Origin of the sequence: Variovorax defluvii (assembly GCF_039541515.1) — a bacterium.
Lineage (GTDB): Bacteria > Pseudomonadota > Gammaproteobacteria > Burkholderiales > Burkholderiaceae_C > Variovorax > Variovorax defluvii.
The window spans coordinates 55,706-110,037 of record NZ_BAABGJ010000056.1 but is presented as its reverse complement, the minus strand read 5'-3'; the positions used below and the strand labels follow the sequence as shown (position 1 = coordinate 110,037).

General features: G+C 68.6%; 59 protein-coding genes and 1 pseudogene (2 of these 60 running past the window's edge). 43 read left to right on the top strand and 17 right to left on the bottom strand.

Annotation, left to right across the window (positions count from 1 at the left end):
• The 5 genes from ABEA07_RS17050 to ABEA07_RS17030 all read left to right on the top strand — a co-directional run.
• A protein-coding gene (locus tag ABEA07_RS17050) for a transporter substrate-binding domain-containing protein (protein ID WP_345539318.1) crosses the window boundary here: on the top strand, positions 1 to 339 show its 3' end. 540 nt of this gene lie to the left of the window's left edge; 339 of the gene's 879 nt are visible here — the last part of the coding sequence; its start codon lies beyond the left edge, outside the window; it ends in the stop codon at positions 337 to 339.
• A 131-nt stretch (positions 340 to 470) separates the two neighbouring features.
• A complete protein-coding gene (locus ABEA07_RS17045; protein ID WP_345539317.1) occupies positions 471 to 1,220 on the top strand; it encodes an aspartate/glutamate racemase family protein in 750 nt (249 codons plus the stop codon).
• 76 nt (positions 1,221 to 1,296) lie between these two features.
• A complete protein-coding gene (locus ABEA07_RS17040; RefSeq protein ID WP_345539316.1) occupies positions 1,297 to 2,205 on the top strand; it encodes a dienelactone hydrolase family protein in 909 nt (302 codons plus the stop codon).
• Positions 2,206 to 2,289: 84 nt separating this feature from the next.
• Positions 2,290 to 3,183 (top strand): ZIP family metal transporter, encoded by an 894-nt coding sequence (locus ABEA07_RS17035; RefSeq protein WP_345539315.1) that lies wholly within the window; start codon positions 2,290 to 2,292, stop codon positions 3,181 to 3,183.
• A gap of 310 nt (positions 3,184 to 3,493) precedes the next feature.
• Entirely contained in the window at positions 3,494 to 3,724 is a 231-nt protein-coding gene (locus ABEA07_RS17030; protein WP_345539313.1) for a hypothetical protein, read from the top strand.
• A gap of 39 nt (positions 3,725 to 3,763) precedes the next feature.
• On the opposite strand, the gene ABEA07_RS17025 is transcribed toward ABEA07_RS17030, so the two are convergent.
• The 8 genes from ABEA07_RS17025 to ABEA07_RS16990 all read right to left on the bottom strand — a co-directional run bounded on the left by ABEA07_RS17025 (position 3,764) and on the right by ABEA07_RS16990 (position 10,230).
• Positions 3,764 to 3,973 (bottom strand): dodecin, encoded by a 210-nt coding sequence (locus ABEA07_RS17025; RefSeq protein WP_345539312.1) that lies wholly within the window; start codon positions 3,971 to 3,973, stop codon positions 3,764 to 3,766.
• Positions 3,974 to 4,075: 102 nt separating this feature from the next.
• Entirely contained in the window at positions 4,076 to 4,675 is a 600-nt protein-coding gene (locus ABEA07_RS17020) for a DUF3299 domain-containing protein (protein WP_425584144.1), read from the bottom strand.
• Positions 4,676 to 4,677: 2 nt separating this feature from the next.
• Complete coding sequence (locus ABEA07_RS17015) at positions 4,678 to 5,940, bottom strand: ABC transporter permease (protein WP_345539310.1); 1,263 nt, start codon at positions 5,938 to 5,940, stop codon at positions 4,678 to 4,680.
• A complete protein-coding gene (locus tag ABEA07_RS17010) occupies positions 5,937 to 6,650 on the bottom strand; it encodes an ABC transporter ATP-binding protein (protein ID WP_345539309.1) in 714 nt (237 codons plus the stop codon). The genes ABEA07_RS17015 and ABEA07_RS17010 overlap by 4 nt, the downstream gene beginning before the upstream one ends.
• Before the next feature lie 7 nt (positions 6,651 to 6,657).
• The gene (locus ABEA07_RS17005) at positions 6,658 to 7,206 is read right to left on the bottom strand and encodes a DUF2796 domain-containing protein (protein ID WP_345539308.1); all 549 of its coding nucleotides are present in this window, start codon (positions 7,204 to 7,206) and stop codon (positions 6,658 to 6,660) included.
• A complete protein-coding gene (locus tag ABEA07_RS17000; protein ID WP_345539358.1) occupies positions 7,203 to 8,114 on the bottom strand; it encodes a sulfurtransferase in 912 nt (303 codons plus the stop codon). The genes ABEA07_RS17005 and ABEA07_RS17000 overlap by 4 nt, the downstream gene beginning before the upstream one ends.
• A gap of 27 nt (positions 8,115 to 8,141) precedes the next feature.
• Entirely contained in the window at positions 8,142 to 9,074 is a 933-nt protein-coding gene (locus ABEA07_RS16995; RefSeq protein ID WP_345539307.1) for a DMT family transporter, read from the bottom strand.
• A gap of 22 nt (positions 9,075 to 9,096) precedes the next feature.
• Positions 9,097 to 10,230: an aromatic ring-hydroxylating oxygenase subunit alpha gene (locus ABEA07_RS16990; protein WP_345539306.1), complete on the bottom strand. Its 1,134-nt coding sequence runs from the start codon at positions 10,228 to 10,230 to the stop codon at positions 9,097 to 9,099.
• 255 nt (positions 10,231 to 10,485) lie between these two features.
• Between ABEA07_RS16990 and xseB the strand changes: the two genes are divergently transcribed.
• The 4 genes from xseB (at position 10,486) to ABEA07_RS16970 (ending at position 14,747) form a co-directional block, all read left to right on the top strand.
• Positions 10,486 to 10,749, top strand: coding sequence for an exodeoxyribonuclease VII small subunit (gene xseB, locus ABEA07_RS16985; RefSeq protein WP_345539305.1), 264 nt, complete (start codon positions 10,486 to 10,488; stop codon positions 10,747 to 10,749).
• Complete coding sequence (locus tag ABEA07_RS16980) at positions 10,746 to 11,666, top strand: polyprenyl synthetase family protein (protein WP_345539304.1); 921 nt, start codon at positions 10,746 to 10,748, stop codon at positions 11,664 to 11,666. The genes xseB and ABEA07_RS16980 overlap by 4 nt, the downstream gene beginning before the upstream one ends.
• A 5-nt stretch (positions 11,667 to 11,671) precedes the next feature.
• Positions 11,672 to 13,573, top strand: a complete 1,902-nt coding sequence (gene dxs, locus ABEA07_RS16975; protein WP_345539303.1) for a 1-deoxy-D-xylulose-5-phosphate synthase — start codon at positions 11,672 to 11,674, stop codon at positions 13,571 to 13,573.
• Positions 13,574 to 13,667: 94 nt separating this feature from the next.
• Positions 13,668 to 14,747, top strand: a complete 1,080-nt coding sequence (locus ABEA07_RS16970; protein WP_345539301.1) for a TRAP transporter substrate-binding protein — start codon at positions 13,668 to 13,670, stop codon at positions 14,745 to 14,747.
• A 33-nt stretch (positions 14,748 to 14,780) separates the two neighbouring features.
• On the opposite strand, the gene ABEA07_RS16965 is transcribed toward ABEA07_RS16970, so the two are convergent.
• The 3 genes from ABEA07_RS16965 to ABEA07_RS16955 form a co-directional block, all read right to left on the bottom strand.
• Positions 14,781 to 15,242 carry a hypothetical protein gene (locus tag ABEA07_RS16965; protein ID WP_345539300.1) on the bottom strand — a complete coding sequence of 154 codons (462 nt, stop codon included), beginning with the start codon at positions 15,240 to 15,242 and terminating at the stop codon, positions 14,781 to 14,783.
• On the bottom strand, positions 15,239 to 16,780 hold the full coding sequence (locus ABEA07_RS16960) for a TRAP transporter large permease (RefSeq protein WP_345539299.1): 1,542 nt from the start codon (positions 16,778 to 16,780) through the stop codon (positions 15,239 to 15,241). The genes ABEA07_RS16965 and ABEA07_RS16960 overlap by 4 nt, the downstream gene beginning before the upstream one ends.
• Positions 16,781 to 16,844: 64 nt before the next feature.
• Complete coding sequence (locus tag ABEA07_RS16955) at positions 16,845 to 17,384, bottom strand: TRAP transporter small permease subunit (protein ID WP_345539298.1); 540 nt, start codon at positions 17,382 to 17,384, stop codon at positions 16,845 to 16,847.
• 150 nt (positions 17,385 to 17,534) lie between these two features.
• On the opposite strand from ABEA07_RS16955, the gene ABEA07_RS16950 reads away from it, so the two are divergent.
• Positions 17,535 to 18,830, top strand: a complete 1,296-nt coding sequence (locus ABEA07_RS16950; protein WP_345539297.1) for an SUMF1/EgtB/PvdO family nonheme iron enzyme — start codon at positions 17,535 to 17,537, stop codon at positions 18,828 to 18,830.
• Between the two features lie 268 nt (positions 18,831 to 19,098).
• Positions 19,099 to 19,230, top strand: coding sequence for a hypothetical protein (locus tag ABEA07_RS16945; protein ID WP_345539295.1), 132 nt, complete (start codon positions 19,099 to 19,101; stop codon positions 19,228 to 19,230).
• A 68-nt stretch (positions 19,231 to 19,298) separates the two neighbouring features.
• Here the strand turns inward: ABEA07_RS16945 and ABEA07_RS16940 are convergent, their stop codons facing one another.
• Complete coding sequence (locus ABEA07_RS16940) at positions 19,299 to 19,556, bottom strand: hypothetical protein (RefSeq protein WP_345539293.1); 258 nt, start codon at positions 19,554 to 19,556, stop codon at positions 19,299 to 19,301.
• Between ABEA07_RS16940 and ABEA07_RS16935 the strand changes: the two genes are divergently transcribed.
• The 11 genes from ABEA07_RS16935 to ABEA07_RS16885 all read left to right on the top strand — a co-directional run bounded on the left by ABEA07_RS16935 (position 19,546) and on the right by ABEA07_RS16885 (position 29,172).
• On the top strand, positions 19,546 to 21,231 hold the full coding sequence (locus ABEA07_RS16935) for a type II secretion system F family protein (RefSeq protein ID WP_345539291.1): 1,686 nt from the start codon (positions 19,546 to 19,548) through the stop codon (positions 21,229 to 21,231). The genes ABEA07_RS16940 and ABEA07_RS16935 overlap by 11 nt on opposite strands.
• Positions 21,228 to 22,784: a GspE/PulE family protein gene (locus tag ABEA07_RS16930; RefSeq protein ID WP_345539289.1), complete on the top strand. Its 1,557-nt coding sequence runs from the start codon at positions 21,228 to 21,230 to the stop codon at positions 22,782 to 22,784. The genes ABEA07_RS16935 and ABEA07_RS16930 overlap by 4 nt, the downstream gene beginning before the upstream one ends.
• Before the next feature lie 127 nt (positions 22,785 to 22,911).
• Positions 22,912 to 23,562, top strand: a complete 651-nt coding sequence (locus ABEA07_RS16925) for a hypothetical protein (protein ID WP_345539288.1) — start codon at positions 22,912 to 22,914, stop codon at positions 23,560 to 23,562.
• 23 nt (positions 23,563 to 23,585) lie between these two features.
• Positions 23,586 to 24,107, top strand: coding sequence for a hypothetical protein (locus ABEA07_RS16920; protein ID WP_345539286.1), 522 nt, complete (start codon positions 23,586 to 23,588; stop codon positions 24,105 to 24,107).
• A gap of 38 nt (positions 24,108 to 24,145) precedes the next feature.
• Positions 24,146 to 24,727, top strand: coding sequence for a GspMb/PilO family protein (locus ABEA07_RS16915; protein WP_345539285.1), 582 nt, complete (start codon positions 24,146 to 24,148; stop codon positions 24,725 to 24,727).
• Positions 24,724 to 25,230, top strand: coding sequence for a hypothetical protein (locus tag ABEA07_RS16910; RefSeq protein WP_345539283.1), 507 nt, complete (start codon positions 24,724 to 24,726; stop codon positions 25,228 to 25,230). Before ABEA07_RS16915 ends, ABEA07_RS16910 begins: the two co-directional genes overlap by 4 nt.
• 6 nt (positions 25,231 to 25,236) lie before the next feature.
• Entirely contained in the window at positions 25,237 to 27,069 is a 1,833-nt protein-coding gene (locus tag ABEA07_RS16905; protein ID WP_345539282.1) for a secretin and TonB N-terminal domain-containing protein, read from the top strand.
• Complete coding sequence (locus ABEA07_RS16900; RefSeq protein ID WP_345539280.1) at positions 27,066 to 27,542, top strand: type IV pilin protein; 477 nt, start codon at positions 27,066 to 27,068, stop codon at positions 27,540 to 27,542. The genes ABEA07_RS16905 and ABEA07_RS16900 overlap by 4 nt, the downstream gene beginning before the upstream one ends.
• Before the next feature lie 5 nt (positions 27,543 to 27,547).
• On the top strand, positions 27,548 to 27,925 hold the full coding sequence (locus ABEA07_RS16895; RefSeq protein WP_345539278.1) for a type II secretion system protein: 378 nt from the start codon (positions 27,548 to 27,550) through the stop codon (positions 27,923 to 27,925).
• Positions 27,926 to 27,930: 5 nt separating this feature from the next.
• Positions 27,931 to 28,413, top strand: a complete 483-nt coding sequence (locus ABEA07_RS16890; protein WP_345539276.1) for a type II secretion system protein — start codon at positions 27,931 to 27,933, stop codon at positions 28,411 to 28,413.
• Between the two features lie 99 nt (positions 28,414 to 28,512).
• Positions 28,513 to 29,172 (top strand): TetR/AcrR family transcriptional regulator, encoded by a 660-nt coding sequence (locus ABEA07_RS16885; RefSeq protein WP_345539275.1) that lies wholly within the window; start codon positions 28,513 to 28,515, stop codon positions 29,170 to 29,172.
• 1 nt (position 29,173) lies between these two features.
• Here ABEA07_RS16885 and ABEA07_RS16880 read toward each other — a convergent pair whose 3' ends face one another.
• Positions 29,174 to 29,776 carry a phenylacetic acid degradation protein PaaY gene (locus tag ABEA07_RS16880; protein WP_345539273.1) on the bottom strand — a complete coding sequence of 201 codons (603 nt, stop codon included), beginning with the start codon at positions 29,774 to 29,776 and terminating at the stop codon, positions 29,174 to 29,176.
• A gap of 188 nt (positions 29,777 to 29,964) precedes the next feature.
• Between ABEA07_RS16880 and ABEA07_RS16875 the strand changes: the two genes are divergently transcribed.
• The 15 genes from ABEA07_RS16875 to ABEA07_RS16805 all read left to right on the top strand — a co-directional run bounded on the left by ABEA07_RS16875 (position 29,965) and on the right by ABEA07_RS16805 (position 45,651).
• The gene (locus ABEA07_RS16875) at positions 29,965 to 30,768 is read left to right on the top strand and encodes an enoyl-CoA hydratase-related protein (RefSeq protein ID WP_345539271.1); all 804 of its coding nucleotides are present in this window, start codon (positions 29,965 to 29,967) and stop codon (positions 30,766 to 30,768) included.
• A 16-nt stretch (positions 30,769 to 30,784) separates the two neighbouring features.
• Positions 30,785 to 31,225 carry a hydroxyphenylacetyl-CoA thioesterase PaaI gene (gene paaI, locus ABEA07_RS16870; RefSeq protein ID WP_345539270.1) on the top strand — a complete coding sequence of 147 codons (441 nt, stop codon included), beginning with the start codon at positions 30,785 to 30,787 and terminating at the stop codon, positions 31,223 to 31,225.
• A gap of 34 nt (positions 31,226 to 31,259) precedes the next feature.
• Positions 31,260 to 32,579 (top strand): phenylacetate--CoA ligase PaaK, encoded by a 1,320-nt coding sequence (paaK, locus tag ABEA07_RS16865; protein WP_345539269.1) that lies wholly within the window; start codon positions 31,260 to 31,262, stop codon positions 32,577 to 32,579.
• A gap of 11 nt (positions 32,580 to 32,590) precedes the next feature.
• Positions 32,591 to 33,601 (top strand): 1,2-phenylacetyl-CoA epoxidase subunit PaaA, encoded by a 1,011-nt coding sequence (paaA, locus tag ABEA07_RS16860; protein WP_345539268.1) that lies wholly within the window; start codon positions 32,591 to 32,593, stop codon positions 33,599 to 33,601.
• A 50-nt stretch (positions 33,602 to 33,651) separates the two neighbouring features.
• Entirely contained in the window at positions 33,652 to 33,975 is a 324-nt protein-coding gene (gene paaB, locus ABEA07_RS16855; RefSeq protein ID WP_345539356.1) for a 1,2-phenylacetyl-CoA epoxidase subunit PaaB, read from the top strand.
• A 7-nt stretch (positions 33,976 to 33,982) separates the two neighbouring features.
• The gene (gene paaC / locus ABEA07_RS16850; RefSeq protein WP_345539267.1) at positions 33,983 to 34,756 is read left to right on the top strand and encodes a 1,2-phenylacetyl-CoA epoxidase subunit PaaC; all 774 of its coding nucleotides are present in this window, start codon (positions 33,983 to 33,985) and stop codon (positions 34,754 to 34,756) included.
• Entirely contained in the window at positions 34,756 to 35,289 is a 534-nt protein-coding gene (gene paaD, locus ABEA07_RS16845) for a 1,2-phenylacetyl-CoA epoxidase subunit PaaD (protein ID WP_345539266.1), read from the top strand. The genes paaC and paaD overlap by 1 nt, the downstream gene beginning before the upstream one ends.
• Before the next feature lie 14 nt (positions 35,290 to 35,303).
• Complete coding sequence (paaE, locus tag ABEA07_RS16840) at positions 35,304 to 36,389, top strand: 1,2-phenylacetyl-CoA epoxidase subunit PaaE (protein ID WP_345539265.1); 1,086 nt, start codon at positions 35,304 to 35,306, stop codon at positions 36,387 to 36,389.
• A 45-nt stretch (positions 36,390 to 36,434) separates the two neighbouring features.
• Positions 36,435 to 37,586 carry an ABC transporter substrate-binding protein gene (locus ABEA07_RS16835; protein ID WP_345539263.1) on the top strand — a complete coding sequence of 384 codons (1,152 nt, stop codon included), beginning with the start codon at positions 36,435 to 36,437 and terminating at the stop codon, positions 37,584 to 37,586.
• Between the two features lie 98 nt (positions 37,587 to 37,684).
• The gene (locus ABEA07_RS16830; RefSeq protein WP_345539262.1) at positions 37,685 to 38,713 is read left to right on the top strand and encodes a branched-chain amino acid ABC transporter permease; all 1,029 of its coding nucleotides are present in this window, start codon (positions 37,685 to 37,687) and stop codon (positions 38,711 to 38,713) included.
• A complete protein-coding gene (locus ABEA07_RS16825; protein WP_345539261.1) occupies positions 38,710 to 40,548 on the top strand; it encodes a branched-chain amino acid ABC transporter ATP-binding protein/permease in 1,839 nt (612 codons plus the stop codon). The genes ABEA07_RS16830 and ABEA07_RS16825 overlap by 4 nt, the downstream gene beginning before the upstream one ends.
• Entirely contained in the window at positions 40,545 to 41,294 is a 750-nt protein-coding gene (locus tag ABEA07_RS16820; protein ID WP_345539260.1) for an ABC transporter ATP-binding protein, read from the top strand. The genes ABEA07_RS16825 and ABEA07_RS16820 overlap by 4 nt, the downstream gene beginning before the upstream one ends.
• Before the next feature lie 192 nt (positions 41,295 to 41,486).
• Complete coding sequence (locus ABEA07_RS16815; RefSeq protein ID WP_345539259.1) at positions 41,487 to 44,840, top strand: hypothetical protein; 3,354 nt, start codon at positions 41,487 to 41,489, stop codon at positions 44,838 to 44,840.
• Between the two features lie 134 nt (positions 44,841 to 44,974).
• On the top strand, positions 44,975 to 45,184 hold the full coding sequence (locus ABEA07_RS16810; RefSeq protein ID WP_345539258.1) for a hypothetical protein: 210 nt from the start codon (positions 44,975 to 44,977) through the stop codon (positions 45,182 to 45,184).
• A 5-nt stretch (positions 45,185 to 45,189) separates the two neighbouring features.
• Positions 45,190 to 45,651, top strand: a complete 462-nt coding sequence (locus ABEA07_RS16805; protein WP_345539256.1) for a DUF4259 domain-containing protein — start codon at positions 45,190 to 45,192, stop codon at positions 45,649 to 45,651.
• A gap of 25 nt (positions 45,652 to 45,676) precedes the next feature.
• Here ABEA07_RS16805 and ABEA07_RS16800 read toward each other — a convergent pair whose 3' ends face one another.
• Positions 45,677 to 46,780: a substrate-binding domain-containing protein gene (locus tag ABEA07_RS16800; protein WP_345539255.1), complete on the bottom strand. Its 1,104-nt coding sequence runs from the start codon at positions 46,778 to 46,780 to the stop codon at positions 45,677 to 45,679.
• A gap of 116 nt (positions 46,781 to 46,896) precedes the next feature.
• Between ABEA07_RS16800 and ABEA07_RS16795 the strand changes: the two genes are divergently transcribed.
• The 3 genes from ABEA07_RS16795 to ABEA07_RS16785 all read left to right on the top strand — a co-directional run bounded on the left by ABEA07_RS16795 (position 46,897) and on the right by ABEA07_RS16785 (position 49,351).
• Positions 46,897 to 47,646 carry an ABC transporter permease gene (locus tag ABEA07_RS16795; RefSeq protein ID WP_345539253.1) on the top strand — a complete coding sequence of 250 codons (750 nt, stop codon included), beginning with the start codon at positions 46,897 to 46,899 and terminating at the stop codon, positions 47,644 to 47,646.
• The gene (locus ABEA07_RS16790; protein ID WP_345539252.1) at positions 47,643 to 48,335 is read left to right on the top strand and encodes an ABC transporter ATP-binding protein; all 693 of its coding nucleotides are present in this window, start codon (positions 47,643 to 47,645) and stop codon (positions 48,333 to 48,335) included. The genes ABEA07_RS16795 and ABEA07_RS16790 overlap by 4 nt, the downstream gene beginning before the upstream one ends.
• Positions 48,336 to 48,538: 203 nt before the next feature.
• Positions 48,539 to 49,351, top strand: a complete 813-nt coding sequence (locus ABEA07_RS16785; RefSeq protein WP_345539251.1) for an ABC transporter substrate-binding protein — start codon at positions 48,539 to 48,541, stop codon at positions 49,349 to 49,351.
• 168 nt (positions 49,352 to 49,519) lie between these two features.
• On the opposite strand, the gene ABEA07_RS16780 is transcribed toward ABEA07_RS16785, so the two are convergent.
• Positions 49,520 to 49,987, bottom strand: a complete 468-nt coding sequence (locus tag ABEA07_RS16780; protein WP_345539250.1) for a winged helix-turn-helix transcriptional regulator — start codon at positions 49,985 to 49,987, stop codon at positions 49,520 to 49,522.
• A 131-nt stretch (positions 49,988 to 50,118) separates the two neighbouring features.
• Here ABEA07_RS16780 and ABEA07_RS16775 point away from each other — a divergent pair, with 131 nt between their 5' ends.
• Both ABEA07_RS16775 and ABEA07_RS16770 read left to right on the top strand, forming a co-directional pair.
• Complete coding sequence (locus ABEA07_RS16775; RefSeq protein WP_345539249.1) at positions 50,119 to 51,420, top strand: D-amino acid dehydrogenase; 1,302 nt, start codon at positions 50,119 to 50,121, stop codon at positions 51,418 to 51,420.
• 74 nt (positions 51,421 to 51,494) lie between these two features.
• Positions 51,495 to 52,616: a patatin-like phospholipase family protein gene (locus tag ABEA07_RS16770; protein ID WP_345539248.1), complete on the top strand. Its 1,122-nt coding sequence runs from the start codon at positions 51,495 to 51,497 to the stop codon at positions 52,614 to 52,616.
• A gap of 133 nt (positions 52,617 to 52,749) precedes the next feature.
• Here the strand turns inward: ABEA07_RS16770 and ABEA07_RS16765 are convergent.
• Both ABEA07_RS16765 and ABEA07_RS16760 read right to left on the bottom strand, forming a co-directional pair.
• Positions 52,750 to 52,908 (bottom strand): annotated as a pseudogene (locus ABEA07_RS16765) (LysR family transcriptional regulator); the annotation flags it as partial.
• A gap of 93 nt (positions 52,909 to 53,001) precedes the next feature.
• A complete protein-coding gene (locus tag ABEA07_RS16760) occupies positions 53,002 to 54,000 on the bottom strand; it encodes a LacI family DNA-binding transcriptional regulator (RefSeq protein WP_345539247.1) in 999 nt (332 codons plus the stop codon).
• Between the two features lie 180 nt (positions 54,001 to 54,180).
• Between ABEA07_RS16760 and ABEA07_RS16755 the strand changes: the two genes are divergently transcribed.
• A protein-coding gene (locus tag ABEA07_RS16755; RefSeq protein WP_345539246.1) for a Bug family tripartite tricarboxylate transporter substrate binding protein crosses the window boundary here: on the top strand, positions 54,181 to 54,332 show its start. 808 nt of this gene lie beyond the right edge of the window; the window shows 152 of its 960 coding nt (coding positions 1-152); it begins with the start codon at positions 54,181 to 54,183; its stop codon lies off the right edge, out of view.

Here is a 54,332-nt window from a genome sequence, read left to right as displayed (position 1 = left end):
TTCCTGCTGGTGGAAAGCGGCCGTGCGCTGGCTTTCGCGATGGACGACATCCTGCTGTACGGCTTGAAGGCCAATGCCAAGACGCCTGCCGACTTCGACGTGGTGGGTGAATCGCTGCAGGTCGAGCCCTATGCCTGCATGCTGCCCAAGGACGATGCGGCCTTCAAGAAGCTGGTGGACGACACCTTCATCGGCATGATGAAGAGCGGCGAGTTCGAGAAGCTCTACACCAGGTGGTTCATGCAGCCGATCCCACCGAAGAACGTGCCGCTGAACCTGCCGATGAGCGAGCAACTGCGCGACAACATCAAGGCCCCCAGCGACAAGCCAGCAACCTAAGTTCTCCCCCAGGCTTCGCGCACTTCGTGTCGCTTCGCCAACCCCCTTCCGGGGGCGACACCAGCGGCCCGGCGGAGCCGGTTCCGCGGTGTCTCACGAAGGGGGCATGGGGTGTTCAAGGCTGAATCGTGATGAAGGTCGTGGGGATCTTGGGGGGCATGGGGCCGGCCGCGGGGGCGGACTTCGTGCGCCTCTTCGTCGAGGCTTGCGCGCGGCGCATGCGGGCGCAAGGCGAGCCGGTGCGTGACCAGGGGTTTCCGGAGCACTGGCTGGCGCAGGTGCCGGTGCCGGATCGCAGCGGCGCGATCGGGTCGGCCACGCCGGGCGCCCATCAACCCCTGGAGCCCATGCTGCAGGCCCTGGGCCGGCTGGCCGCCCTCGGCAGCCGTGCCGTGGCGATGGCCTGCAACACGGCGCATGCCTGGCATGGGGCGCTGCAGGAGCGCTTTCCCCAGATCGAGCTCCTGCACGTGGCGCGGGAGGTGTCGGCGCACCTGGCGTCGCAGGACGTGCGCGAGGCGGCGCTGATGGCGACTGACGGGACGTACCGCGCGGGTTTCTACGAACGGGCCATGGCCGAGTCCGGGCTGGCCTGCCACCTTCCTTCGGAAGTCGAGCGCACGCTGCTGATGCGGGGCATCTACGACGGCGTGAAAGCCGGCAATCTGCAGCTGGCGGAAGACTGCTTCAGCCGTGTCGCACTGAGCCTGGCGGAACGCCACGGGGATGTGGCCCTGGTCATGGGATGCACCGAAATCCCGCTGGGCCTGCAGGGCGCGCCGGCCGTGTCCGGCCTGCGGCTGGTCGACCCGGCAAGAGTGCTGGCCGAGGCCCTGGCAAACCGGGCCTACGAGGGGACATCGCGGCAGCGTTCCGCTTGATCGCCTACAGTGCGGCCTGCGCTGTCCCGGCGCATTCCTTCGTTCGTTGTTGTCGATCCAACAGGAGTCCGCCCCCATGTCCTCATTCGAGACCGATGCCGACCTGCAAGCCGATTTCGATTCGCTGCGCCCCGGCGACAGCACGCAGCAAGGCGCCACGCGGCGCACGGCGCTCAAGGCCGCCATCGGCGTCGGCTACGCGGCGGCCACGCTGCCCATTGCCGCACAGACCGCGATCAAGACGCCGGCCGACGGCCTGAAGGCCGGCCCCATCAAGTACAGCGTGAACGGATTCGACGTGCCCGGCTACGCCGCCGCGCCCGCCGGCAAGACCGGCCTGCCGGTGGTGCTGGTCGTGCAGGAGATTTTCGGCGTGCACGAGTACATCGCCGACACCTGCCGCCGCTTGGCCAAGGCCGGCTACTTCGCGATCGCGCCCGAGCTGTATGCCCGCCAGGGCGATCCGCGCAACTACACCGAGATCCCCAAGCTGCAGGCCGAAGTGGTCAGCAAGGTGCCCGACGCGCAGGTGATGGCCGACCTCGACGGCGCGCTGAAGTATGCCGCCGCCAACGGCGGCGACGCGGGCGACGCGGCCATCACCGGCTTCTGCTGGGGCGGGCGCATCGTGTGGCTCTATGCGGCGACCGGCAAGGTGAAGGCCGGCGTGGCGTGGTACGGCCGGCTGGTCGGCCAGGCCAGCGTGCTGACGCCGAAGCATCCCATCGACATCGCGGCCGACCTGAAGGCCCCGGTGCTCGGCCTCTACGGCGGCAAGGACCAGGGCATCCCCCTTGACACCGTTGATAAGATGAAAGCCGCTCTGGCGGCCGGCTCCCCGGCGGCCAAGGCCTCCCAGTTCGTCGTCTACCCTGAAGCGGGCCATGCCTTTCATGCCGACTACCGGCCGAGCTACGTGGCGAGCGCGGCCGACGATGGCTGGAAGCGCACCCTGGCCTGGTTCAAGACACACGGCGTCGACTGAAGCCGAGGCTGCTGCCGCACCGAGCGTGCTTTCCACCGAAAGCCGTCCGTTGGACGGCTTTTGTTTTGTCGTCACGAAGCTGCCATGGACCTGCTTGTCATCATCGCCGCGACCCTTGTCGCCGGCATCGGAAGTGTGTGGATCGCTGCCTTGCTGCTGCGCGTGGGCGTGCGCAGCGGCGGCGGCGTCGATCCGCAGCATCTGCTGAGCCTGGCGGCCGGCGCGCTGCTGGCCACCGCCTTCATGCATCTGCTGCCGGAGGCCTTCGAGAGCCGCAACGAGCCGGGCCTGCTGTTCGGCGTGCTGCTCTTCGGGCTGGTGGTCTTCTTCCTGCTCGACAAGGCCGAGCTGTGGCACCACGGGCACGAGCATCACCACGGCGCGGGCGACGAGGCGCACGATGACCACCATCACGACCATGGGCATGGCGGACAAGGCCATGGTCATGCCCACGCGCACGGCCACGCGCACACCCGCAAGGCCGGCGGCTGGGCCGTGCTCACGGGCGACAGCGTGCACTGCTTCGGCGACGGCATCCTGATCGCCTCCGCCTTCGTCGCCGATCTGCGGCTGGGCCTGGTGGCGGCGCTCGCGGTGCTCGCGCACGAAGTGCCGCATCACATCGGCGACCTGGTCGTCCTGCGCCAGAGCTCGCCCGACGCACGCATCGCGCTGGTCAAGGTGTCGCTGGCCGGCACCATGACCGCGCTCGGGGGGCTGGCGGGCTGGTGGCTGGTCGACAAGCTGCACGGCTGGTTGCCGTACTTCCTGGTGCTGGCCTCCAGCAGCTTCGTCTACGTGGCCCTGGCCGACCTGATTCCGCAGTTGCAGAAACGCCTGAGCGCGCGCCAGACCGCCTGGCAGGTCGCCTGGCTGGTGGTCGGCATCCTGCTGGTCATGGGCATGAGCCGGCTGGCCCACGGCGACCACGACCACGCGCACGGGGCGGCGCAAGAGGAACATGGCCACCGACACTAGTCCACTGAAACATTGAAATGAATGGTGAGGGCCGCCCGAGACGGGATGCGATGCAAGGCGCAAAGCGCAGCGATACCGGTCGGTATCGCGAGCATTTGCAACGCCGCAGCGCGCCCGTATCGGGTGGACTGCACCAGTCGATTTCAGTGTTTCAGTGGACTAGACCTGGGTCCATGGCGCCCAGCCGAAGAACGGGGCGCTCTCCGACAGGACCCCACTGCGGACGGTTGCAAACTCGCACTACCCAAGTCGGGTGAGGAGGCTCACACTTGGGGTCGCGCAACGCGAGAAAACAGCCTAGGAGCCGATCATGAACCGCGCCGATTCACCGCTGCGTTCCGTCGACCTGATCAAGGGTCCATCCGACGAAGAACTCGACGACGAGCTGTCCGACGACGAAGCCCTGGAGGAGGATGACGAGGCAGAGATGGCCGACGACCTCTCCGAGACGGGGATCGACCTGAGCGACGCCAGTGAGCTCGACGCGGACAACGTGCCGGCCGACGAGGAGTTCGATCGCGTCATGCAGGCGCCGGACTGAGTGCCGCGCCTGCCGCCTTGTTGTCTCGTGTGCGGCGCTTCAGCCCTCGAGGGTGAAGCCCACCTTCAGGGTCACCTGCCAGTGTGCGATCTTGCCGTCCTGCACGTGGCCGCGGGTTTCGATCACCTCGAACCACTGGATGTTGCGTACCGATTCGCTGGCCTTGGCGATCGCGCGCTGCACGGCGTCATCGCTGCTCGTGGGCGAGGAGCCGGTGAGTTCGATGTGCTTGTAGACGTGGTTGGACATGGCGTGCTCCTTGGGTGGGAAACGGGTCGATGTCCAGGCGGGCACCGGTCCCGGCCATCATAGGCATTCGCGCGTGGCCGGCGCGCCTTTTTCGTCGTTCGCCTACTTGGCTCCGCCGGTGTACTTGGTGACGCTGTCCGCCGTCACGTGGTAGCCGCTGACGCCCATCATCGAGTCGTTGCGCACCGTCTGCAGCTTGCCGGTGATCCAGACCGTGTCCATGGCGCGGAACTTCGCACCCTGGCGCGGACGCACGTGCACGATCTGGTTGGCCGGCGGCGGCGGCGTGTGGATGCAGGCGCCGAAGTAGGGCACCAGCAGGAACTCGGTGACCTCGCCCTTGTTCTCCTCCAGCGGCACGATGAAGCCCGGCAGCTTGATCTCGACGCCGTTCATCGCGCTGTTGGTGGGCGCGTTGTTCGACACCTCCTGCATCTTCATCAGCAGCTCGTTGGCGCGCGGGTCGCCGTCCTGGAGCTTGCTCAGGTCCATGCCCTTGAACTCCTTCATCGGGTCCCAGTCCTTCGGCACCAGTTCTTCCCAGGAGATCAGGCGGGGCTGGCCCGGTGCCGGCTTGGCGGCCGCGGCCTTGCCGCCGAGCGGGTTGGACGCCGTGGTGTCCTGCGGCGCGGGATCGGCGGCGAAGGCGAGGGTCGCCGTGGCGCCCAAGGCCAGGATCAGGAGGCGGAGCATTTTTTTCATCTTCAGATTCTGGGTGAGAGGCCGTCGGCCAGCGACAGCCGGTAAGCGCGCACGCCCGGCAGCAAGCTGGCCAGCCAGCCCGCCACCAGCAGGCCGGCCAGCCAGGTCCATTCGTGCAGTGTAGGTGCCGACAGCGAAAGGGTCAGCCCGAACTGCGCCTGCAGCCATGGGGCGAGGAGGGCGATGCCCAGCGCCGCAGCCACGAGGCCGAGCGCGACGCCCAGCAGCGTGACCATCGCGCCTTCGAGTGCCAGCAGCGCCAGCACGTGGCGCAGGCTGGCACCGACCGCGCGCAGCACTGCCAGTTCGCGGCGGCGCTCGTTCAGGCCGGCCATCACCACCGACACCAGCCCGGCCAGGCTGACCAGCGCGACCAGGCCCGACATCAGCAGCAGCGCGTTCTCGCCGACGCCGATCACGCTCCACAGTTCGTCCAGCGCCACGCCGGGCAGGATGGCCATCAGCGCCTCGGGCTGGTAGGCCCCGACCCAGCGCTGCACCGCGAACACCGCGGCCCGGTTCTTGAGGCCGACCAGCGCGGCGGTCACGGTCTTGGGCGTGAGGTCGAACTTGCGCACCTGCCCCGGGGGAATCTTCACGCCTGGCAGTGGCGCGCCGCCGCGCCATTCGAGGTGGATGGCTTCCATCGCCGGCAGCCCGATGTGCACGGTGCGGTCCACCGGCGTGCCGGTGCGCGCCAGCACGCCGACGACAGTGAAGGGCTTGTCGGCATGCTCGGCCACGTTGAGTTCACCGCTGCCGTGCGCCAGCGTGATCTTCCGGCCCGTGCGGTAGCCGAGGCGGTCCGCGACTTCGGCGCCCACCACCGCATCGAAAAGTTCGGCGAAGGGCTTGCCCTCGCGCATCTGCAGCGCCTGCCGGTTGCCGTAGCGGAAGTGCTGGAAGTACTCGGGCGTCGTCGCCAGCACCGCGAAGCCGCGGTGCGAATCGCCCAGCGACAGCGGCACCACCCAATCCACGCCGGGGTGCTGCGAGAGCGCCTGCACGCTCTGCCACTGCATGTTGTGGGTGGCCGCGCCGATGCGGAACACCGAATAGAGCAGCAGCTGAGAAGACCCGGTGCGCGCCCCCACGATCAGGTCCGTGCCCGACACGGAGGCGGAGAAGTTCTCGCGCAGCTCGGTGCGGATGCGCTCCACGCCCAGCAGCAGAAAGGTCGACAGCGCGATCGACAGCACCGTGAGCGCCAGGGTGAAGCGCCGGTTCCAGGCGCTCTTCCAGGCGATGGCGAAGAGTGCCTTCATGCGGGCTCTCCGGCCCCCGCGCGGTTGATCTCGGGCAGCAGCAGATGCCTGCCGAAGCGGGCCGCGATGCGCTGGTCGTGGCTCACGAAGACCAGGGTGCTGCGGTTCACCGCGCAGGCCTCGACCAGGACATCGAGAAAGGCTTCGCGCCGGTCCTCGTCCAGGGCCGAGGTGGGCTCGTCGGCGATCACCACCTCGGGGTGCCCGATCAGCGCGCGTGCCGCGGCCACGCGCTGCTGCTGGCCGACCGAGAGCTGCAGCGCCTGGCGCTGCCACAGTGCCGCGGGCAGGCCCATGCGTTCGAGCAAGGCCTGGGCTTGCGCGCGCGCCGGGGCGCCATCGCGCTGCGCCTGCGCGCGCCGCCGCGCCGAGAAGCGGCAGGGCAGCAGCACGTTGTCGAGCAGGCTGAGATAGGGCAGCAGGTTGAACTGCTGGAAGATGTAGCCCACGTGCGCCACGCGCCGGCGGTCGCGCGCCGCGCCCGAGAGCGCGGCCCAGTCCTCGCCCAGCAGCGTCACGCGGCCCGCATCGGCCACCAGCACCCCGGCCAGCAGCGACAGCAGGGTGCTCTTGCCGCAGCCGCTGGGTCCGTGCAGGAACACGGCCTCGCCGGCCTCGATCTCCAGCAGGTCGATGTCGATGCAGGGCGCCGTCGCGCCCGGCCAGGCGAAGCGCAGGCCCTCTGCGCGCAGGACGGCAGCGGCGCTCACGAAAGAATCATTTGCCGCCGACCAGGCTCAGGCGCGTGGCCGGCCGCTTGAGCGAGCGCTTGAACTGGCCGGCTGGTGTGACGATCTGCGCATCGATCTGGCGCAGCGCCTTGAAGGCGCCGAACAGGCCCAATTCGATGAACTTCGCCTCGGGGGCCTGGGTGCAGTTGAAGGCGAAGCTGCCATCCAGGTCCGCATGGCCTTCCGAGCCCGGCTCGGCCTTGCCCAGGCCCAGCGCCGCGGAGCGCAGGTGGACCGGGCCGAGCTTGCAGTTGGCGGCCGGGTCGATCTTGAAGAGCTGGTCGGCTGCGCGCAACTGCGCGACCACGTCGCCGGCGGCTTTCTTCTCGGCCTCTGTCGCCGGCGCGTGCTCGAAGCCGACGAAGTTGTCCAGTGGAGATTCCATCTCGATCACCACCGTCGGCCCTTCGACCGCGATGTCGAGCTTCATCTGGCCATGCACATGCGCGCGCGCCTGCGCCGAGGCCGCGAGCGGCATCGCCGCCACCAGCCCCGTGCACACCAGCGCGCGAAAAGCGCGTGGAAAAAGATTCATGCATCCGCACCTTGCCGGGTCGGCAGCCCCGGCGTGTTGCTCCATTCGCTCCAGCTGCCGGCATAGAGCGCGGTCGGCCCCAGCCCGGCGATCTGCATCGCCAGCACATTCGGCACGGCGCTGACGCCGCTGCCGCAATGGTGCACGACCGTGGCGGGGTCGCGGCCTGCCAGCAGCGATTCGAATTCGGCGCGCAGCTGCGCGGCCGGCTTGAACTTACCGTCGGGGCCGAGGTTCTCGGTGAAGGGCCGGTTCAGGGCTCCGGGGATGTGACCGGCGATCGGATCCAGAGGTTCCACCTCGCCGCGGTAGCGCGCGGCGGCGCGCGCGTCGATCAGGGTCTGGCCGGCCTGGTCGAGGTGCGCGGCGACGGAGCGCGTGTCGACGAGGTTCACCAGCGGCCGGCCGGGCACGAAGTTCGATTGGAAGCGCGCGGGCTCCTCGCGGGCGGTCAGCTCGCCGCCGGCGGCCTGCCACGCCTGCAGCCCGCCGTCGAGCACGGCGACCGCCTCATGGCCCATCCACTTCAGCATCCACCAGAGCCGACCGCAGTAGTTGGCGCCGTTGCGGTCATAGACGACCGCCTGCATGTCGTTGGCGAAACCCACGCTGCACAGCCAGGCCGTGAACTTCTCGCGGCTGGGCAGGGGATGGCGTCCGCCCGAGGCCGGCGGGCCCTCGTCCGCCTGCGCCACCACGACCTCGCCGCGGGTGTTGGGCACGCCGTGCTTCGCGCTCAGGTCGGTGTCCAGGTTGGCGTATTGCGCGCCGGGGATGTGGGCGGCGCGGTAGTGCTGCTCGCCCGCCTCGGGCTTCATCAGGTCGAAGCTGCAGTCGAACACCATCAGCGGTGCACCGCCGGCCTGCAGGGCGATCAGTTCTTCGGCGGAGATCAGGGTCGTGTACATGGCCATGGCGGGGGCTCCTTCAATGCTTCAATGCTCTTCCGCGGGCGCCTTGGGCAGCGAGCGCTGGCGCAGCACCGTGGCGGCGATGCCGCTGCCGACGATCAGCGCCATGCCGGCCCAGCCGGCAGCGTCGATGCGGTCACCGAACAGCATCACACTGTAGACCGCCGCGAAGACGATGCCGGAGTACTGCAGGTTGGCCACCACCAGCGTGCCCGCCTGCGACTTGGCGGTGGCGTAGGCGCGCGTCATGCACAGCTGGCCCACGGCCGCGAGCACGCCCACCGGCAGCAGCCACAGGGCGTGCCGCCAGGTCCACTCGGCCCAGGGCGTGGCGCTGCCGAACAGCATGACGATCCCGCCGGCCACCGCCGAGCCCACCGCGAAGTAGAAAACCGTGCGCGACTCGGGTTCGCCCACGCGCGAAAGCGCCACCACCTGCATGTAGGCGAAGGCGGCGGTCAGGCCCGACATCAGGCCCACCAGCCCGGCGAAGGCCTGGCTGCCTTCGACGGAGGGCTTGAGCATCAGCACCACGCCGGCGAAGCCGGCCAGCACGGTCATCACCAGCGGGCCCTGCAGCGGGGGCCTCGCCACGCGGCCATCGCGGCCGGGCACCGGCACCCAGGCCAGCAGCGCGCCGCCGACGAGGAAAGCGGCGATCCACACGCTGCTCATGTAGTTCAGCGTCATCGCGGTGGCCAGGGGCAGGTGCGCGATGGCGTAGAACCAGGCGCCCATCGAGAACACGCCGATCAGGCTGCGCCAGGCGTGCATGCCCGGGTAGGCGGTGGCGAGCGACAGGCCGCGCTGCCGTGTCAGCGCCCACAGGACGAGCATGCCGATCAGGCCGCGGTAGAACACGAGTTCGGCGCTCGTGAACCAGTCCGACGCGATCTTCACGCACACCCCCATGGTGGCGAAGACCAGGGCCGCGAGGACCATCCAAAGTGCTTGCATCCTCCGGCTGGGGCAGACAGGCCTAGACGCCCATCTCCCGGCGATACCACTCGTGGAACTGCTGCATGCCGTCTTCCATGGGGCTCTGGTAGGGCCCGCTCTCGTCGTCGCCGCGCAGCATCAGGGCGCGGCGGCCGGCATCCATGCGCTCGGCGATCTCGTCGTCTTCCACGCAGGTTTCCATGTAGGCGGCCTGCTGCGCCTCGACGAACTCGCGCTCGAAGGCCACGATTTCTTCAGGGTAGAAGAACTCCACCATGTTGAGCGTCTTCTGCGGGCCGATGGGATGCAGGGTCGATACGGTGAGCACGTGCGGGTACCACTCGATCATCACGTGCGGGTAGTAGGTCAGCCAGATCGCGCCGTACTTGGGTGGCCTGCCTTCGCGGTACTTGAGCAGCGCCTCCTGCCACTTCTGGTAGACCGGGCTGCCCGCGCGGCCCAGGCGGTTGGCCACGCCCACTGTCTGCACCGAGTGATGGGGGCCGAATTCCCAGCGAAGATCGTCGCAGGTGACGAAGCTGCCGAGGCCGGGGTGGAAGGGGCCGACGTGGTAGTCCTCGAGGTAGACCTCGATGAAGGTCTTCCAGTTGTAATTGCACTCGTGCAACTCGACGCGGTCCAGCGCATAGCCCTCGAAGTCGAGGTCCGCGCGCGGGCCGAGACGGGCCAGGTCCGTCATGACGTTGCGGCGGCTGTCCGGGCTCTGCTCGAACAGCAGGCCGTTCCATTCGGTCAGGGGGTAGTTTTGCAGGTCCAGGCAGGGGTCCTGCGCGAAGTGGGGCGCGCCGATCAGCTTGCCGGTGGTGCGCGGATCGGCCGCGGCGTAGGTCCAGCGGTGCAGCGGGCACACGATGTTGCCGCCGGTGCGGGAATCGAGTTCGCCCCGGCCCTGAAGGATCAAGGCCTGTCGGTGGCGGCATACGTTGGAGATCAGTTCCACGCCCTTGGGCGTGTGGACCAGTGCCCGACCCTGTTGCTCCTGGGGCAGGGTGTGGTAGTTGCCGGGCTCCGGCACCGAGAGGCGGTGGCCCACGTAGCGCGGACCGCCGGCGAAAAGCGTTTGCAGCTCGCGGGCGTAGAGCGCCTCGTCGAAGTACGCAGTCACCGGAAGTTGGCTCGAAGCCTGCTGCAGTTGAAGACTTAAATCAGACATGGGTGACCTGACCAAGCTCCCCACAGGGAGAAGAGAACGGAAGGTGGCGCCGCCGCGCAAGGGTGGGCGACCCGGAGGAGAACATCGCCGGCAGGCGCCGACGCGAAAGGGGGCGATTGTACCCCGGGGAAAATAGGAATGCCCATGGCTTTGTCCGGGCGCGGAAGGAGGGCTTCGCCCGGCGCCCCCCGGGGCGTGGCCGGTCCCGTTTTGGTGTGCGGTCCTAAAATGCCCGGTTTGCATCTTCGTTCCCGCATGCCCAAGCCTTCCCCCACAACACCGGCTTCGCCGGACGCCCCCCAGGCGGCGCCCCTGCCCGCGAGCTACGAAGCCGGCCTCCAGGAACTGGAACAGCTCGTGGCCGAACTCGAATCGGGACAACTGCCGCTCGACCAGCTGCTCGGCAGCTACCAGCGGGGTGCGGCCCTGCTGGCCTTTTGCCGCGAGCGCCTGCAGGCGGTGGAGGATCAGATCAAGGTGCTCGACGCGAACGGCCTCAGGGCCTGGACGGCCGAATGAGCGCGGTCGCAGCCGATGCGGTGCGCTGGGATGCGCAGCGCCTGGCGGCGTGGAGCGATCCGCGCCTGTCGCAGGTCGAGGCCGCGCTGTCGCAGTGGGTCGGCATCGATGCGCCGGTGCTGCTGGGCGACGCCATGCGCTACGCCGTGCTCGACGGCGGCAAACGCCTGCGGCCTCTCCTGGTCTTCGCTGCCAGCGAGGCGGTGGGCGGGCAGGCCGAGGCCGCGCTGCGCGCCGCCTGCGCGGTCGAACTGATCCATGCTTATTCGCTGGTTCACGATGACCTGCCATGCATGGACAACGACGTGCTGCGCCGCGGCAAGCCCACGGTGCACGTGAAGTTCGGCGAGGCCGACGCGCTGCTCGCGGGCGACGCGCTCCAGGCACTCGCCTTCGAGCTGCTCACGCCCGAGGGCGATATCGCGCCCGCCGTGCAGGCGCGCCTGTGCCGGCTGCTCGCGCGCGCGGCCGGCAGTCAGGGCATGGCCGGCGGCCAGGCGATCGACCTGGCCAGCGTCGGGCTTGCGCTGGACGAAGCCCAGCTGCGCGAGATGCACCGCATGAAGACCGGTGCGCTGCTGCTGGGCAGTGTCGAGATGGGCGCCGCCTGCGCCGGCGCCGTCGAGCCGGCCTCGCTGCAGGCGCTGCGCGACTACGGCGCCGCCATCGGCCTGGCCTTCCAGGTGGTGGACGACATCCTCGATGTCACCGCCGACTCGCAGACCCTCGGCAAGACCGCCGGCAAGGACGCCGCGAGCGACAAGCCCACCTACGTTTCCCTGCTCGGTCTCGACGGCGCGCGCGCCGAGGCCGGCACGCTGCTGGCGCAGGCGCTCGCCGCGCTCGACCGCAGTGCCCTGGCCGACACCGCTGCGCTGCGCGCGCTGGCCCACATGGTCGTGGACCGCGACCGTTAAGAACCATGGCCCCACTGCTTCCCACGATCCACGATCCTTCCGCCCTGCGCCAGCTCGACCGCACCCAGCTCAAGCAGCTGGCCGACGAGGTGCGCAGCTGCGTTCTCGACAACGTCTCGCGCACCGGCGGCCACCTCAGCTCCAACCTGGGCACTGTGGAGCTCACGGTGGCGCTGCACCACGTGTTCAACACGCCGCACGACCGGCTGGTGTGGGACGTCGGCCACCAGACCTACCCGCACAAGATCCTCACCGGCCGGCGCGAGCGCATGCCTTCGCTGCGCCAGATCGGCGGCATCTCCGGCTTTCCGCAGCGCACCGAGAGCGAGTACGACACCTTCGGCACCGCGCATTCCTCCACCAGCATCTCGGCCGCGCTCGGCATGGCGCTGGCGGCCCGGCTGAAGGGCGAGGACCGGCACGCGGTGGCCATCATCGGCGACGGCGCGATGACCGCCGGCATGGCCTTCGAGGCGCTCAACAACGCGGGCGTGCAGGACTGCAAGCTGCTGGTCATCCTCAACGACAACGACATGTCGATCAGCCCGCCGGTGGGCGCGCTCAACCGCTACCTCGCCCAGCTGATGAGCGGCAATTTCTATGCCGCGGCCAAGAACGTGGGCAAGACCGTCCTGCGCAAGGCGCCGCCGCTGTTCGAGCTGGCCAAGCGCCTGGAGCAGCATGCCAAGGGCATGGTGGTGCCGGCCACGCTGTTCGAGCAGTTCGGCTTCAACTACGTCGGCCCGATCGACGGCCACGATCTCGACTCGCTGGTCCCCACGCTGGAGAACCTCAAGCACCTGCACGGCCCGCAGTTCCTGCACGTGGTCACGAAGAAGGGGCAGGGCTACAAGCTGGCCGAGGCCGACCCGGTGGCCTACCACGGGCCCTCCAAGTTCGACCCGGCCATCGGCCTGGTGAAGCCTGCCACCGCGCCCAAGCAGACCTTCACCCAGGTCTTCGGCCACTGGCTGTGCGACATGGCGGCGCAAGACAGCCGTCTCATCGGCATCACGCCCGCGATGCGCGAGGGCTCGGGGCTGGTGGAATTCGAGCAGCGCTTTCCCGAGCGCTACCACGACGTCGGCATCGCCGAGCAGCATGCCGTCACCTTCGCCGCCGGCCTGGCCTGCGAGGGGCTCAAGCCGGTGGTCGCCATTTACTCGACCTTCCTGCAGCGCGCCTACGACCAGATGATCCACGACGTGGCGATCCAGAAGCTGCCGGTGGTCTTCGCGCTCGACCGCGCCGGCCTGGTCGGCGCCGACGGGGCGACCCATGCCGGCGCCTACGACATCGCGTTCATCCGCTGCATCCCCAACATGAGCCTGGCCTGCCCGGCCGACGAGGCCGAGTGCCGGCAGCTGCTGTCCAGCGCCTTCGCGCAGGACCACCCCTGCGCCGTGCGCTACCCGCGCGGCGCAGGGGCGGGCGTGCCGACGAAGCCGGGGCTCGAGGCGCTGCCCTTCGGCAAGGGCGAGCTGCGGCGGCAGGGGCGGCGCATTGCCATCCTCGCCTTCGGCACCTTGCTTTACCCGGCGTTGACCGCGGCCGAGGCGCTCGACGCCACGGTGCTCAACATGCGCTGGGTCAAGCCGCTCGACGTCGACCTGCTGCTGCAGACCGCCGCCACCCACGACTGCATCGTGACGCTGGAAGAGGGCTCGATCATGGGCGGCGCCGGCAGCGCGGTGGCCGAGGCCTTGCAGGCCGCCGGCGTGCAGCGGCCCGTGCTGCAGCTGGGCCTGCCCGACCGCTTCATCGAACATGGCGATCCGGCCAAGCTGCTGGCCGGCATCGGGCTGGATGCCGCCGGCATCGAGCGCTCGATCCGCGAGCGCTTCGGGGTCGCCGAGGCCGCCAACACCCGTCTGTCCGCAGGGAAAACCCGCCCCGGAGTCATGTAAGCATTTTTTACAATCGTCGGTTGTCGACCCGCGCGTCGGCAACGCGGCCACGAGCCGCGTTCTTGTTTTTTCCATGCACTCGGAGTCAACCTCAATGGATCGTCGTTCCCTCATCAAAAACGCAGGCATCGCCGGCGTTCTCGCTGCCGGCATCGCGCCTGCAGTCCACGCGCAGGCCTCGGTGCGCTGGCGCCTCGCTTCCAGCTTCCCCAAGTCGCTGGACACGATCTACGGGACGGCCGAGGTCTTCGCCAAGCAGGTGAGCGATGCGACGAGCGGCAAGTTCCAGATCTCGGTGCACGCGGGCGGCGAGCTGATGCCCGCCTTCGGCGTGGTGGACGGCGTGCAGAACGCCTCGGTCGAGATGGCCCACACCGCGCCCTACTACTTCTACGGCAAGGACCCGACCTTCTGCCTCGGCTGCGCGGTGCCCTTCGGCATGAACACGCGCCAGATGAACGCCTGGATGTACGAGGGCAACGGCTTGAAGCTGATGCGCGCCTTCTACGCCAAGTACAACATCATCAACCTGCCGGGCGGCAACACCGGCGCGCAGATGGGCGGTTGGTTCCGCAAAGAGATCAAGTCGGTCGCCGACCTCAAGGGCCTGAAGTTCCGCACCAACCCCTTCGCGGGCAAAGTGCTCGAGCCCTTCGGCGTGATCCCGCAGTCGATCCCCGGCGCCGACCTGTACCCCGCGCTGGAAAAGGGCACCCTCGACGCGCTCGAATGGGTCGGCCCTTACGACGACCAGAAGCTGGGCTTCAACAAGGTCGCCAAGTTCTACTACTACCCCGGCTGGTGGGAAGGCGGCCCGCAGCTGGACTTCTACATCAACACCAAGGCCTGGGAAGGCCTGCCGGCCGAGTACAAGGCGATCGTCGAGGCCGCGGCCGCGCATGCCAACATCACGATGACCGCCAAGTACGACGCGCGCAACCCCATCGCGCTGAAGCAGCTGGTCGGCTCGGGCACGCAGCTCAAGCCCTTCACGCAGGACGTGATGAACGCGGCCTTCAAGTCGGCCCAGCAGATCTACTCGGAGCTGAACAACACCAACCCCGAGTGGAAGAAGATCTATGGCGACTGGGCCAAATTCCTGGCCGACCAGAACGCCTGGTTCCGCTTCACCGAGGGCACCTTCGACCGCTTCATGCAGCAACAGAAGCTCTGATCCGGTCCGGATAGAACCGACAAGCCCCGCAGTTCACTGCGGGGCTTTTTTCATGGCCATGCATTCCGCCACGCGCTGCGCAAAGCCCGTGAGCAGGCGGGCATCGGCCGAATGGAACCACATCACCGTGGGGCCCTGCCGCACCAGCAGGCGCGGCGCGATGATGCGCTCCAGTGGACGCCAGTGCACCAGCTTCAATTGCGTGACCTTGGCAGCATCGGCGCGCCGGGTCCAGATCCAGGTCTGCGTGAGCACCTCGCCTTCGAGCCGGGTGCGGCTGTAGACGATCCAGTAGCCGATCCACGCGATGCTGAGTGCCGCCGCGCCGAAGAGCAGCAGGCCGGGCCAGGACCAGTCTGCGAGGCGAAGCGCCGGCACGCTCCACAGACCGAAGGCCAGGAGGTCCACCACCAGCACGACCGCGAGGACGCGGACGAAGCGCGGGTAGGCCGGGCTCTCCAGCGGCCCGGTGGCTTCTTCGCTGCCCTCGTTCACTGCTTGGTGTCGGCGCCCGGCGGCGAGGGCTCCGGCATCGGCAGCGCATCGGGCGCACCCGACTTCTTGTTGCCGAAGGGATCGTCCATGTTGATGCCGCTGTTGTCGGGCCCGCCCTGCAGGTCGGCCGGCATCTCCAGCTGGACCTTGTCGACGTCCACCACCACCTTCTTGTCCAGGAACACGGTGACCGTCTGCGGGAAGAAGATGACGATGGCCACCAGCAGCAACTGCAGACCGACCCATGGAATCGCGCCAAGGTAGATGTCGCGCGACTCGATCTTGCGTGGCAGCGCGCCGTTCTTGAACAGCGTGTCGGAAATGCCGCGCAGGTAGAAGAGGGCGAAGCCGAAGGGCGGGTGCATGAACGAGGTCTGCATGTTCACGCACAGCAGCACGCCGAACCACACCATGTCGATGCCCAGCTTGGCCGCCACCGGCCCGAGCATCGGCAGGATGATGAAGGCGATCTCGAAGAAGTCGAGGAAGAAGGCCAGGAAGAAGACGAACACGTTGACCGCGATCAGGAAGCCGATCTGTCCGCCCGGCAGGCCCGAGAGCATGTGCTCGATCCACTTGGCCCCGTCCACGCCCTGGAACACCAGCGAGAACACGCGCGAGCCGATCAGGATGAACACCACCATCGCGGTCAGCCGCATGGTGCCGTTCATCGCTTCCTTGAGCATCGGCCAGTTCAGGCGGCGGTGGATGGCCGCCAGGACCAGCGAACCCACGGCGCCCATCGCGCCCGCTTCCGTCGGCGTGGCGATCGCGTGGTCCATGAAGGGCAGGCCGCCCATCGAGCCCAGCACCGCGAAGATCAGGACGGCCGAGGGAATGATGCCGCGCAGGCACTTGCCCCACAGCGCCCAGCCCTGCAGTGTGCGCGCCGACGCAGGCACGCCCGGCACATAGCTGGGCTGGATGCGCGAGATGAGGAAGGTGTAGACGGCGAAGATCAGCACCTGCAGGATCGAGGGCCCCCAGGCGCCCTTGTACATCTGCCCCACGTCGGTGCCGAGCTGGTCGGCCATGACGATCAGCACCAGCGAGGGCGGCACCAGCTGCGTGATGGTGCCCGAGGCCGCAAGCACGCCGGTCGAATAGCGCATGTTGTAGCCATAGCGCATCATCACCGGCAGCGAGATCATCGCCATCGCGATCACCTGGCCGGCCACGGTGCCGGTGATGGCGCCGAGGATGAAGCCCACGATGATCACCGAGTAGCCCAGGCCGCCGCGCACCGGGCCGAAGAGCTGGCCCATGGAGTCGAGCATGTCCTCGGCCAGGCCGCACTTCTCGAGCACCGCGCCCATCAGCGTGAAGAAGGGAATGGCCAGCAGCGTCTCGTTCGAGAGAATGCCGAACACGTTGAGCGGCAGGTTGGCCATGAAGCCGGCCGGAAACCAGCCCATCTCGATCGCGAAGAAGCCGCAGAACAGGCCCAGTGCCGACAGCGAGAACGCCACCGGGAAGCCGATCAGCATGATCACGACCAGCCCCGCGAACATGATCGGGGCGAAATTTTCCATCTGCATTTCTTATCCTGGGAAGCGGTGCTTGTGGTGCGCGGCGGCTGAAAGCGGGGTCATTCGCGCCTGATCACTGCACCGGCTTCTCGTAGTGCGTGTCCATCTGGATCAGGCCGCGCAGGTAGGCGATGCGCTTGATCACCTCGGCCACGCCCTGCAGGAACACGGCGCCGAAGCCCAGGGGCATCATCAGCGCGGCCGGCCAGCGGATCAGGCCGCCGATGTTCCCGGACATTTCACCGGAGCGCAGCATGTTGAGGAAGAAGGGGAAGGTCAGCCAGAACAACAGGCCCATCACGGGCAGCAGGAAGAAGAGCAGGCCGAACAGGTCGACGTAGACCGGGCCGTGGCGCTTGAGCTTGCCGTAGATGATGTCCACCCGCACGTGCTCGTTGAGCTTGAGCACCAGCGGTGCGCCCAGCATCACGGTGGCGGCGAAGAGATACCACTGGATCTCCAGCCACGCGTTGGAGCTGAAGTCGAGCCCGTAGCGCACGAAGGCATTGCCGGCGGAGATCAGGGAGGCGGCGAGCACGGCCCACGCCGCGATCTTGCCCAGCTGGGCGCTGATCCAGTCCATGGCCAGCGCGAACTTGAGGAATGCAGACAAGGTATGTCTCTTGGGGTTGATTCAGCGCCAGTCGGGTAGGGTCGGCGCAAAGCCTGCAATGGTAACGCCCTGTTGCCGGCCCCGCTCGGCCGCGGCGGCGGGTTTTCCCGGGGATGCGCGCGGCCCGGAAGGCGATGGCCATAATGTCCCATGCCCTCGAGCCCGCCGTCCGGGACGCCCTCCGGCACTGCCGGCTCCTCCCATTCGATCGATTCGCCCGACATGCGCCGCGCGGGCCGCGAACTGCTTTCGCTGGCGCTGATCGACGCGCGCAACCACACGCTGCACCTGCTGTCGCTCTACGAACAGGCCTTGGGCTCCGCCGCCCTGGCGGTGCCATATCAGGACGGCATCGACCCGCCGCTCTGGCTGGCCGGTCACATCGGCTGGTTCTCCGAGTGGTGGATCGCGCGCAACACGCAGCGTGCCTTCGGCCCCGACTGCCCGGTCCGGCCGACGCGCCTGGCCCCCATCGAGCCGCAGGCCGACGCCTGGTGGAACCCGGCGCAGATCGACCCGGCTGCGCGCTGGTCGCCGGAGCTGCCCGACCTCGCCCAGACCAAGGCCTACCTGCTCGAAACGCTGGAAAGCACCCTCGAACTGCTGGAGCATGCGGCGGAGACCGACGCCGGCCTCTACTTCTACCGCCTTGCCCTGTTCCACGAGGACCTGCGCGGCGAGCAGCTGATCGAGATGGCGCAGACCCTGGGCGTGCCGCTCGGCGTGGAAGTCCGGCCCGCGCCGGTGGAGCGCGAGGCCCTGCTGCTGCCGGCCGGGCAGTGGACGCTCGGCCTCGACGACGACGAGGGCTTCGCCTTTGCCCAGGAGCGCGGCCGCTCGACGCTGGAGGTGCCCGAGTTCGAAATCGATGCGCAGCCCGTCACCTGGAACCAGTATGTCGAGTTCGTCGACGACGGTGGCTACGACCGCGAGGTGCTGTGGTCGCCCGGCGGCCGCGCCTGGCTCGCCGCCCAGGTCGAGGGCCGGCGCGGCCCGCGGCACGTGGAGCAGATCGGCGCGGCGCGGCGTGGCAGCGGCGGTTCGGTGCTGCAGCAGCACTTCGGCCGCACCGTCCGCGCCGCCGGCAACCAGAGTGCTGTTCACGTGAGCTGGTGGGAGGCCGACGCCTGGGCGCGCTGGGCCGGCCGTCGCCTTGCCACCGAAGTCGAATGGGAAATCGCGGCCCACCAGGCTGCGCGCCGCGGCTTCCGGTGGGCGGACGTGCACGAGTGGACCGCGGGGACCTTGCAGCCTTGGCCGGGCTTTCGGGCAGACCCGTGGAGCGCGGGCACTGTGTTCGATCCGGAGCCCGCCTTCGGCCAGGCGCGCGTGCTGCGCGGCGCCTCGTTCGCGACCCGTGCGCGCCTGCGCTCGCCCAAGCGTCGCGGGTTTGCCTGGCCGGAGCGCGACGATGGGTTCTTCGGATTCAGGACCTGCGCGATCTGATCTTGGCCTCAGCGGGGAGGGGAAAGCGGGCTGCGAGATTGCGTGACAAAAAGCGAGATTCTTCGGGGTGAGGTTGGACTACAGTCCGCGCCATTGCAAAAAAACAGGGGGCCCTTTGAGAAAAAACAATCCCGCTGCATCGCCAGCGTTCGCATCGAGACCATACGCATCGATGCCATCTGATCGCCGTCTGCCGGCGCGGATTTGGAGCCGCACAGTCCTTGCCGCTTGCCTGTGCGCTGCAGCGCTCGCGGCGCATGCCGGCTCCGTGAGTTTTACGTATGACGCGCTGGGTCGACTGGCCAGCACCGTCTATACCAGCGGCAGCTCCACCACCACGATCTCCTACAGCTACGACGCTGCGGGCAATCGAAGCTCTGTGGTGACCACCACGCCGTAGTCGATCGGCTGGTCGTTTTCTCTGCTGCACGCGCGCTGCGTGCAGCCAGTTCTCCAACTAAAAAACCTTCAGGGGGTTTCCATGCCCAAGCTCGCGCGCGCCTGCGCCGTTGTCGTGGCTGTTGCCACATCGCTTGCAAGCGGCATTGCTGCCGCACAGATCCAGAGTGGCATTGCGCGCAAGACTGCCGCGCCTGCGCCTTCCATTGCGCTTGGTGTGCCTGCTGCCAATGCGAACACCAATACCAATGCGGGGACCAGATCCAATATCAGCCAGCGTTCGTCCTCCAGCACGACGACGCGCTCGGGCAGTGCGTTGAGCTTCACCTCCGGCCAGCCCGCACTGAACTACCAACCCGCAGACCTGCCCAGCACCAAGGACCCTGTGCGACGCGAGGCCGTCAAGGACGGTGCCAAGGAGTCCGGCATCTCCGCCCGTGGCGCTGGCACCACCGCAACGACGAGCACCACCGAGTTCGCTCCCGCCCCCGGCGTCCTGCGCGCCAACATGGCCCCCGTCACCTTCGACGATGCCGAGCGCGTGCTGTCCTCCAGAGTCCTTCCGGCCAACGTCAATCAGGGCATCACTGCGACGCGCACGACCACCACCAGCAAGCTCTCCACGAGGGGCGCCAAGATCTCCGGCGACGCCAGCCCCCTGGGCCCGGCCTCCATCACCGAGCTCGCCCGGTCCCTGCGCAATCACCCCGACCTCATCTACCAGTACGTGCGCAACAACGTCGAGTACTACCCAGTCTTCGGCATCCAGAAGGGCGCCCTGGGTGCGGTTCTCGACAACCAAGCTACCGCCCACGACCAGGCCAGCCTGATGGTGCAGCTCCTGCGAGCCTCCAACATCGAGGCCAACTACGTGCGCGGCATCGTCAAGCTCAGCGCCGCGCAGTTGGGTGATGGCCTCTTCGGCGCGCCATCGACATTCGCCGCCCGCTTCAGGCCCGGCCGCGAGGGCGGCGGCAGCTTCGATCTGGCCCTGTTCGCGCACGAGCTCTCGAGCCTGCTGGACGCCGGCCTGTCGCTGATCGAGATCCTCGAGACGCTGGCCGAGCGCGAGCAGCGGCACGCACGTGCAGGCCAGGTGCTGGGCGAACTGGTGCGCCGCATGCAGGAAGGGCAGGCCTTCTCCACGGCGCTTCGGATGTACCCGTCGATCTTCCCGGAGCTGTTCGTGGCTTCGATCGCAGCCAGCGAGCACACGGGCGAACTGGCCGATGCCCTGCAGCGCTACCTGCGCTACCACGATCAGCTCGGTGCGATCCGCCGGAAGATCGTCAGCGCGTCGTTGTACCCCGCCATGCTCTGCGTGGTGGGATCGGCCGTGGCCCTGTTCCTGCTGTGCTTCCTGGTGCCGCGCTTCAGCCGCGTGTATGAGGGCATGGAGGAGCGCCTGCCGCTGGCCTCGCGCTGGCTCATGCAGTGGGGCGGATTCGCGTCGGCGCACTGGGCGCCGATCGTCGCGGTATCGATCGCGGCCTGTGGGGCGGCGCTGGTCGCGGCCGCGCAGCCGGGCGTGCGCGGCAGGCTGGGCGCGGCCCTGCAGCGCATGCGCTGGATCGGCGAACGCCTGCGGCTGCTGCAGATGTCGCGCTTCTATCGATCGCTCGGGCTGCTCCTGAGCGGCGGCATTCCCGTCACGAAGGCGCTGGGCATGGCGCAGGCGCTGCTGCCGCCTTCGCTTCGCGGTGCCGCCGGTGCGGCCACGCTGGAGGTGAAGCAGGGCCGCGCCCTGAGCGATGCGCTGCAGTCGGCCGCGCTGACGACTTCGGTCGCGCTGCGCCTCTTGCGCGCGGGCGAACGCAACGGCCAGATGGCGCAGATGCTGGAGCAGGCCGCCGCCTTCCACGACGCGGAGATGGCGCACTGGATCGACCGCTTCACGCGGCTGTTCGAGCCGACGCTGATGCTGGTCATCGGCCTGGCCATCGGCGGGATCGTGATCCTGCTGTACCTGCCGATCTTCGAGCTGGCGGGGAATCTGCAATGAGCGCAGAAGACGCCACCAGCGCCGCCGAACCGCGCACCCTCACGCTCGGCGAGCTGAGCACGATGACGCCGGACTTCTCATCGCTGAGCTACGGCGAATGCCTGGAACGCGAGTGCCTGCTGGTGGCAGACGCACAGGATGTCCGCCACTTCGTGAGCGCGCATCCGCTCGACGAAGCGCTTTGCACCTGGGCCAGCTTCAAGATTCCGGGCGCGTTCACGCTGGCGCTGGCGCATCCGGTCGAACTCAAGGCGATGCTGTCGCGGCTGGAAGCGCATGGCCAGGCCATCGCGCAGGTGCTCCGGCTCGAGCACGCCGGGTCCCCGCAGACGGCGAACGAAGAAATCACGCTGAAGTCCATCGCCCGGGACGAAAGCCAGGTGGTGCGCCTGGCCAACTCCACGCTCTACGACGCGCACAAGAGCGGCGCGAGCGACATCCACTTCGAGAATACGCCGCAGGGCCTGGTCATCAAGTACCGCATCGACGGCGTGCTGTCGCAGGCGCGGCACCTGCCCGATGCCAGCATGGCCGAGCAGGTGATCTCGCGCCTGAAGGTGATGGCCGAACTCGACATCGGCGAAAAACGCATCCCGCAGGACGGGCGCTTCGCGGTGAACCTCGGCGGCCGCGACATCGACTTCCGCGTGTCGGTCATGCCGGGCCTCTTCGGCCAGGACGCGGTGCTGCGCATTCTCGACAAACAATCGCTGACGGCGGAGCTGGCGCAATTGACGCTCGACCTGCTGGGCATCGATGCCGCCGCGCAGCGCACCATCCGCCAGCTGGCGAGCCAGCCCTACGGCATGCTGCTGGTGACGGGGCCGACCGGGTCCGGCAAGACCACCACGCTGTATGCGACGCTGAGCGAGATCAACCGCGGCGACGACAAGATCATCACGATCGAGGACCCGGTCGAATACCAGTTGCCGGGCGTGCTCCAGATCCCCGTCAACGAACGCAAGGGGCTGAGCTTCGCCAAGGGCCTGCGCTCGATCCTGCGCCACGACCCGGACCGCATCCTGGTGGGCGAGATCCGCGATCGCGAGACGGCGGAGATCGCCGTGCAGGCCGCATTGACGGGCCACCTGGTGTTCACGACGGTGCACGCCAACAGCGTCTTCGATGTGCTGAGCCGCTTCCGGCACATGGGCGTGGACGCGTACAGCTTCGTCACGGCCTTGAACGGTGTCGTGGCGCAGCGGCTGGTGCGGCTGAACTGCCCGCGGTGCAGTGAGGCCTGCGAGCCGGACGACGCGCTGCTGCAGGCCTCCGGCCTGGCGCGTGGCGCCTTCGCAGGGCAGGCGCTTCGGCAGGGCAGGGGATGCGCCCATTGCCGCGCGACCGGCTACAAGGGGCGCCGCGCGCTGACCGAGGTGCTGGTGCTCGACGACGCCCTGCGTGAACTCATCCTGAGGCAGGCGCCGATCGCGCAGCTCAAGGAAGCCGCGCGCGCCCAAGGCATGGTCCTCATGCGGCAGCAGGCGCTGGAGGCCGTCAGGCTGGGACAGACCACCTTGCAGGAGATCAACCGTGTCACCTTCGTGGCGTAGGTCTCGCATCCGCGTCCACCTCTCATCGGGCGCCTTGGCGGCGTGTGAGGTGCAGGGCCGGGGGCGCGGGGCGCGGGTGCTTCGCAAGGCACGCTTTGGTTTCGAACCCGGTGCGCGCGAGTTGGCCATGGCCTCGCTCGCCGAATGGATCGGGCAAGCGGCGCGCGAGGCGCGTCGACGCAGGCCTTCGCTGGAGTGGGTGCTGGGCGCGTCGGAAGTGCGCTACCTCCTGCTGCCGTGGACGCCCGACCTCGCCGATCCGCGCTTCCGCGACGTGCTGGCGGCGGCCTCGTTCGAGCAGCAGTTCAGGGAAGACCCCGGACTGTTCGCGGCGCGCTTCGCCGGCCCGGTGTACGGCCACGCCCAGTTGGCTGCGTTCGTGCCGCATGCCCTGGTGGCGGAGATCGGTGCGCACGCGAGCGCGTCCGGCTGCCGCCTGGCGCGCATCGAGCCGGCCGTTGCAGTCGTGTGGGCGCGCTTCCAGCCGCTGCTGCGGCAGGAGCGCGGCACCTTGCTGCTGATCGATGGCGAGCGGCAGCTCGTGCTGCGCCATGCGCATGGGCAAATCGCGCAGGTCGCGCTGCGGCCCTTCTGCACCGGAACCCTGGCGGCGTCGTTGCCTGCCGGCGATGGCGATGCCGCGTGGCGGGTGTTTTCGTCGAACCCTGTCGAGACCGGGTGTGCGAATTCGGAAGCCGCGCTCAGGCTCGCGGATGGCCACGGCTTCGTGGCAGTCGAGGATGCGGGCTATGCCTTCGCGCTGTGCGGCGTGTATTGATGGAGGAGGGCACGGCGTTGAACATGGACTTCGCACCACGAGCCGCCTGGCGGATGACCCACGTCATGTTCCTGCTGGCCGGCGCACTCGGCTGTGCCCATGCGCTCTGGCAGCGCCACGTGCTCCTGCAGGATCGCTCGGCGCTCGTCACGCAGGTCGAGGCGCAGGCCGAAGCGCAGCAACGCGCCGTGAGGCATCTGTCCCCGCAGGCGCAGGCCGCGCGACCCGAGGCGCGGGCCGAGGTGGAAAGACTGGCGGCGGGCTTGCAGCGCCCGTGGCAGCCGATGCTCAACGCGCTGCAGATCGCCATCAGGAACGACGCCTCGGTCACGCGCGTGCAGCCTGAAGCGGACGCCTTCCGGCTGCGCATCGCGGGGCAGGCCGACAGCAGCAAGGCCTTCCTCGATTTCGTGCAGCGCCTGCAGGACGATGCCTCCTGGCAGAGCGTCGAGCCGCTGTCGGAGTCGCGGCAGCCACAGCCCGAAGCGGCTGCGGGCGGCAAGCCGGTGAGCTTTCTGCTGGCGGTGGAGTGGCGGCAGCGATGAGCGTCCTCCCGTCCAACGAAGGCCCTGGAGCGCGGCGCATGGCAGCGGGCCTCGGCCGTGTGCGATGGGTGTTGCGGCGCGCCTGGGCGTGCGCGGACGGCCCGGCCTTCGCGACCTGCGCCGCGCTGGCTTTGTGGGCCGGCCTGGCCTTGATCGTGAACCTGCCGCTTCGGCACGAGATCGATGCCTTGCGTTCGCAGTGGGGGTCAGGGGCCGCCGCTGCCGTGCCGCGCGCCGTGCCCCCTCGGTGGTCGGAGCGGGTCGATGCCTTCCTGGCCTTCCTGCCGCCGGCCGAGCTTCGCGAGCAGCAGATGCAGACCCTGCACGGGCTGGCGGGAGAATGCGGCGTGCTGCTGTCGCGCGTCGAGTACGCGCACGGCGCTCTGCCTGAGTTGCCGGTTCGCCGCCTGTCGTTGCAGATGTCGATCGTCGCCGGCTACGCACCATATCGGAAGTTTCTCCACAGCCTGCTGGCGGGCATGCCCAACCTGGCGATCGAGCGCATTGCAATGGAGACTTCGCCGGAACAGCCGGACCGCCTGGTCGTGCGGCTGGACGCCAGCCTGTACTACCGCCAAACCGGCCAGCCGGGCCGATCCGGCGACGCGAGCCGCCGATGAAGACACCGGGCTTGTCCAAGCCGCTGCAGGCGGCGCTGTGGCTGACTGCGGTGTTGACGGTCGTGGTGCTGATGAAACCGGAGGCGCCCGGCGTGTTGGCCGCGGATGCGCCCGCATTGCAGAAGGAAGAGGCGCGGGCGCCTGCCGAGGTGGCCGTAACCGTCGACACGCCGTGGGTGCGCGCCCCCGAAGACGCATGGACGCCCCCCGAAGCCGAGCAGCCGGCCGCCGTGGCGCCGCCCGCGCCGCCGCCCGCCCCGCCGCCGCCCACCGCGATCGCGCCGCCGCCCGAGCCCGTGGCGCCCGATCCCGCGATGCGCTACCTCGGCCGGCTGGATCAGGACGGCCGCCGCTTCGTCTTCCTCGGCGTCGGCGACGACGCGCAGGTCGTCGAGGTCGGCGCTGCCATCGACGGCGTCTGGAAGGTCGAAAAAGTCACCGCCACGCAGGTCGAGCTGCGCTACCTGCCCCTGAACCAGATCCGCGCCATCGCGACCCACTGAATTGTCATGACCCCTTCATCTTCACCCGCCTCGATCGTCGGGCCGTGCCTGCTGGCGCTGGCGCTCGCGCTGTTGTCAGGATGCGCAAACTACCTGGAGGAGCGCCGCGCCGACCGCCTGCTGTCGGAAGGCCGGTTCGATGCGGGCCTCGCGAGCCTGGCCGAGCTGGCGAAGACCGACCCGGCCAACCATCGCCTGAAATACATCCAGGTGCGGGACGGCGTGCTGCGCGATCTCCTGCAGAAGGCACGGCGCTTCGTCGCGCAGAACAAGCCGATGGAGGCCCGGGAGGCCTACGCAGAAATGCTCCGGCTCGATCCGAAGAGCGATGCAGCGCTCACCGGCATCGCCGCCCTCGAGCGCGAGGCGCGCGAATCCGAACAGATGGCACAGGCGAAATCATCGCTGGAACAGGGCGACGCCGAAGCCGCCTTGCGCACCCTCGACGAGGTGCTTCTGCACAACCCCGCACAGCCCGATGCGTTGAAGCAACGCCAGCACATCGAGATCGAACGCAACCGCGGCCTCGTGTCCGAACCCGTGCTCGCCGAGTCGCTGCGCAAGCCGGTGACGCTGGAGCTGCGCGACGTCAACATCCAGACCGTGCTGGAAATCCTCTCCCGCACCTCGAACGTCAACTTCGTGCTCGACAAGGACATCAAGGGCGATATCCGGACCACCATCTTCGCGAAGAACACCTCGGTCGAGGATGCGTTGAACCTGCTGCTGCGGACCAGCCAGCTCAACAAGAAGGTGCTCAACGAATCGACCCTGCTGATCTACGCGGACACCGAAGACAAGCGCAAGCGCTACGAAGACCTGGTGATGCGGACCTTCTACCTGAAGAATGCCGATCCGAAGAAGGTCCAGGAAATGCTGCGCACGCTGCTGGCGCCGCAGTCGATGTTCGTCGACGACAGGTTCAAGATGCTGATCGTGCGCGACAAGCTGGCGGTCATCGCCGCCGTCGAGCGCCTGATCGCCACCTATGACATGCCCGATCCGGAGGTGCTGCTCGAAGTCGAGATCCTCGAGGTCAACGAGAACGGCCTGCTCAACGCCGGCATCCAGTATCCCGACCGCCTGGCCGCCAGCGTCTACGGCCGGGCCGGCGTGCCGGGCCAGTTGACGGTCGACGAGCTGAAGCACCTGGGCCAGGGCAACTTCCAGCTCTTCCTGCCGGACCCTTTGCTGGTACTCAACCTGAAGCAGACCAGCAGCGACGCGAAGACCCTGGCCAACCCGCGCATCCGCGTCAGCAACCGGCAGAAGGCCAAGGTCCTGATCGGCGACAAGGTGCCGGTGATCACCACCACCGTCAACCAGAATTCCAGCGCGTCGACGGAATCGATCAGCTACCTGGACGTGGGGCTCAAGCTCGAGGTCCTGCCCGAGATCCACGTCGACGGCGAGGTGACGATGGCGGTCGACCTGGAGGTCAGCAACGTCGTCAAGGAGATCCGGTCGACCACGGGCCTGCTGGCCTACCAGATCGGCACGCGCAACGCGAACACGGTGCTGCGCCTGCACGACGGCGAGACGCAGGTCCTGGCGGGCTTGTTGAAGGACGAGCAGAACCGCAACGCCGCGGGCATTCCCGGCCTGGGCCAGGTGCCGGGGGTGGGGCGGCTGTTCTCCAACCAGACCTCGACCAACGGCCGTTCGGAGATCGTGCTGCTCATCACGCCGCGCATCGTCCGGGCGATGGCGACGCCGCCGGCCCACGTGGTCGAGTTCGCCTCCGGCACGGCCGACAGCACGGGCGTGCGGCCCCTGCGCGTCGCGCCGCTTGCCCGCCTCGGTGAGGCAGACACCCGACCCTCGGAGGCGGGGCCATGAGGATTCGAAGACGCGGCTTCACTTTGATCGAGATGATGGTGACGGTGGCGCTGGTCGGCATCCTCGCATCGGTCGCGGTGCCCTTGACCGAGATGTCCATCCAGCGGCAGAAGGAGCAGGCACTGCGGGCCGCGCTGCGCGAGATCCGCGGCGCCATCGACGCCTACAAGCGCGCGGGCGACGAAGGGCGTGTGCACCGTTCGGCGACGGCCACGGGCTATCCGCCGACGCTCGAAGCGCTGGTCGAGGGCGCGCCGGACCTCCAGGACCCGGGCCGCCGCAAGATCTTCTTCCTGCGCCGCGTGCCGCGCGATCCCATGAACCCCGACATGTCGCTGGCGCCGGGCGCCACCTGGGGCAAGCGCGCGTACGCGAGCGAGGCCGATCGGCCGATGGAGGGGGACGATGTCTACGACGTCCGGTCGCTCAGCGGCCGCGTGGGCCTCGACGGCGTGCCGTACGCCCAGTGGTGAGGCGAATGAAGCGCAAGCTGGGATTCACGCTCATCGAGCTGCTGGTGGTGATGGCCATCGTCGCGGCGCTCCTGGCCATCGTGGCACCGCGCTACATGAACAGGATCGCCGTCGCGAAGGAGGCCGCGCTGAAGGAAAACCTCTCGGCGCTGCGCATCGGGCTCGACCAGTTCTACAGCGACAGGGGCACGTACCCCGAGGCGCTCGGCGAACTGGTCGAGCGGCGCTATCTGCGGGCCATGCCGGTGGACCCGGTGACCGAGCGCCGCGACACCTGGGTGCCGGTGGTCCGGGAGGAAGAGGGCGGCCGCAAGGTGGTGCGCGACGTGCGCAGCGGCGCGCCCGGCAAGGCCACCGACGGCACGCTCTTCGCGTCGTGGTAGCCGGCATGCAAGGCGAACACCAGCGCCAGGCGCAGCGAGGCGTGGGCTACCTGTTCATGCTGCTCGCGGTGGCGCTGCTGTCCCTGGGCATCGGCAAGGCCGTCGAGGTCTACACGGTCTCGGCGCAGCGCGAGAAAGAAGCCGAGCTCGTGCGCGTGGGTGCGCTCTACCGCCAGGCCATCAAGGACTACTACCTGAGCGCACCCGGTGGCCAGCATCGCTATCCGGCGCGCTTGGAGGAACTGCTGAAGGACTCCCGCCACCTCGTGACGCGCCGCTACCTGCGCCGGCTCCATGCCGACCCCATGACCGGGCAGCCCTTCACGCCGCTCCTGGCGCCGCAGGGTGGCATCTGGGGCGTGGCGAGCAGTTCGTCCCGATCGCCGATACGCACGGCGCCCCCGCGCGAGGCGACCGTGCAACGGGGAGAGGTACCGAGCTACCAGGGCTGGCACTTCGTTTACGACGGCATCGACGACGGTCGCTGATCCGCGGCCGTCCCGGTTTGTCCTGTGTGCAGAGCCCGTGCCATCATCGGGCATCCTTGTCGACGACGACAACCCTCCCCCTGGAAAGGACGCTGCCGGATGGCCCGCGTGCGTGACCCGGCTGGCTACGACGGCCAGCGCGAAATGATTCTTTCGAATGCGGCGCAGCTGTTCGCGCAGCGCGGCTATGCCGGCACCTCGATGAACGAGGTGGCCGCGGCTTGCGGCGTTTCCAAGGCCACGCTCTACCACTACGTGCGCGACAAGCACGACCTCGCGGTGCGCATCGCCGAAGAGCACGTGCGGCGCCTCGAGGCCGTGGTCGAGCAGGTGCTGCGCGAGCACGCGACGCCGCAGGCGCGGATGGCGGCGCTGATCCGCAGCTTCGTCGCCGAGTACGCGATGGCGCAGAACGCGCAGCGCGTGCTGACCGAAGACGTGCGCTTCCTGCGCGAGGAAGATCAGCAACGCATCATCGGCGTCGAGCGGCGCGTGGTGGCCGCCTTCGCGCGCACCATCGCCGAGGTGCGCGGCGAAGACGCCGACAGCAAGCTGGGCAAGCCGATGGCGATGCTGCTCTTCGGCATGATCAACTGGATGTTCACCTGGATGAAGCCCGGCCGCGAACTCGACCACGAGGCCATCGGCGAGATGGTGGCCGAGCTTTTTTTCGGCGGCGTGCGCGCAGTGCAGGTGCCGCCTGCGCTGGCGACGGTCGAGCTGCCGGACCGGCCCACCCCGGCGCGCGAGGCAGGCTGAATCAGCCGCGCCGGGTGGCGATGAGCGAGCGAACGTCGGGCCACTGCATGCGCGGGCGGTGCGGCTGCGGCGTCGCCAGCGGCTGCACCTCGGCCATGCCCGCCAGGCAGCGGCGTGTGAGTTCCTGGTAAGTCTGCGTACCTTCCTGCTTCCAGGCGAGTTCCTCGTCGCCGAGCATGCGCCGTACCCGGGCCGGCAGGCCGGCCACCAGGCTGCGCGCCGGCACTTTCATGCCGGCCGGCACGAAGGCGCAGGCCGCGACGATGGCGCCGGCGCCGATCTCGGCCTCGTCCATCACCACCGCGTTCATGCCCACCAGCGCGTCGCGCCGCACCACGCAGCCGTGCAGCACGGCGCCGTGGCCGATGTGGCCGTCTTCCTCGATCACCGTGTCCTGGTCCGGAAAGCCGTGGACCGTGCAGTTGTCCTGCACGTTCGAACCGCGCTCGAGCACGATGCGGCCGAAGTCGCCCCGCAGGCTCGCGCAGGGCCCCACGTAGCAGCCGGGGCCGACGATCACGTCGCCGATCAGCACGGCCGTGGGATGAACATAGGCGCCGGGGTCCACCACCGGGACCACGCCTTCGAGCGCATAACAAGGCATCGGGATTTCCTTGGGCGGTTTGTACGAAAAGAGGGGTAGGCTTGCCCTCGGCTCAGGGTTACTACCCAATACGAAGGCTTGCAGCGAAGAGCTCAAATCCTATAATCAACCGAACGGTCGGTCAATTATTTGAACATGGCCAGCGCCCCGCCAAGCCCGATCTTCAACCCTTTCGATGCCCGTTTACGATGAATGAAGACCTGGTTCTCATCGCCCAGTCCGGCGCCGTGCGCACGCTGCGGCTGAATCGGCCCGAAGCGCTCAACAGTTTCAACTCCCAGCTCCATGCGGCTTTGATGGCCGCGCTCGACGCGGCCGCTGCGGATGCGGAAGTGCGCTGCGTGGTCCTCGGCGGCTCCGGCCGTGCCTTCTGCTCCGGGCAGGACCTGTCCGACCCGATGGTCGCGCCCGACTTCTCGCCCGGCGCCGCGCCCAAAGACCTGGGCCAGGTGATCGAATCGCTCTACGCCCCGTTGGTGATGCGCCTGCGTTCCATGCCCGTGCCGGTGGTGGCCGCGGTGCATGGCGTGGCGGCGGGCGCGGGCGCCAATCTGGCGCTCGCCTGCGACCTGGTGGTGGCCGGGCGCTCTGCCAGCTTCATCCAGGCCTTCGCCAAGATCGGGCTTGTGCCCGACACCGGGGGCACGTGGTTGCTGCCGCGCCTGGTCGGCCCGGCGCGCGCGCTGGGCCTGGCGATGCTGGGCGACAAGCTGCCGGCTGAAGAGGCCGCGCAGATGGGGCTGATCTGGAAGTGCGTGGACGACGATGCGCTCAGCCTCACGGTGGAAGAGTTGGCGCAGCGCCTCGCCGCCATGCCCACCCGGGCGCTGGTGGCCACCCGCCAGGCATTGGCCGCCGCGCAGCAGACCGATCTGCCCACCGCGCTGGCCCACGAGGCTGCGCTCCAGCGCGAGCTGGGCGCCGCCGCGGACTATCGCGAAGGCGTCGAGGCCTTCCGCGCCAAGCGCCTGCCCCGATTCACCGACCGATGAACAGCCACTGCGACGAATGAGCCACGACACCCAAGCCCAACGCACCGCCGAGCGCGTGCGCGACGCCATGTTCGCCAACGACCGCGCCGTGCGCGGCCTCGGGATGGAGATCGAGGCCATCGCGCCCGGCCGCGCGGACATCGCCATGACCGTGCGCGAAGACATGCTCAACGGCCACGACATCTGCCATGGCGGCTTCATCTCGGCGCTGGCCGATTCGGCCTTCGCCTATGCCTGCAATTCCTACAACGAAGTCACCGTGGCCTCCGGCTTCGGCATCGACTTCATCGCGCCGGCGCGGCAGGGTGACCGGCTGGTCGCGCGCTGCGTCGAAGTGTCCAAGGCCGGCCGCACGGGCGTGTACGACACGGAGGTGCTGAACCAGCGCGGCGAACGCGTCGCCGTGTTCCGCGGGCGCTCCTACACACTCAAGGGCAAGCCGGTCGCGCCGGCCTGATCCGCAGCAACCAAGAAACTGGAGACACGACACCATGCCCGTCCTGCGCCCCGCGCCCGGCGACCTCGAGGCGATCGAAACCGCCAGCCGCGACGAGATCACCGCCCTGCAGCTGCAGCGCCTGAAGGCCACGCTGCAGCGCGCCTACGACAAGGTGCCGCACTACCGCCAGGCCTTCGACGCGCGCGGCGTGCATCCCGACGACCTGCAGCAGCTCGGCGACCTCGCGAAGTTCCCCTTCACCGTCAAGAAGGACCTGCGCGACAACTACCCCTTCGGCATGTTCGCCGTGCCGCGCGAGCAGGTGGCGCGCATCCACGCGTCGTCCGGCACCACCGGCAAGCCGACCGTGGTCGGCTACACGAAGCAGGACATCGAGCACTGGGCCGACCTCGTGGCGCGCTCGATCCGCGCGGCCGGCGGGCGCGCCGGCGACATCGTGCACGTGGCCTACGGCTACGGTCTCTTCACCGGCGGCCTGGGCGCGCACTACGGCGCCGAGCGGGCCGGCTGCACCGTCATTCCGATGTCCGGCGGCCAGACCGAGAAGCAGGTGCAGCTGATCCGCGACTTCCGCCCCGACATCATCATGGTCACGCCCAGCTACATGCAGGTGATCATCGAGGAGTTCCAGCGCCAGGGCCTGGATGCGCGCGAGAACTCGCTGAAGATCGGCATCTTCGGCGCCGAGCCCTGGACCGAGGCGATGCGCCGCGAGATCGAGCACAAGGGCGGCATGGACGCGGTCGACATCTACGGCCTGTCGGAAGTGATGGGTCCGGGCGTGGCCAGCGAGTGCATCGAAAGCAAGGACGGCCCGGTGGTCTGGGAAGACCATTTCTACCCCGAGATCATCGATCCCGAGACCGGCGAGGTGCTGCCCGACGGCGAGGAGGGCGAGCTGGTCTTCACCTCGCTCACCAAGGAGGCGCTGCCCATCATCCGCTACCGCACCCGCGACCTCACGCGCCTGCTGCCGCCCACCTCGCGCAGCTTCCGGCGCATGGGCAAGATCGTCGGGCGCAGCGACGACATGCTGATCATCCGCGGCGTCAACGTCTTCCCGACGCAGATCGAGGAGATCGTGCTGGCGCACGACAAGCTCTCGGGCCAGTACCTCATCAAGGTCGGCCGCGAGGGCCATCTCGACAGCGTGGAAGTGCGCTGCGAGCTGCAGCAGGCCGCGGCCGGATTGACCGACGCCGAGTGCGACGAGATCGCCCGGTGGGTGCAGCAGCGCGTGAAGACCCTGGTCGGCATCTCGACCACGGTGCTGGTGCAGCCGCCCGCCACGCTCGAGCGCACGCTGACCGGCAAGGCCCGGCGCGTGGTCGACGAACGTTCCAAATCCTGAAAGGAAAAGCCATGTACACCCAAGCCATGGACACCATGGGCAAGGACAAGGACGGCCCGAAGGCCGTCCGCTCGGCGGAGGAGATGCGGCTGGAAGAGCGCTTCGACGAACGCATCGACGCCGGCGGCTTCATCGAGGCCAAGGACTGGATGCCCGAGCACTACCGCAAGACCCTGGTGCGGCAGATCAGCCAGCACGCGCATTCCGAGATCGTCGGCATGCTGCCCGAGGGCAACTGGATCACGCGCGCGCCCACGCTCAAGCGCAAGTCCATTTTGCTGGCCAAGGTGCAGGACGAGGGCGGCCACGGCCTCTACCTCTATGCCGCCGCCGAGACCCTGGGCATCAGCCGCGACCAGATGCTCGAGGCCCTGCACACCGGCAAGGCCAAGTACAGCTCGATCTTCAACTACCCCACGCTGACCTGGGCCGACATGGGCACCATCGGCTGGCTGGTCGACGGCGCGGCCATCATGAACCAGGTGCCGATCTGCCGCTGCTCCTACGCGCCCTATGCGCGCGCCATGATCCGCATCTGCCGCGAGGAGAGCTTCCACCAGCGCCAGGGCTACGAGGCCCTGCTGACCATGATGCAGCACGGCACCGAGGCGCAGAAGGCCATGGTGCAGGACGCGGTCAACCGCTGGTGGTGGCCCTCGGTCATGATGTTCGGCCCGCCCGACGACCAGTCGCCCAACAGCGCGCAGTCCATGCGCTGGGGCATCAAGCGCTTCTCCAACGACGAGCTGCGGCAGAAGTTCATCGATGCCGCCGTGGAGCAGGCCAAGGTGCTGGGCGTGACCCTGCCCGACCCGGACCTGAAGTGGAACGAGGAACGCCAGGCGCACGACCATGGCCCGATCGACTGGGCCGAGTTCTGGCGCGTGATCGGCGGCGACGGACCCTGCAACCGAGAGCGCCTTGGCGCGCGCGTCAAGGCCTGGGAAGAGGGCGCGTGGGTGCGCGAGGCCGCGCTGGCCCATGCCGCAAAGCATGAGCACACAGAAAGGTTGGCAGCATGAGCAGCGATCAAAGCAGCACGTTGCCCTCCCCTGGTGAGGGGAGGGTTGGGGTGGGGTCGAGTACGGTCCAGCCAAAGGCCACCGCGGCCGCGGGACGCGAGTGGCCTCTGTGGGAAGTTTTCGTCCGGAGCAAGGCGGGGCTCGACCACAAGCATTGCGGAAGCCTGCACGCCGCCGATCCGCAGATGGCCGTGCAGATGGCGCGCGACGTCTATACGCGGCGCCAGGAAGGCGTGAGCGTGTGGGTGGTGCGCTCCGACCAGATCGTGGCCAGCGACCCGGCCGACAAGGACATGTACTTCGATCCCGCCGAGGACAAGGTGTACCGCCACCCGACCTTCTACGAGCTTCCGAAGTCCGTCGACCATATGTGACCGCATCATGCAAGCATCGATCGAACTCGACCGCCGCCCCGAGGTGCAGTACCTCCTGCGCCTGGGCGACACCTGCCTGATCCTCGCCCAGCGCCTGGGCGAATGGTGTGGCCACGCGCCCATCCTCGAAGAGGACATCGCCATGAGCAACATGGCGCTGGATCTGCTGGGGCAGGCGCGCGCATTGCTGACCCGTGCCGGCGAAATCGAAGGCCGTGCACACGACGAGGACCAGCTCGCCTTCCTGCGCGAAGAGCGCGATTATTTCAACCCGACACTGGTCGAACTGCCCCGCGGCGACTTCGCCTTCAGCGTGCTGCGCAACGCGATGGTCGCGACCTTGCTCAAGCTGATGTGGGAGAGGCTGGAGAGCTCCAGCGACGCCGAGGTGGCCGCCATTGCCGGCAAGGCGATCAAGGAAGCGCGCTACCACCAGCAGCACGCGGCCGACTGGGTGGTGCGCCTGGGCGACGGCACCGAGGAATCGCGCTCGCGCATGGAGGCCGCGCTGGCCCAGCTGTGGCGCTACGTGCCCGAACTCTTCACGGCCGATGCGGTGGACGAGGCCGCGCGCGCCAGCGGCCTGGGCCCGGCCTGGTCCGATCTGCGCGAAGCCTGGTTCGGCGAGATGGGCGCCGTGCTCGACGAAGCCACCCTGGCGATACCCGCGGATACGGCCTTCATGAGCACCGGCAAGCGCGGCGTGCACAGCGAGCACATGGGCTACATCCTGGCCGAGATGCAGCACCTGCAGCGCGCCTACCCGGGCGGAGCCTGGTGATGACCCCGATGCGCCCGCCTTCGACCGACGAGGCCCGCATCGCGCGCGCCTGGGAGGTGCTGGGCACCGTGCTCGATCCCGAGGTGCCGGCGCTGTCGGTGTGCGACCTCGGCATCGTGCGCGAGGTCGTGCCGCAGCCCGAGGGATTGGAGATCGTGCTCACGCCCACCTACTCGGGCTGCCCGGCCACCGAGGTCATCGAGCGCAGCGTGCTCGATGCCGTCGAGGCCGCGGGCCTCGGCCCCGCGCACGTGACCCTGCGCCGCGCCCCGGCCTGGACCACCGACTGGATCAGCGCAGATGGCAAGCGCAAGCTGCGTGACTACGGCATCGCGCCGCCGGGCGCGCCCGCCTTGCCCGGCGGCGCGGTCCCGATCCGACTGGTGCGCCGCCAGGCCGCCCAGCCCGTGCCCTGCCCGCATTGCGGCAGCGCCCGCACCGAGCAGCTCTCGGCCTTCGGTGCCACCGCCTGCAAGTCGCTCTACCGCTGCCTCGATTGCCGCGAGCCCTTCGAGCACTTCAAACCCCTCTGAGCCACGAGCGTCACATGAGCGTCATCTTCCACCCGCTGCGCGTGCGCAGCATCGAGCCCGACACCGCCGAGGCGGTGATCGTCTCCTTCGACGTGCCGGAGGAACTGCGCGGCGTGTTCGGCTTCACCCAGGGCCAGTACCTCACGCTGCGCAAGGAGATCGACGGGCAGGACCTGCGCCGCTCCTACTCCATCTGCGCCGGCGTCGACGACGGCGAACTGCGCGTGGGCGTGCGCAAGGTGCAGCAGGGCGTGTTCTCGAACTGGATCAACACCAACCTCAAGCCGGGCGACACCCTCCAGGTCATGGCGCCGCAGGGCCGCTTCTTCGTGCCCCTCGATCGCGAGGCGCGGCGCCACCACGTGGGCATCGCGGGCGGCAGCGGCATCACGCCCATCCTCTCGATCATGAAGACGGTGCTGGCGCGCGAGCCGCACTCGCGCTTCACCCTGATCTACGGCAACCGGCAGCTCAAGTCCACGATGTTCAAGGAGGAGATCGAGGACCTGAAGAACCGCTACATGTCGCGCCTGGTGCTGCAGCACGTGTTCTCCGACGAGCACACCGACGTGCCGATCAACGCCGGCCTGATGAACCGCGAGAAGATCGCGGAGTTCCTGCAGGGACTGGTCCCTCCCGAGAGCATCGACCATGTCTACGTGTGCGGCCCCTTCCAGATGAACGACGAGGCCGAGGCGGCGCTGCTGGCGGCCGGCGTGCCCGAGGAGCGCATCCACATCGAGCGCTTCGGCCTGGCGCAGTCGCCCGCCGGCACGGTCGGCGCGGTGGTGCACGAGCCCCAGCCCGGCGATGCGGAGACGGCGCGCATCACCATTGTGCGCGACGGCCTCAGCCGCGAGATCCCTTTCACCAAGGGCCAGCCCAGCATCCTGGACGCGGCGTCCTCCGCCGGGCTGGAGGTGCCGTACTCCTGCACCTCGGGCGTGTGCGGCACCTGCCGTGCGAAACTCCTGGAAGGGGAAGTTCGGATGGAGCGCAACTTCGCGCTGGAAAAGAATGAGGTCGCGAACGGCTTCATACTCACCTGCCAGGCGCATCCCCTGACCGAGCGCGTGGTGCTGTCCTTCGACGAGCGCTGAACGCACGGCACCCCACCCCATTTTTTCAACTGAGGAGACATCCACATGAAATCTTTCACCCGCCTCGGCGTCGCGCTGCTGTGCGCCATGGCCTTCGGCGCGCAGGCCGACGTCAACGTCGGCGTCACCCTGTCGGCCACCGGGCCGGCTGCTTCCCTGGGCATTCCCGAGAAGAACACCATCGCGCTGATGCCCAAGACCATCGGCGGGCAGAAGATCAACTACATCGTGCTGGACGACGCCTCCGACACCACCGCCGCGGTGTCGAACACACGCAAGCTGATCAGCGAGAACAAGGTCGACATCGTCCTGGGCTCCACCGTCACGCCCAACTCGCTGGCCATGATCGACGTGGTCGCCGAGGAGAAGGTGCCGATGATCTCGATGGCGGCCTCGGCGCGCATCGTCGAGCCCATGGATGCCAAGCGCAAGTGGGTGTTCAAGACCCCGCAGAACGACATCATGATGTCGCTGGCGATCGCCGAGCACATGGCCGCCAACGGCGTGAAGTCGGTCGGCTTCATCGGCTTCTCCGATGCCTACGGCGAGGGCTGGTTCCAGGAATTCACCAAGGCCGCCGATCTGAAGAAGGTCAAGATCGTGGCCAACGAGCGCTACGGCCGCAGCGACACTTCGGTCACCGGCCAGACGCTCAAGCTGATCTCCGCCAGGCCCGACGCGATCCTGATCGCCGGCTCCGGAACGCCCGCCGCGCTGCCGCAGAAGACGCTCAAGGAGCGCGGCTACACCGGCAAGATCTACCAGACGCACGGCGTGGCCAACGCCGACTTCCTGCGCGTGGGTGGCAAGGACGTCGAGGGCACGCTGCTGCCGTCGGGTCCGATGCTGGTCGCTTCGCAGCTGCCGGATTCGCACCCGGTGAAGAAGTCCGCCAAGGCCTACGTGGAGGCCTACGAGGCCGCCAACGGCAAAGGGAGCGTGTCCACCTTCGGCGGCCATGCCTGGGACGCCGGCCTGATCATGAGCGCCGCGATTCCCGTCGCGCTCAAGTCCGCGCAGCCCGGCACGCCGGCTTTCCGCAGCGCCTTGCGCGACGCGCTGGAAGGCGTGAAGAACGTGGCCGGCGCCCATGGCATCTTCACCATGTCGCCCACCGACCATCTGGGCCTGGACCAGCGCGCCCGCGTGATGGTCAAGATCGAAAACGGCACCTGGAAGTACCAGCCTCAAGATTGAGCTGAGCATCCGCAACTGCCAAGCGTGCGGGCGACGGCGCATGCGGGCTCGGCGCGAACGGCGCGCCGGGCTGGCGCGCGCCGCGCCGGAGGAGCTGCATGGACTCGCAAATCGCCCTGATCCTGGGGCAGGACGGCATCGTCAACGGCGCGATCTACGGACTCATGGCACTGGCCCTGGTGCTGGTGTTCTCCGTGACCCGCGTCATCTTCATCCCCCAGGGGGAATTCGTGGCCTTCAGCGCGCTGTCGATGGTGGCGCTGCAAGCGGGCAAGGTGCCGGCCACGCTGTGGCTGCTGCTGGTGCTGGCGGTGGCCGCGCTGGTGGTGGAGCTGTGGCGCTGGCAGCGTGGCGCGCCGGTGGACTGGGCCTCCACGCTGGCCTGGTGCGTGGCGCTGCCGCTGGTGAGCTGCGCGCTGGTGCTGCTGCTGCGCCCCGAGTCCCTGTTCGCGCAGACGCTGACCGCGGTCGCGGTGATCGTGCCGCTGGGCCCGCTGCTCTATCGCCTCGCGTACCGGCCGCTGGCTGACGCGACCGTGCTCACGCTGCTGATCGTCTCGGTGGCGCTGCACGGGGTGCTGGTCGGGCTCGGGCTGCTGTTCTTCGGCGCCGAGGGTTCGCGCACGCCGGCCTTCTCCGAGATGCGGCTGGACCTGGGCGGCGTCGCCATCACCGGCCAGGCCCTGGTGGTGGTCGCGGTCACCGCGGTGCTGGTGGTCCTGATGTTCCTCTTCTTCGAGCGCTCCATCGTGGGCAAGGCGCTGCGCGCCACCGCCATCAACCGCGTGGGTGCACGGCTGATGGGCATCCCGACGGGGCTCTCGGGCGACCTGAGCTTCGCGCTCGCGGCCTTGATCGGTGCGATCTCGGGCCTGCTGATCGCGCCCATCACCACCATCTACTACGACACCGGCTTCCTGATCGGCCTGAAGGGCTTCGTCGCCGCCATCGTCGGCGGGCTGGCGAGCTATCCGCTGGCGCTGGTGGGCGCGTTGATCGTGGGTCAGCTCGAAGCCTTCTCCTCCTTCTGGGCCAGTGCCTTCAAGGAGGTGTTCGTCTTCACGCTGATCATCCCGGTGCTGTGGTGGCGTTCGCTCTCGAGTCGCCATGTGGAGGACGAGGAATGACCCGGCGGCATCTCACGCTCGCCTTCATCGTCGCGCTGGCCGCGGTGTGGGGCTTCCTGCCGGACTTCTCGGTCACGGTGCTCAGCTACATCGGCCTCTATGCGCTGGTGGCCGCGGGGCTGGTCATGTTGACCGGCGTGGGCGGCATGACCTCTTTCGGACAGGCGGCCTTCGTCGGCACCGGCGCCTATGCCACCGCCTGGATCTGCACCTCGCCCTTGGTGGCCGGCGCGCTGGGCGGCATCAGCCCCGCACTGCTGCCCTGGCTCGGCCTGCTGTTCGGCATCGTCGTCACCTTCATCATCGCCTGGGGCCTGGGCGCGATCACGCTGCGCCTGTCGGGCCACTACCTGCCGCTGTGCACCATCGCCTGGGGCCTGAGCTTCTACTTCCTGTTCGGCAACCTCGAGTTCCTGGGCGGCCACACCGGCGTGGCCGGCGTGCCGGCGATCGTGGTCGGTGGCCTCTCGCTCGCCTCGCCGCGCTCCCTGGGCGTGGTGATCTGGGGCGTGCTGCTGCTGGCGCTGTGGGCGCTGCACAACCTGCTGGATTCGCGCGAAGGCCGCGCCATCCGCGCGCTCAAGACGGGGCGGGTGATGGCCGAGTCCATGGGCGTGGACACCGGCCGCTACCGCATCAAGGTCTTCGTGCTGGCGGCGCTGATGGCGGCGCTGTCGGGCTGGCTCTATGCGCACATGCAGCGCTTCATCAATCCCACGCCCTTCAACCTCAACATCGGCATCGAGTACCTCTTCATGGCGGTGGTGGGCGGTGCCGGCCACCTGTGGGGCGCGGTGCTGGGCGCGGCGCTGATCACGCTGCTGAAGGAGCAGCTGCAGGACGTCCTGCCCAGCCTGCTGGGCTCCAGCGGCAACTTCGAGGTGATCGTGTTCGGCCTGCTGATGCTGGTGGTGCTGCAGCGCTTTGCGGACGGCCTGTGGCCCACGCTGGCGCGCCTGGGCGGCCGTTTCCTCAAGCCGGTCGCGCCGCGTCCGCCGGGCCGGGTGCTGGCACTCCCCGAAGCGGCCCTGCCCGCGCGCGGCCGCACCGTGCTGGAAGCCAAGGCCGTGACCAAGCGCTTCGGCGGCCTGGTGGCCAACGACGCGGTGAGCCTCGACGTCAAGGCCGGCGAGATCCACGCGTTGATCGGGCCCAACGGCGCCGGCAAGAGCACCTTCTTCAACATGATCTCCGGCGTGGACGATCCCACCGAGGGCGAGGTGCGGCTGATGGACAAGGCCATGACCGGCAAGCCCTCGCGCGAGTTCGCCGCGCTGGGTCTGGGCCGCACCTTCCAGCACGTGCGCCTGCTGGGCCAGCGCCGGGTGATCGAAAACGTGGCGCTGGGGGCGCACCGGCGCGGCCGGCGCGGCTGGATCGCCTCCATGCTGCGCCTGGACCGCGCCGAAGAAGCGGCCTTGCTGGCGGAGGCGCGCCGGCAGATCGAACGCTGCGGCCTGGCCGAATTCGCCGAAGTGCCGGCCGGCTCGCTGGCACTGGGCCAGCAGCGCGTGGTGGAGATCGCCCGCGCCCTGGCCGGCCACCCCGCGGTGCTGCTGCTCGACGAGCCGGCGGCCGGGCTGCGCCACCTGGAAAAGCGCGCGCTGGCCATGCTGCTCGATCAACTGCGCGCCGAGGGCCTGGGCATTCTCGTGGTGGAACATGACATGGAATTCGTGATGAACCTGGCCGACCGCATCACCGTGCTGGAGTTCGGTGCCGTGATCGCACGCGGCACGCCGGCCGAGGTGCAGGCCGACCCGAAGGTGCTGGATGCGTACCTGGGCGGCGTCGACGAACCGGCGCCCAAGGCGGTGGTGGAGCAGGCGGCATGAGTTCGGCACTGCTCCAACTCGAGGGCTTCTGCGTCTCCTACGGCCCCGTCGAAGCCGTGCACCACGTCGACCTGCGCGTGGACGCCGGTGAGATCGTCACCGTGATCGGCCCCAACGGCGCCGGCAAGACCACGCTGCTGAGCGCGGCCATGGGCCTGCTGCCTTCGCGCGGCCGCCTGCTGCTGGGCGGCGAGCCGATGGCGCGCATCAGCGTCGAAGCCATGGTGGCGCGTGGCGTCGGCCTGGTGCCCGAGAAGCGCGAGCTCTTCGGCGAGATGCCGGTGGAGGACAACCTGCTGCTGGGCGGCTTCTCGCGCTGGTGGCGCGGCGAGCGCGACCAGCGAAAGCGCATGGACGAGGTCTTCGCCATCTTCCCGCGCCTGGCCGAGCGCCGCGCGCAGCTCGCCTCCACGCTCTCGGGCGGCGAGCGCCAGATGCTGGCCATCGGCCGCGCGCTGATGGCGCGGCCGCGCCTGCTGATGCTCGACGAGCCCTCGCTGGGCCTGGCGCCGCTGATCGTGCGCGAGGTGCTGCAGGTGGTGTCTTCGCTGCGCCAGCATGGCGTGTCGGTGCTGCTGGTGGAGCAGAACGCGCGCGCCGCGCTGCAGGTGGCGGACCGTGCCTACGTGCTGGAGATGGGGGCGGTGGCACTGCAGGGCGCGGCGTCCGAGTTGCTGCACGACCGCCGCATCATCGACACCTACCTGGGGCTGGGCGGGCGCGCCGGCGAAGCGGCCACTTCCTGAGCCGCCACGCCGCGTGGCGTACCTTGCGATTGCGCATGCATGCATGCAAGCATGCGCGGCGGCGCGCGCCCTCATGGGCAAGCGGTCGAGTGCTCAGAATTTGCTAGTTTTGTGTTCGGCGTGCCGATCCTTGGGTGGGAACGGTTCAGCCTTTTGGGGTACCTAGCAGAGGCCACCAATCAGCAGAGTCCCATGCATCCCACCAGCCGCAGGCAAAGTCAGTACCCATCACCTGAGCAAGCTCTCACGCCGAGAAGTCGCCAGCCACACTTGCTCATGTCGCACGGCCTGGTGCTTGTGCAGGTCAATCCTGAACTGCCGGACGTCGAGGCGCAGGCGCAGCAAGGTGCGGTGTGGGCGTTGCGCCTCGCAGCGCCTCAGGAACGTGACTCCATCCTCAGGGCCGTCGAAGCAGATCTCAACAGCGATATCAACTACGACGCGATGCTCGCGGCGCTTCAGCTGAGCAAGCCGCAAATGGCTGTGCTGCGCGCCGAGTACATGGCCAGGCCATTGCGCGCCCTGGCCCTGGAGCAGCCGCCGCGCTGCCAGGACCCGCAGGCGGTGGTGATGGCCTTCTGGCGCGAAGTGGCCGACCACAGCAGATACCTGTCGATCGACGATGTGTGGTCGCTCGCCACGGCTGCCGCCATCGAGATATCGCGACGGATTCCCGGAGGGCTGGCTCAGGCGGACCTGAACGCCCAGGCGGAAAGGCTTCATAACGTCTGCATGGCGGAACTTCGCTTGGGAAGTCTGACGCGGGAGACCGATCCATGGCTGAGCCGGCCGCCGGGCCCGTTGGAAGCCTACCTGCTTGCAGCGCTGCAGGGCGAAGAATGGCTTTCGAACGCAGCCTTGCCAGCCTTGCTGATGGCGCCCGCGCGCTGGCTGCAGGATTGCCTGGAACAAGCTCGGACTGGGGAAGGGCGCTCATCTCAACAGAAGGTGGAGCTCGGCAATACCCTCAAGAATGCGTTCGAACAACTGCTCAACCAGTCCTTCACGCTGGGGGAGGACGGGCCGCAGGAACTGTACGAGGCTTTTCAGCACGAGGTGTGTGCAGCGCTGGACCACCTGGGATTCGCGCACGCCCACCCGGTGGGAACACCGGACGCGGAGCTTTTGCAGTCGATCGGCTTCGTGGCGGGGCAGCACGACTCCGACGTGAATCGGCTGAGCCCGGAACAAATGGCGGTGTTGCGCGACGGCTTCCGAGCCAGCCCCCTGCGCCGCCTGATCTGCGACAACACGACCCCTCCAAGTTTCCAAGACGCTTCCATCGATGCGTTGGTCGGCGAGGTGCTCGGCTACCGCGACTACCTGTCCAGCCGGGAAGTGGGGGCACTGATTCAGTCTGCCGCCGCCGAAATCGTGCGAAGAGCCCCTGCGACGACCGAGTCCCTGGTGCGGGAAGAGCTGTTTCGAAGGGTGGCGAATGCCGGGAACCACAACGTTCGGCGTTGGGCGCCAGAACGTTGGGATGGCAACAGGACGCCCGGGTTCGTCGAAGCTCAAGTCGTCGCCCAGATCCGCAGCAGCATGGCACTCGAGCGACATGCGGTGCCACTGATGCTGGCCGCGTCGGCGCGCTGCCTGGATGAGCTGCTTGCGATGAGGACTGACTCGCCCGAGGAGCGGCAGTTCCTGGCGACTGCCATTCAGGATGCATTCGAACGACTTCTGGGCCAATCCTTCGCCTTGGGCGCGAACGCACCGCAAGACCTCTATGGCACTTTCGCGCCTGTGGTGAGCGCCGGTTTGCGCTGGTTGGGTCACGGAAGTCGTCCCCCTGTGAACACACCGACCCTTGAGAAGTTGAAGGACATCGGGTTCATCGCCCGACAGCCCGGGGACTCGAAGGGGAGGCCGCGGCCGCAAAGGACGGATCCCGTGCCGTTCACAGCGGACGCTGCCTCTTCGTCGAAGAAGAGAAGCGTGAGCGAAATGGAGGGAGGCGCGGCCCCTGGGCTGCATTTGTGCCCCATCGAACATTCCAGGGGGCAGACTCTCTCTCGGGCTGTGCAGGCAGCCACCAACGCGCGTGCGCGGCTGAGTCGGTGGCGAGAGTTGCAGCAAGACCTGCTCTGCTTGCAGCATGCCTATCGCAACGGCTGGCATCAATTCCTGTGGTTGCGCTACCAGGAGGCTCAAGCGGTCCCTTTCAACATGCCGGCCGAGCCGGTTGATCGAGGAATGGAACTGCTTCACGTTGCCGCGCATGCGGCACCGGACGGGCATCGCATGAAAGTGGTGAGGTGGACACGCGCGCAACTCATCGCGCTCATGCCGCTCCTGGTGAAGTGTCTGGATCTCGCGATCGTCTACAACGGCGACACCATGGTGGAGTACGGAGACCAGGAGCGTTTGGGGCACTTTACGAGCTTGATCCTGGTAGAGAACGAGGACGGGACCCGCGTGCATTACGAACTCGATTCGCTGCCCGCGGACGACGCATCGGGCATTCGCTGGGTTCAGGACCTCTCGGAGTTTTTCGGCCGTTTGCCAGGCGGCGTTTGGATGGCCGTTCGGGGCAATCCAGACCATCCGCTGTCGAAATACGTGAATGCGTTGTCGATCGAACCTTTCCGGCGCCTCTGCGAAGCCTTCGGCTTCATCCTGGGCAGGCAGCCCATCATGGAACTCTTGGCCGATGATTCGGCGGAGGGCCGCGAACCCCGACTCTTCGACAAGGCGTTCGCGAAGGAATACGGCGTCGCCAATGGCTTTCCAAATGCCGAGGCCTACGCCCACGTCGTTCCCTACGCTGACGGCCGAAGTCAGGCCATCGTGCAATGGCTCGATACCCTCGGAGGAAAGGAAGCCATTCTTTGGACGGGCACCGATCCACTGGTCATGGCAGTGACACGCGCCAACGATGGCACCTGGCTCGCGCATGTGGTCGACGAGGCGAAACGTGCGGTGCATCGTCCCCTGCTCGAGGTCTTGCAGGAGCAGCAAGGCCGGCTACGGGCGTTCCCACCGGATCGATGGCCGGAAATCGGGGGACTCGTCGAAGCACTGATTTTGCAGCCGCTTGGTGCCGCGGAGTCCTCGCAAGCTCGCCCGGCGCGAAGCGCTGTTCAGCCGGGGCGGCCTGTACGGTCGGTGGAAAATGTGCCGGGTGCTGCGCCAACGTCCGAAGCCATCCGGGAATCAGAACAGCTCCTGATGACAGCCTTGAAAACAAACCGGTTCGGCAAGGACAGCTCCCTCATGAATGCGGCAGTAAGGGAGGTCAAGCACCTCGGCTTCGAGGAGGCTGTCGCGGGCCTGCGTCAGCGGCTCGGGGCCAACGCGTTCCGTGGTTTGATCACGAAGGCAGGCGATCTGAAAGACACCGACAAGCCACAATCGGAACATCTGGCGACGCTGTACGTTCTGTACGGAAGCTATCCCAATAAGAACCCGCAAGCGCTGCTTTCCTTGCTGCCGAAGGGGTTGCCGGCGTGCTTCTTCCGCTACGCCGGTCAGATCAAAGCCAGGGTCGCGGGGTGGCCTGACGAGTTTGGCGATCAAGTGCTGGCTAAGCTTCAGCTTGCTTGAGCCTTCTCAGTATTCGACCATTGCCTGTGGCACGGCCTGCTGCATTGCGGGCGCCATGCTGTGATCGAACTCAACGGTTCCTTCTATTCGCTGCAGCGACCGCAGTCGTACCAAGCCTGGCACGACGAGACGCTGTGGCAGTTTCCGCCCAACATGCGCTACGAGCGCCACCCCACCGCGTCCGGCGCGAGGTCTTCTGCTATTTCGACAACGACGTGAAGGTGCAGGCGCCTTACGATGCCGCTGCGCTCGCGGCCCGGTTGGGGTTGCCGGCCGGGCTCGGCCCTGACGGAGAATTCGTGCCGCCGCCCGAACTCGCGCCGCTCCCGACGAAGAAGAAATGACATCGATGAACGCCCAGTTGAAGGAGCCATGCCTCGGCGCCCTGTTGCTGTCGGTGGTCCTCGCGGCCCATGCCGGCGCCTGGGGCGACGGCGCGCTGGACAACGACGCCGCGCAGGACTGGCTGGCGCTGTGCGCCGAGACGGCGGACGCCGAGCTGGTGCCGCAGGCCCTCGACATGGCCCTCGTGGCCAGCTACGTCGAGGCCGACGACGGCGCGGTGGCGGTGGCCGCGGCCGAGCTCGTCGCCCATGCACTCGAGCGCGGCGGCGCATCCCGGCGCGCATCCGTTGCGCCCTGCCTGGTGACCCTGCCGGCGTCGGAGCTCCGCGCGCTCGCGCCGCGTGCCAGGCAGGCGCTGGCCCGCGTGGGCGATCCCTGCGTTTCGGAACTGGCGCAGCTGTGGAGGGAGGACAGCAGGAACCGCAGCGCGGACACCCTGCGGCGGCTGGCGCAGCGCTTGCGCTAGTCCTTGCGCCACAGCGCCGCGGCTATCACACCCGGGGTTTCGGACTCTTGAAGCTCCACCAGGGCAGCAGCGCGTTCAGCGATTGCACTTCGCCGCTGTCCGCGCTCTCGTAGCCTGCCAGCGTGCCCAGCTGGTGCTGCCACGCGGCGCCGCGCAGCAGCATGCGCAAGGCCTGCACGGCGGGCTGTTCCAGCGCGGATTTGAGGCAGACCAGGTGGTATCGCTCGCGCACCAGGGGCACGAAGCCCAGGCCCGCGCTGCGCGCCGCCGATTCGATGCCCAGTCCCGCATCGGCCCGGCCGCTGGCGATCGCGTGCGCGAGCGCGGTGTGCGAAGGCTCGTCGTCGCCGTAGCCCTCGAGCGCGCGCGCCTGCACGTCCGCCTGCGCCAGCAGCTCGTCGAGCAGCACCCGCGTGCCGGTGCCGATCGAGCGGTTCACGTAGCGCGCGCGCAGCCGCGCCACATCGACGATGCTGCGCAGGCCCAGCGGATTGCCGGGCGCGACGATCAGGCCTTGCGTGCGCCGCGCGAAGCCGATGATCTTGTGCAGCCCCGGCTTGAGCAGCGGCTTGTAGGTGCGCTGGGCCAGCGAGCCGGCCGGCGGCCGCTCCAGCGTGTGGAAGCCCGCCATCACGCAGCGCCCCTGGTTGAGCGCGGTGATCGCATCCACGCTGCCGGTGAAGCGGATGTCCAGCTGCAGCCGCGCGCGCTCGGCCGCATGCGCGCGCAGCAGCACCAGCGCCTCGTCGTGGCTCGCATGCAGGCTCAGCACGTGCAGGCCGTCGTCGAAGGCCAGCGCGAAAGCGCGCTCCAGGTCGGCATGCAGGGCTTCGATCTGCGGCGCCAGCCGGGCCTGGGCCTGGCGCTCCGCCCACAGCAGCTTGTCGCCGAACTCGGACAGCTGGGCGCGGCGGCCCTGCTCGCCCGTGACCAGCGGGTGGCCCAGCGCCTCTTCCCAGCGCTTGAGCTCGCCCCACACATGGCGGTACGACAGGCCCAGCGTCCGCGCCGCGGCGGAGATCGAGCCGTGTTCGCGCACCGCGTGCAGCAGCTCCATCAGCGGATTGCGGATCAGGCGGCGGCCGCTGCGGCGCGGGGCGATGGCGTAGGACAGTTCGATCTGTTGCACGAAAGGGGCGCTGAGCCTGGGGGCGGGACGAGGGATTATGCAGAGCGCCTTCCGACATATGCATGACATTTCATAAGCTGGCCGCGCGTGCTGCCGATACTGCGTCTCGCCCACCCATGAATACCTTTACCGACAGCGCCGTCGCCGCCTGGCATCTGCTCGTCACCTTCGACCCCGTGCTGCTATCCATCGTCGGCCGCTCGCTGGCGGTCAGCGTCACCGCCTGCGCCGTGGCCTGCGGGCTCGGCCTGCTGCTGGGGGCGTGGCTGGCGGTGGCGCGCTTCGCCGGGCGCGGTCTGCTGCTGACGCTGCTCAACACGCTGCTGGCGCTGCCCTCGGTGGTGGTGGGACTGGTCGTCTACCTGCTGCTCTCCCGTTCCGGGCCGCTGGGATTCCTGGGGTGGCTGTTCTCCTTCAAGGCCATGGTGCTGGCCCAGTCGCTGCTCGTGCTGCCGGTGGTCACGGCGCTGACCCGGCAGGCGATCGAGGACGCGGACCGCGCCCATGGCGAGCAGCTGCGCTCGCTGGGCGCCGGCGGGCTGGCGCGGGCGCTGCTGCTGGTGTGGGACGAACGCTATGCCCTGGTGACCGTGCTGATCGCCGCCTTCGGCCGCGCGGTGTCGGAGGTCGGCGCCGTGATGATCGTGGGCGGCAACATCGACGGCTTCACGCGCGTGATGACCACCGCCATCGCGCTGGAAACGAGCAAGGGCGACCTGCCGCTGGCCCTGGCCCTGGGGCTGGTGCTGCTGGGCGTGGTGCTGCTGCTCAACCTGGCGATCAGCGCGCTGCGCGGCTGGCGCGAGCGCGTGGATGGCGGCGCCGCCGATGCCGCCGGGGTGCGCGGACTGGAGGCGGCGCCTTGACGCAGGCCGCGCTCTTCTCCCTGCGCGAAATCGAGGTGCGCTACGGCCGCGTGCCGGCACTGGCGGCGGCGACGCTGTCCATCCACGCCGGCGAGCGTGTGGCCCTGATCGGTGCCAACGGCAGTGGCAAGAGCACGCTGCTGCGGGTGCTGCACGGGCTGGTGCCGCACGCCTCGGGCAGCTTCGTCGGCCGCGTGCCGGCCCGCGCGCAGGCCATGCTGTTCCAGCGACCGCACATGCTGCGCATGAGCGTGCGCAACAACGTGGCGCTGGCGCTCTGGCTGCGCGGCGTGCGCTGGCGCGACGCGCAGGAGGAGACGTTGGAGGCGCTGCGGCGCGTGGGCCTGGAAGGCGTGGCGGGCCGCAATGCGCGCACGCTTTCGGGCGGGCAGCAGCAGCGCATGGCGCTGGCGCGTGCCTGGGCGCTCAAGCCAGCGGTGCTGCTGCTGGACGAGCCCACCGCCAGCCTGGACCCGACCGCCAAGCGCGAGGTCGAAGCGCTCATCGCAGAGGCCGCGCATGGCCGCACCCTGGTGTTCGCCAGCCACAACCTCGGGCAGGTCAAACGGCTCGCGAGCCGCGTCGTCTACCTGGAGCAGGGCCGCGTGCTGGCGGACCTGCCGGCACACGATTTCTTTCATGGGCCGCTTCCCGAGGAGGCCCGTCTGTTCGTCAAAGGAGAATCATGACCACCCCCAGGCTCTCCCACTTCGTGGGGTCCGCCAACCCCCTTCCGGGGGCAACACCTGCGGCCCGGCAAAGCCGGTTCCGCGAAGGATGTTGCTCTCCCCCAGGCTCCCCCACTTCGTGTGGTGCGCCAACCCCCTCACCGGGGGCAACACCAGCGGCCCGGCAAAGCCGGTTCCGCGGTGTTTCCCGAACGGGCCTCGCTTTGCTCGCCGTGAGTGCGCTCGGGTTGCTTGCAGGCGTCGCGCAGGCGGAGACGATCACCATGGCGTCCACCACCTCGACCGAGCAATCGGGCCTGTTCGCGCACCTGCTGCCGGCCTTCAAGCAGGCCAGCGGCATCGACGTCAAGGTGGTGGCGGTGGGCACCGGCCAGGCGATCGACATGGCCAAGCGCGGCGATGCAGACGTGCTGTTCGTGCACGACACCGCGGCGGAAGAGAAGTTCGTGGCCGAAGGCTTCGCGGCGAAGCGCTTCCCGGTCATGTACAACGACTTCGTGCTGGTCGGCCCGAAGAACGATCCGGCAGGAACGAAGGGCCAGGACATCGCGGCCGCGCTGAAGAAGGTGGCCGCGGCCAACGCCCCCTTCGTCTCGCGCGGCGACAAGAGCGGCACCGATGCGGCCGAGCGCCGGCTGTGGACGCAGACCGGCCTGGCCGAGGCGGGCCGGCCGGTGCCCAACGACAAGAAGGGCAGCGGCTACAGGGAATGCGGCTGCGGCATGGGGCCGGCGCTCAACATCGCGGCCTCCAGCGGCGCCTACGTGCTGGCCGACCGCGGCACTTGGCTGAGCTTCAAAAACCGGGCCGAGCTGGCGGTGCTGGTGGAGGGCGACAAGCGCCTCTTCAACCAGTACGGCGTGATGGTGGTGAGCCCCACCCGCTTCCCGCAGCTCGACGGTGCCGGCGCGCAGAAGTTCGTGGACTGGGTGATCTCGCCGGCCGGGCAGTCGACCATCGCGAGCTACAAGATCGGCGGCGAGCAGCTGTTCTTCCCCAACGCGGCGGCGCAGTAGGCCTGCGACTTCGCGGTCGACCCACTCGAAGTGTGCGTGCGTCGATGGCGTGCCGACGACCACGTCGGATTTCCCCCTCCTCGGGCTGAAGCAGCTTCATGAACTGAGCGTTCCTGGGTCAGGCACGCATGTTCGATACCTCGTGCCTTGAAGGAAGAGACAGGCGTTTCACCGGTCCAGCGGCAGATAGAGGCTTTCCTTCACCTCCTCCATCACCACATAGCTGTTCGACTCCGCCGGCACCGGCAATTTCTTGAGCAGGTCGCCCAGGAGCCGACGGTAGTCGCTCATCGCGCGCAGACGCGCCTTGACCAGGTAGTCGAAGCCGCCCGAGACCAGGTGGCATTCCATCACCTCGGGCACGTGCAGCAGTTCCTTGCGCACCTTGTCGAAGACATCGGCCGACTTGGACGACAGCGTGATTTCCACGAACACCAGCAGCGTCTTGCCCAGCGCCTGCGGGTCGAGGCGGGCGTGGTAGCCGGTGATCACGCCTTCGCGCTCCATGCGCCGCACGCGCTCGGTGCAGGGGGAGGTGGACAGGCCGATCTGCTGGGCCAGCTCGGTCATGGGCATGCGGCCCTCGCGCTGCAGGATGTCGAGGATCTTGCGGTCGGTTCGGTCGAGCTCGGTCATTTCACTCCTGGAGGGTCATACGAGGCTGCATTGGAAGTGAATGTCACTGTCGTTCGGATTTATTTCAGTGGAGTTTATGGCAGGAAGCTGAATAACCTTGGCATCTTTCTCGGCTTCCAAGGGGTCTTGCAATGAAAGTGATCGTTCTGGGCGGCGGCGTGATCGGCGTCACCTCGGCCTACTACCTGGCCCGCTCGGGCGCCGAGGTCACTTTGCTCGATCGCCAGCAGGGCCCCGCCGAAGAGACCAGCTTCGCCAATGCCGGCCAGGTCTCGCCCGGCTACTCGACGCCGTGGGCCGCGCCCGGCATTCCGCTGAAGGCGCTCAAGTGGATGTTCCAGAAGCACGCGCCGCTCTCGATCCGACCTGACGGCAGCCTGTTCCAGCTGCAGTGGATGGCCGCCATGCTCAAGAATTGCTCGCCCGAGCGCTACGCGGTCAACAAGGAACGCATGATGCGCGTGGCCGAATACAGCCGCGACTGCCTGCGCGCGCTGCGCGCCGAGACCGGCGTGAATTACGAGCACCGCACCCAGGGCACCCTGCAGCTCTTCCGCACCCAGGCGCAGCTCGATGCCGTGGCGCGCGACGTGGCGGTGCTGGAGGAATGCGGCGTCCCTTACCAACTGCTGGACCGCCGCGAACTGGCCGCCTTCGAGCCGGCCCTGGCCCGCACGGGCGACCTGCTGGCCGGCGGCCTGCGCCTGCCCAACGACGAGACCGGCGACTGCCACCTGTTCACCCGCGGCCTGGCCGAGGTGGCGCGCGGGCTGGGCGTGGATTTCCGCTTCGGCCAGTCCGTCGAGGGCCTCGTCACCGAAGGCGGGCGTGTCGCGGGCGTGCGCGTGGGCGGCGAGCTGCTCCAGGCCGATCGCTACGTGCTGGCCTTCGGCAGCTATTCGCGCGACTTCCTCGCGCCGCTGGGTCTGCGGATTCCGGTCTACCCGGTCAAGGGCTACTCGCTCACCGTCCCGCTGGTCGACCCCGCGCTCGCGCCGCAATCGACCGTGCTCGACGAGAGCTTCAAGGTCGCCGTCACCCGCTTCGACGACCGCATCCGCGTCGGCGGCATGGCCGAGCTATCGGGCTTCGACCTGCGGCTGAACCCGCACCGGCGCGCGACGCTGGAGCGCGTGGTGAGCGAACTGTTCCCCGGCGGCGACCTCGCGCGCGCCAGCTTCTGGACCGGCCTGCGCCCGATGACGCCCGACAGCACGCCCATCGTCGGCCCCACGCCCTATGCCAACCTCTACCTCAACACCGGCCACGGCACGCTGGGCTGGACCATGGCCTGCGGCTCGGGCAAGCTGATCTCGGACCAGGTGATGGGGCGCCGCCCCGACATCCGTACCGATGGCTTGGGTATGGAGCGCTACCAGCCGCAGCCCGGCCGCCGCGCGACGGGCACACAGCCGGCGGGCGTTCCGGCCTGATCCGAGCCGCACCGCGCCACCCCGGCGCGGGCCTTTTCTTGCCAGGCGTCACGCCCGCGGCGGACACTCGGCGCATGACAGCAACAGGAAAACGAACCGGACTTCCCGGGCAGGTGGTACTCGTGCTCCAGGGCGGCGGTGCGCTCGGCGCCTACCAGGCCGGCGTGTACGAAGCGCTCAAGGACGCGGGCATCGAGCCCGACTGGATCATCGGCACCTCCATCGGCGCCCTCAACGGCGGCCTCATCGCCGGCAACGCGCCGGCCGCGCGCCTGGAGCGCCTGCGCGAGTTCTGGCAGAGCGTGCAGCAGCCGCCGTTCCCCGCGGGCAGCTGGAGCACCATCTTCCAGGGGCTGCCCTCCTTCTTCCGGCCGCGCATTCCCGGCTGGGGCGCACTGGGCGCCTCGGTGGGGCTCGACGAGGCCTCCTTCTACACGACCGAGCCGCTGCGCGGCACGCTGGGCCGGCTGATCGACATCGACCTGCTGCGCGAAGCGAAGACCCGGCTCACGGTCGGCGCCGTTGCGGTGCGCAGCGGCCGCATGACTTACTTCGACAGCAATCGCTGCGCGCTGGGCGTGGACCATCTGATGGCCTCCGGCGCACTGCCGCCGGCCTTTCCGGCGGTGCGCATCGACGGCGAGGCCTACTGGGATGGCGGCGTCTACTCCAACACGCCGATCGAGGCCGTGTTCGACGACATGCCGCGCAGGAGCGGCGTCATCTTCTCGGTCAACGTCTGGCAGCCCAGCGGCGACGAGCCGCGCTCGATCTGGGAGGCGCTGGGACGGCAGAAGGACATCCAGTACGCGAGCCGGGCCGACAGCCACATCGCGCGGCAGCAGCAGTTGCACCACCTGCGCCACGTGATCCGCGAGCTGTCGCAGCAACTGCCGGCCGGCAAGCGCGACACGCCCGTCGTGCGCGAGCTGCTGGCCTACGGCTGCGGCACGACCATGCACGTGGTGCGCCTGCTGGCGCCTTCGCTGGACAGCGAGGACTTCTACAAGGACATCGACTTCAGCGCCGCCGGCATCCGCATGCGCTGGGAGGCCGGGCACCGGGATGCGAGCCGCATCCTGCAGCGGGCGCCGTGGAACGATCCGGTCGATCCGATGCAGGGCGTCATCGTGCACGAGCTGTCCGCGCGCTCGGGGGCGCAGGTGCGGCAGGTGCGGCCGGCGCCGGGGCGCTGAGCGCCGGCTTTCCCATCGAGTCCTCGAGGAAGCCGGCAGCGCCTGCACGCGCGCGCTGCGGCCGCGGCGCGTGGGCACCAGCGCCAGCACCGGCGCGCTGTCGAGCCAGCCGGCCATTGCACGCACCAGCGCGCCCGATGGGGATCACGACGTCGGAATCGTGCCGGTCGGGCCAGGGCGTCTCGCGCAGGTCCAGCTGCAGGCGCAGGCCCGGGTGCAGCCGCGAGAAGCGCGCCGGCATCGGCGCGATGCGCTGCCGCCCGTCACCGAAGGGCGCCGCGATGCGCACCGTGCTGGTGGGCCGCGTGCGGCAAGTCGGCGGTGGTGCCGACAGGGCTGCTGCACCACGGGCTGCTGGAGAGGTGGAGGCCGTGGCCCTGGTCCTTCAGGCGGTCGACGCCCGCTCGACCAGCCGGAAGCCGAGGTCGACGATCGGCTGCGCCGGGCGCTCGCCCCGGCAGCGCGCGAGGATCATCCGGGCCGCCAGCGTGCCGATGCCCGGTCCGTCGACGTGGACGGTGGTGATCGAGGGGACCGTGTGGGCGCTGAAGTCGGCGTCGCCGAAGCCGCAGACGGCCAGGTCCTGCGGGATGCGCAGCCCGCGCGCCAACGCCTCCACCAGGACGCCGCTGGCCAGCGTGTCCGAGCTGCAGCAGACCGCCTTCAGCCCCGGCTCCTTTTCGAGCAGCTCCGCGAGCGCACGGCGGCCCAGCGCCAGGCTGCTCGGTGCCGGGACCACCGCCGTCGGCACCTCGCGCCCCATCGTGGCGACGAAGCCTTCACGCCGCTGCATGGCGCGAGAGTCGCCGCCGGTGGCGACACCGACCTTCTGCCAGCCCTTCGACAGGAAGTAGCCCGCCACCGCGCCGCCGACCTTCAGGTGCGAGAAGCCCACGACCATGTCGACCGGACGATCGCTCAGGTCCCAGGTTTCGACGACGGGAATGCCGGAGCGGCGCAGGCGCTCCTGGGCCCGCGGGGACTGCACCAGGCCGGTCATGACGATGCCGTCCGGCTGGCGGCTGATCATGGTGTTGAGCACCGCCTCCTCGCGGTCCGGGTCATACGCGGTCTGCCCGAGGATGAGCTGGTAGCCCTCGGCGGCCAGCGCGGTGCTGAGGGCCTCCAAGGTGGGCAGGAACTGCGACACCGACAGGGCAGGGACGATGCCCGCCACCATCAGGCTGCGCTTCGACTTGAGGCCGCCGGCGAGCAGGTTGGGGATGTAGCCGGTCGCCTCCACCGCCTGCTGGACCCGCGCCCGGGTCTTCTCCGACACCACGCCCGGGTTGCTCAGCGCCCGCGACGCGGTGATGAGCGACACGCCGGCCGCCTTGGCGACGTCGTGCAGGGTGACCGTCTTGAGGGAAATCGGGGCGTTCATCAGGCCTGGAGAATACCCCAGCGGCCCAGGCTTGACTTGAGTGATGACAACGTTATCATCGGCGCGGACCGCACCGTCGCCACCGCCGCCGCCGAATTGATGAAGGAGGGTGTGCATTCCCGGGTGCGCCCTCTGTTGTTCTGAAATGACAACGTTATCAATCTTATGCAGGAGACACCCTTGAAGCGACTTTTGACGGCCCTTTCTTTCGGCATGGCTGCCCTCGCCTCGAATGCGCAGGCCTGGCCCGACAAGACGGTGAGCTTCGTCGTCCCGTTCCCGCCCGGCGGCTCGACCGACCAGGTGGCCCGCGCGATGGCGCCGCGGCTGGG

Coding starts and splice junctions, on each gene's coding strand:
- ABEA07_RS16925 (WP_345539288.1), top strand. CDS start 22,912: ATGGCCTCGCTCGCCGAATGGATCGGGCAAGCGGCGCGCGAGGCGCGT.
- ABEA07_RS16795 (WP_345539253.1), top strand. CDS start 46,897: ATGAATACCTTTACCGACAGCGCCGTCGCCGCCTGGCATCTGCTCGTC.
- ABEA07_RS16890 (WP_345539276.1), top strand. CDS start 27,931: ATGCAAGGCGAACACCAGCGCCAGGCGCAGCGAGGCGTGGGCTACCTG.
- ABEA07_RS16830 (WP_345539262.1), top strand. CDS start 37,685: ATGGACTCGCAAATCGCCCTGATCCTGGGGCAGGACGGCATCGTCAAC.
- ABEA07_RS16760 (WP_345539247.1), bottom strand. CDS start 54,000: ATGAACGCCCCGATTTCCCTCAAGACGGTCACCCTGCACGACGTCGCC.
- paaC (WP_345539267.1), top strand. CDS start 33,983: ATGCAAGCATCGATCGAACTCGACCGCCGCCCCGAGGTGCAGTACCTC.
- ABEA07_RS17025 (WP_345539312.1), bottom strand. CDS start 3,973: ATGTCCAACCACGTCTACAAGCACATCGAACTCACCGGCTCCTCGCCC.
- dxs (WP_345539303.1), top strand. CDS start 11,672: ATGGCCCCACTGCTTCCCACGATCCACGATCCTTCCGCCCTGCGCCAG.
- paaE (WP_345539265.1), top strand. CDS start 35,304: ATGAGCGTCATCTTCCACCCGCTGCGCGTGCGCAGCATCGAGCCCGAC.
- ABEA07_RS17040 (WP_345539316.1), top strand. CDS start 1,297: ATGTCCTCATTCGAGACCGATGCCGACCTGCAAGCCGATTTCGATTCG.
- ABEA07_RS16825 (WP_345539261.1), top strand. CDS start 38,710: ATGACCCGGCGGCATCTCACGCTCGCCTTCATCGTCGCGCTGGCCGCG.
- ABEA07_RS16770 (WP_345539248.1), top strand. CDS start 51,495: ATGACAGCAACAGGAAAACGAACCGGACTTCCCGGGCAGGTGGTACTC.
- ABEA07_RS17035 (WP_345539315.1), top strand. CDS start 2,290: ATGGACCTGCTTGTCATCATCGCCGCGACCCTTGTCGCCGGCATCGGA.
- paaI (WP_345539270.1), top strand. CDS start 30,785: ATGAGCCACGACACCCAAGCCCAACGCACCGCCGAGCGCGTGCGCGAC.
- ABEA07_RS16910 (WP_345539283.1), top strand. CDS start 24,724: ATGAAGACACCGGGCTTGTCCAAGCCGCTGCAGGCGGCGCTGTGGCTG.
- ABEA07_RS16905 (WP_345539282.1), top strand. CDS start 25,237: ATGACCCCTTCATCTTCACCCGCCTCGATCGTCGGGCCGTGCCTGCTG.
- ABEA07_RS17030 (WP_345539313.1), top strand. CDS start 3,494: ATGAACCGCGCCGATTCACCGCTGCGTTCCGTCGACCTGATCAAGGGT.
- paaA (WP_345539268.1), top strand. CDS start 32,591: ATGTACACCCAAGCCATGGACACCATGGGCAAGGACAAGGACGGCCCG.
- ABEA07_RS16780 (WP_345539250.1), bottom strand. CDS start 49,987: ATGACCGAGCTCGACCGAACCGACCGCAAGATCCTCGACATCCTGCAG.
- ABEA07_RS16980 (WP_345539304.1), top strand. CDS start 10,746: ATGAGCGCGGTCGCAGCCGATGCGGTGCGCTGGGATGCGCAGCGCCTG.
- ABEA07_RS16990 (WP_345539306.1), bottom strand. CDS start 10,230: ATGTCTGATTTAAGTCTTCAACTGCAGCAGGCTTCGAGCCAACTTCCG.
- ABEA07_RS16775 (WP_345539249.1), top strand. CDS start 50,119: ATGAAAGTGATCGTTCTGGGCGGCGGCGTGATCGGCGTCACCTCGGCC.
- ABEA07_RS16805 (WP_345539256.1), top strand. CDS start 45,190: ATGAACGCCCAGTTGAAGGAGCCATGCCTCGGCGCCCTGTTGCTGTCG.
- ABEA07_RS17000 (WP_345539358.1), bottom strand. CDS start 8,114: ATGTACACGACCCTGATCTCCGCCGAAGAACTGATCGCCCTGCAGGCC.
- ABEA07_RS16950 (WP_345539297.1), top strand. CDS start 17,535: ATGCCCTCGAGCCCGCCGTCCGGGACGCCCTCCGGCACTGCCGGCTCC.
- ABEA07_RS16920 (WP_345539286.1), top strand. CDS start 23,586: ATGGACTTCGCACCACGAGCCGCCTGGCGGATGACCCACGTCATGTTC.
- ABEA07_RS16815 (WP_345539259.1), top strand. CDS start 41,487: ATGCATCCCACCAGCCGCAGGCAAAGTCAGTACCCATCACCTGAGCAA.
- ABEA07_RS17045 (WP_345539317.1), top strand. CDS start 471: ATGAAGGTCGTGGGGATCTTGGGGGGCATGGGGCCGGCCGCGGGGGCG.
- ABEA07_RS16915 (WP_345539285.1), top strand. CDS start 24,146: ATGGCAGCGGGCCTCGGCCGTGTGCGATGGGTGTTGCGGCGCGCCTGG.
- xseB (WP_345539305.1), top strand. CDS start 10,486: ATGCCCAAGCCTTCCCCCACAACACCGGCTTCGCCGGACGCCCCCCAG.
- ABEA07_RS16875 (WP_345539271.1), top strand. CDS start 29,965: ATGAATGAAGACCTGGTTCTCATCGCCCAGTCCGGCGCCGTGCGCACG.
- ABEA07_RS16930 (WP_345539289.1), top strand. CDS start 21,228: ATGAGCGCAGAAGACGCCACCAGCGCCGCCGAACCGCGCACCCTCACG.
- ABEA07_RS16995 (WP_345539307.1), bottom strand. CDS start 9,074: ATGCAAGCACTTTGGATGGTCCTCGCGGCCCTGGTCTTCGCCACCATG.
- ABEA07_RS16960 (WP_345539299.1), bottom strand. CDS start 16,780: ATGCAGATGGAAAATTTCGCCCCGATCATGTTCGCGGGGCTGGTCGTG.
- ABEA07_RS16880 (WP_345539273.1), bottom strand. CDS start 29,776: ATGCCTTGTTATGCGCTCGAAGGCGTGGTCCCGGTGGTGGACCCCGGC.
- paaD (WP_345539266.1), top strand. CDS start 34,756: ATGACCCCGATGCGCCCGCCTTCGACCGACGAGGCCCGCATCGCGCGC.
- ABEA07_RS16970 (WP_345539301.1), top strand. CDS start 13,668: ATGGATCGTCGTTCCCTCATCAAAAACGCAGGCATCGCCGGCGTTCTC.
- ABEA07_RS17015 (WP_345539310.1), bottom strand. CDS start 5,940: ATGAAGGCACTCTTCGCCATCGCCTGGAAGAGCGCCTGGAACCGGCGC.
- ABEA07_RS16900 (WP_345539280.1), top strand. CDS start 27,066: ATGAGGATTCGAAGACGCGGCTTCACTTTGATCGAGATGATGGTGACG.
- paaK (WP_345539269.1), top strand. CDS start 31,260: ATGCCCGTCCTGCGCCCCGCGCCCGGCGACCTCGAGGCGATCGAAACC.
- ABEA07_RS17005 (WP_345539308.1), bottom strand. CDS start 7,206: ATGAATCTTTTTCCACGCGCTTTTCGCGCGCTGGTGTGCACGGGGCTG.
- ABEA07_RS16820 (WP_345539260.1), top strand. CDS start 40,545: ATGAGTTCGGCACTGCTCCAACTCGAGGGCTTCTGCGTCTCCTACGGC.
- ABEA07_RS16895 (WP_345539278.1), top strand. CDS start 27,548: ATGAAGCGCAAGCTGGGATTCACGCTCATCGAGCTGCTGGTGGTGATG.
- ABEA07_RS16885 (WP_345539275.1), top strand. CDS start 28,513: ATGGCCCGCGTGCGTGACCCGGCTGGCTACGACGGCCAGCGCGAAATG.
- ABEA07_RS16835 (WP_345539263.1), top strand. CDS start 36,435: ATGAAATCTTTCACCCGCCTCGGCGTCGCGCTGCTGTGCGCCATGGCC.
- ABEA07_RS17020 (WP_425584144.1), bottom strand. CDS start 4,675: ATGAAAAAAATGCTCCGCCTCCTGATCCTGGCCTTGGGCGCCACGGCG.